Source organism: Streptomyces sp. NPDC047017, assembly GCF_040644175.1.
Classification (GTDB): domain Bacteria; phylum Actinomycetota; class Actinomycetes; order Streptomycetales; family Streptomycetaceae; genus Streptomyces.
This window is the reverse complement of the sequence record NZ_JBEYVW010000008.1, coordinates 88,428-144,892: the sequence shown is the minus strand read 5'-3', so window position 1 is coordinate 144,892 and position 56,465 is coordinate 88,428. Positions and strand designations below refer to the sequence as shown.

The window sequence follows — 56,465 nt, the reverse complement described above, 5'->3', positions numbered from 1 at the left end:
GGGTCGGAGCCGGGCGCCTGCTCGAAGCGGTAGGCGTCCGCGATCGCGGCGGTGAGCAGGGTGAGTTCGGCCATCGAGAAGTGGTCGCTGGGGCACTTGCGGTTGCCCACGCTGAACGGGCTCATCGCGTGCTTGGGGACCTCCTTGGCCCGCTCCGGCAGCCAGCGCCCGGGGTCGAACTCCTCGTGCCGGTCGTAGGAGCGGTGGTCGCGCTGGATGGCGTAGGGGCTGTAGATGACGTCCGCGCCGGCCGGGATGCGGTAGCCGCCCAGCTCGGTCTCCGCCACCGTGCGCCGGGTCAGAATCCACACGGCGGGATAGAGGCGCATTGTCTCGACGACCACATGGGCGGTGAACGTCAGTTTTCGGACGTCCTCGAATGCGACCGGCCGGTCCCCCACCGCGGTTTTCACCTCGTCGCGGATCCGGTCGCCGAGATCCGGGTGCTCGGTGAGAACGAGAAGGATCGACATGATCATGGACCCGACGGTTTCACTGCCCGGGGTGAGGATCGCGATCACCTGATCGTGGATCTCCTGCTCCCCAATGGGCTCGCCATTCTCGTCCTTCGCGTCCAGCAAAGCCGTCAGCAAATCGTCCGGTTTTTGACCGCTTTCCCTTCGGTCGGCGACGATCTCGTCGACCAGGAGATGCAAATCGGCCAATGCGCGGTTGAATTCACGGTTGGCCGGTACGGGTATGCGGTAAAGCGGTCCGAGGGGGACGACCATGCGCTGGTACATACCGCTGAACAGGGTGGCGAGCGCCGCGCAGATGCGGTCGGCGCGGGCGTCCATGTAGCTGCCGCGCATCAGGCACCGGGCGGCGACGCGGACGGCCACCCGGAAGGACTCCGCCGTGACGTCGAGGACCTGCCCCGAGCGCCAGCGCCCGACGAGCGCGTGCGCCTCCTCGGTCATGATGGGCCCGTACTCGGGGAGCACGTCGAGCCGGAAGGCGGGCTGGATGGTGCGCCGCTGGCGGCGGTGGAGCGGGCCGTTGGCGGTGGCCACGCCTTCCTTGCCGAGCAGGCTCTCCAGGGACTCCCACAGCGGGCCGGCGATGATGTAGTCGGGGCTGAGCGCCAGGGCCCCGGTGAGGTCGGGCGCGGTGACGGCGTACACCGTCTTGGGGCCGAGGCGCAGCCGCACCACGTCGCCGTGGTCGCGCAGCCCGCTCAGGAAGGCCAGCGGATCGCGGGCCAGTTTCAGGCCGTGTCCCAGGAGCGGGACGGCGCCGCCGGCCACCGGCGGTTCACCCGGCGCGCCGGCTGCCGGCCGCGCCTCGGGCTTGACGGACTCGACGGTCATTTCTCACCTGCCGCTTCGTTGTTGACGTACGGGGGCGTGGACCGGTCGTCCCAGCTGTCGACCATATAGCGGCCGGACTCGTGGTGGAACCAGTAGACGGAACTGAACCAGTTGCGCATATTGCCGACGCAGGCCCGCACGGCGGCCGAGAGTTCTTTTCCGCACACCGTCCCGTCCGCGAGACCGTCCGCGAACCGTAATGCCTCGTGCTCCATGGCCAGGAATTCGGTGATGCATTCCTCGACGCGTCGGCGGATTTCCTTTATCGCCGCCTCAAGGGTCAGTCCTTCGTGTGTGACGAGACTTATCCCGAGATTGTGCACCTCGTCGCCCGCGATTTCCTTGGGCAGTGAGCACAGGTCGTTGTACCAGGCGGCGAATTCCTGGCTGAGCAGGGCCGGGCGCCGGTACGCCGGGTTCCCGCGGACGGCGTCCGGGAGTTCGCGGCCCGCGCTCGGCTCGAGGAGGTCGGTCCAGATCCAGTGCGCGAAGGTGAGCCGGCGCAGGGAGAGGTACTCCGCGACCGTCGGCACGATGTGCTCGCTGCGGTTGTGGAACTCCCGGTCGTACGCCTCGATCACCGCGTGGAAGTGCCGGGCGAAGCGGGCGTTCCAGGTGGCCGGCAGGAACGAGAACAGCCTGAGCACGCTGTCGGCGAACCCGGCGACCAGCGGGTCCGGGTGGTGCAGATGGTCGCGCGGTGAGTCGAGCGCCAGGTGCAGCGCGCCGCGCAGCCGGCGCCAGGCGACGGTCCGGCCGTGGACGATGTCCCGGTCGTGCCGGTCGTCCCAGACGAAGAACCACGCGCTGTAGTCCGCGATCGCCTGGAGGACCTCGTCGGGGGCGCCGAGGTAGTACCCCGCCATGAGGTCGGTGTAGCGCAGCCGGTCGGCGTGCTCCTCCACCGTGTCCGCGGACATGAGCCGCTTTTCCAGCAGCCAGGTGCGGGTGTTCTCCTGGAGCGCGGGCCAATAGGCGTGCAGTTGCCTGGGGAACGCGGTCTCGATCACCGGGAGAGCGAGTGACGGTGGCACTGCGACCGCTGTCGATGTCGGTGTGGTGCTGTATGGGAAAGCTGGCACGAACAACCCCTCTCAGCCGCCGTGGCGTCCGCCGCTTCCGCTGTGCCGACGCACGCCGTCACACATCCCCGTACTCCCATTCAGCACCACAACTGACCGATTTGGGAACGGATTTGGTGTACTCGCCACCCGGGATGCCGAGAATATCCCCTTGTGTGACTGATTATGGTTCAACAGAGACGCACAAAGGATCGATTATGTGCGGGACCGCGGGGGGCCGAGGGGGACACACGTACGGCGCCCGACCGGTCGTGCGGTCGGGCGCCGTGTGCGCGCGGGCTCTGGCGAGGGGCTCAGCCGTTGGCCACCACGGGGTAGCGCGGTTCGTTCTCGGCCATCTGCCGCAGCGCGTCCTTGCGCTCGCGCTTGGAGAGCCGGTCGATGTACAGGGAGCCGTACAGGTGGTCGGTCTCGTGCTGCAAACAGCGTGCGAAGTAGCCGGTGCCGCGCACCTTGACCGGGTTGCCCCGCTCGTCGTGGCCCCTCACCTCGGCGTAGTCGGGGCGGGCCAGCGGCGCGTACGCGCTCGGCACGGACAGACAGCCCTCGTTGCTGTCGTCCAGGCGGCGCCGGTCCGCCGGGAGTTCGACGACCCGGGGGTTGCAGACCACGCCGACGTGCCGGACGCCCTCGTCGTCCATGCAGTCGTAGACGAAGACCTTCAGGTCGACGCCGATCTGGTTGGCGGCCAGGCCCACGCCCTCGGCCGTGCGCTGGCTGGCGAACATGTCCGCGACCAGCTGCCGCAGTTCGTCGCCGAACTCGGTGACGTCCTTGCACTCCTTGTGCAGCACCGGGTTGCCGACGACCGTGATCGGCCGCGAGGTGCCGCGCTCACGCCAGGCCGTCTCGCGCTCCTCGCAGTCCCCCGTGTCCACGACATAGCCCTCGTCGTCGACGGGGAGCACGCCCGTGTGCTGCTGATCGGTGTCCTGCTGCGCCATGACCGACGTATGCCTTCCTGACAAGAACGGGAGGATGGATGCCTGATACAGGGTACGGGGGCCGCGGACGCCCGGCGGCCTCAGCAGACCTCTTCCAGGTCACGCCAGTCCCGGGAGTCCGGGCTGTCCGCGACCCATCCGTCCAGCAGCCCGCGCACCAGCGAGGCCGGCGCGGCCACCCCGCACTCCCGCTCCGGCACCCACAGCTGCCCGTCGGTGCGGTGGCCCAGCGGCCCGGGGTGCCCCGGCTCACTGTGGTCGTGCGGGTCCAGGTGGACGCCGTCGCCCTCGTCGGACGGCATCCGCGACTCCGAGCAGGTCCGGCACAGCAGCCGCACGGAGGACGACCAGTCCTCGGCGGCGAAGCCCGCGTCGGCGGCCAGCTGCTCCAGGGCGTCCCGGTCGGCCTCGGTGGCGGCCTCCAGGAGGACCACCCAGGTGGGCACGGGCGAGGGCGCCCACAGTTCGATCTCGTCGAAGACCGGGAAGCTGTGCCCGTCCGCGGTGGTCCGCTCGCCGTGCGGCACGCCGTCGTGCAGCACGACCTCGCCCCAGCGCCGCCCGGAGGACGGCAGCGGGATGGACAGCACCTCGATCCGGGCCGGGTCCAGACGCCGGCCCCAGACCACCTCGGCCTCGCCCTCCGGCGACAGCCGCACGGCCGCGCTGCCCAGCTCCATGCCGGCCGGCTCGCCCGCGGCGGCCACCCCGCCGGGCACCTTGAGGCCGTACGCCTGCCAGGCCCGCCGGGCCAGCGGCCAGTCCTGCAGGGCGGTGGCCGCGATGCCGACGTTCCACCAGTCGGGCGCCCCGGTCTCCTTCTCCAGCAGGGCCACCGCCCGCAGGCCCGCCGCTCTGGCCTGCTCCCAGTCGTGCCGGAACTTGTGCAGCAGGGCCAGGTTGAACCAGGACTCCGCCAGCCAGGGTTCCAGATCGGCCGCGCGTGTCAGCAGCGCGCCCGCGTCCTCGTACCGGCCGTCGCCGATCAGGGTGAACGCACGGTCGGTGGCCTGCCGCCAGGAGGCGGAGGGCCGGTGCCGTCCCTTGCCGAAGATCCTCACGATTCCCGCCTGCCAGTTCCGATGTGTGGGCTGGCTCTGCCCCCGGACACCCTTTCCTTGGCATCCAACCACGTACGGCTTCGAGGCCGCTCATTACCCATGGGTTACCCCGGGACGGGCGGCGTCAGACAGTCCCGTGACAGCACTCTGGCCAGTGCTTCGACCACATCGGGCGCGTAGTGGCCCGCGCCGGCCAGGCGCAGTTCCTCCAGTGCCCGCAGCCCGCCGCCGGGGCCGGCGTCGCGGGCCTTCTCCTCGTAGGCGTTCACGGCCCGTACGATCCGCGCGGGCAGCGGCTGCTCCGGGCAGGGGTCGGCCTGCCGTTCGACCACGACGGCGACCTCCCGGTCCACCCCGGTCTGCCGGACCACCGCGCCGCCCAGCAGCGCGATCCGCCGCTGCTCGGCCGCCGGCAGGCCGGACGTCGCCCCCGCGGGCACCGGGTCCACCAGGCTGAGCTGCCCGATGTCGTGCATGAGGGCCGCGTGCTCCAGCACGGTCAGCTCCGGTTCCCGCAGGCCCAGGTCCCGGCCCACGGCCCGGCTGAGCGCGGCCACCCGGCGGGCGTGCCCGGCCGGTGTGTACCCGGCGACCTCGGTGGCCCGGGCCAGCGAGGCGATGGTCTGCCGGTAGGTGGCCCGCACCGCCGCGTACCGCCGCAGGGACAGCTGGGCGAGCAGCAGCGGCACCGCGAGGACGGGCAGCGCCCACAGCCCGACGGCGGCCACCGCGAGGGCCATCACCGCGCCGGTCGCGCACACCGCCGGGCCGATGCCGAGCAGGCCCCGCAGTTCCTCGCGCAGCAGCGGGCCGAACGGCCACCGGGTGCGGCTGTGCGCCGGGGCGGCGGCGAGCACGGCCCCGCACAGCGCGGTGAGCACCAGCAGGGCGAGCAGCAGCAGGGCGTGGGCGGGACCGTCCCAGGCCCGGAACACGCCCCGGTTGTACAACGGCTGAAAACAGACGGCGGCGAAGAGCACGGTGAGGACCCGGCGGGCCAGGTGGTCGCGGGTGGGGCCGCGCCCGCGCGCGATGTGCGGCACGCTGCCGAGCAGGCAGGCGGCGAGCACCACGGCGACCACCTGGCAGACGCCGTGGTGGCTGGGCAGGCCCGCGACCTCGCCGAGCAGGGCGTACGACAGCGCGCCGGCGGCCCCGAGCGGAGCGGCCTCGCCGGTGCCTGGACCGGGGCCGAGCCCGAGGCCGAGGCCGAGGCCGGTTCCGGGAGCCGCCGCCCCGGCACCGGTCCCAGACCCGTACCCGGCCCCGAATCCGGACCCGTACTCGGTCCCGAATCCGGACCTGTACCCGGCCCGGGCCCCGGTGCCGGTCGCGGTGTCGGTCACGGACCAGCGCGTCAGTTCCCCGAACAGGATCAGCGCCCCGAAGGCGAGGGCGGTCCCGGGGTCCCGCAGTCCGGTGCGCGCGGTGACCGCCAGGGAGACCAGGCCGGCCAGGGCCGCGCAGCCGCGGATGAGCGCCGTCGGGTCCGGCCGCCTCATCTGCGCGCCTCCCGGCGGCCGGGCGGGGACGCCGGGGCGCCCGGGCCGGGCGCGGGCCGCGGCCCGGGCGGCGGCGTGCCGTCGTCGGCGGTGACCGCGGGGTGCCAGCCGTGCCGGTCCAGGGCGAGGGCCAGGGCCGTGACCACCCGCGGGTCGAACTGCGTCCCGGCGCAGCGCTCCAGCTCCGCCAGCGCGGCGCCCACGGGCCGGGAGCGCCGGTAGGAGCGGGTGGAGGTCATCGCGTCGAACGCGTCGGCGACGGCCACCACGCGGGCGCACTCGGGGATCTGACCGCCGGCCAGGCCGTAGGGGTAGCCGGACCCGTCGAGCCGTTCGTGGTGGTGCAGGATCGCGGAGCGGGCCTCGCCGAGGAAGGAGATCCCGCGCACCATCTCGTGGCCGTACTCGGGGTGCAGCTCGATCACGGCGCGTTCCTCGGGCGTGAGCGGGCCGTCCTTGCGCAGCAGCCGGGTGGGGACGCCGAGTTTGCCGACGTCGTGCAGGATGCCGGCGAAGCGCAGCACCTCGACGCGTTCCTCGTCCATGCCCAGTTCGCGCGCGATGAGCACACTGGCCTGCCCGACCCGTTCGCTGTGGCCGCGGGTGTACCCGTCCTTGATGTCGACGGCCTGCACCAGGGCCCGGATGGTGGCCCGGTGGGCGGCCCGCTCGCGGTGGTACTGCGCGTACGCCCACCAGGACACGCACATCGGCAGCAGCACGAGCAGCGCGGCGACCGGGCCGTACGGGCTGCGCCAGAGCACGGCCATCATCAGCCCGGCGAGGCCGTGCACGGCGATGGGCGCCAGCGAGCGGGTGCAGCGCTCCCGGCGGGCCCGGCGGGCGGGGGCCCGCCGGGAGCGCGGCACGCGCGGGGCTTCGGCGGCGAGCGCGCGGAAGCCGGCATCCAGCGCCGCCAGCACCAGGCAGAACGCCGCCACGGCGGCCCCGGCGGGCACCAGGGCGTAGGGGAAGTCGGAGCCGACGACGGCGTCCCGGCCGCCCAGTGCCCAGTGCGTGCGGGCCGCCGCCCACACGGCGAGGGCGAGCCGGGCCGCCCGCCAGGTCCGGCGCGCCGCCTCGGGCGGCTGCCCGGCCCGGGTGAGCAGGGCGCCGGGCAGCGGGACCAGGGCGGCGGCGGGGGCCGGCAGCAGGAACGCCGCGGCGAGCAGCACGGGGTAGAAGGGGCCGGCGGACCAGCGCCGGGCCGGCTGCTCGCAGCAGGCGTAGACCGCGGCGAGCAGGACGACCGCCCACCAGGGCGTGCGGGCGAGGGTCAGGGGCAGCGGCAGCAGGCAGAGCAGGGCGCCGAGGACGGCACAGGCCAGGTACGCCCGGATCCGCGGCGGCACCGCCTCCATGGACGCCCCTCCCCGCTCATGCCGGTCCACGGCCGGAGCCTAGGGTCTGTCTGACCATCCCGCCCGCCGCGCGACGCCATGCACGCTCCCCCAAGCTCTTCGAGCAGGGGCCCCCAGAGCACGCACCTGACGCCGCGCGGCCGCCCTCCGGCGACGACGGGAATGGTCAGACAGACCCTAGGACGCGCGGGGGAGTCCGCGGCCCGATAAGCCGCGGATTAGCACGTACGGGTGAAACTGGTTCGCCGGGGGCGCGGTCGCCCGAGCCGGTCAGGAGACGGCCGGGAGGCGGTCAGGACTCCTGGGAGGTCACCGGGAGGCGGTCAGGACTCCTGGGAGGTCACCGGCTCCGCGGTCACGTCGCGGTCGGAGACGGGCTGGCCGGAGCGGATCAGCTCGATCCGGCCCATGACCTTGGCCCGCAGGTCCGCGGGCACGTCGTCATGCCCGCAGCACCGCTTGACCAGCTTCTTCACGGCCTGCTCCAGGCCGTACTTCTCCAGGCAGGGCGAGCATTCCTCGAAGTGGTGCTCGAACTTGGTGCGATCGACGTCCGGCATCTCACTGTCGAGGAACTCGTACAGGTGGTCGAGCACCTCACCGCAGTCCGTCTCGTGCGGCTCTCCGCAGCTCATGAGCCCGAACCTTTCGCTTCGTTCGACTCTCCGGCGCCGGCCGGGACCAGCCCGCGGTCACGGGCGTAGTCCTCCAGCATGCCGCGCAGCTGACGGCGGCCCCGGTGCAGCCGGGACATCACCGTACCGATGGGTGTCCCCATGATGTCCGCGATCTCCTTGTACGCAAAGCCCTCCACGTCCGCGAGATACACGGCGATGCGGAACTCCTCGGGGATCGCCTGGAGCGCTTCCTTCACGTCCGAGTCGGGCAGGTGGTCGAGCGCCTGCGACTCCGCGGAGCGCAGACCGGTCGACATGTGCGACTCGGCGCGGGCGAGCTGCCAGTCCTCGATCTCCTCCGCGGCGCTGCGCTGGGGCTCGCGCTGCTTCTTGCGGTAGGAGTTGATGAAGGTGTTGGTGAGGATGCGGTACAGCCACGCCTTGAGGTTGGTGCCCTCGCGGAACTGGTGGAAGGACGCGTACGCCTTGGCGTAGGTCTCCTGCACCAGGTCCTCGGCGTCGGCCGGGTTGCGCGTCATGCGCAGGGCGGCCGAGTACATCTGGTCGAGGAATTCGAGCGCGTCCCGCTCGAAGCGCGCGCTGCGTTCGGCGGTCGACTCCGCGCCCGTGCCCCGGCCCTCGGGCAGCTCCGCCTGGCCGTTGTCGGTCCCTGCGTCGGTACCGGGAACCGGACCCACCTCCTCAAGCGACGTCGCGGGACCGAGAGCGGTCCCACTCGTTTCGGAGGATAGACGACGATCCGGTCCGCCCGCCGCCCGAATAGGGGCGGTCCTGGCCGCGTGCAGCACCGACCAGTCCAGGTCGGCGCGAGCGCGGCTCGGGCAGATGGTCGAACCCATGCGGCGGACTCCCTCTCTCACGACGGCGGTGCCGGTGACCGGCACTTCTGTCCGGCTCAACAGCACCGGCAGGCCCGGCATTCCCGGCCGTCAGGCGAGTGACCCGGACGACACGAGCCACCGGGCGACGCCCTCGGTGAGGGTGTCCAGGGCCTGTTCCTGGGTGGTCGCGGCCCGCTTGGGCACGGCGAAGCCGTGGTCGCCGTACGGGACGGCGACCAGCTCGTAGGGGCCCTCGGGGAACTCCTCCGGCCTGCCGAACGGATCGTTGCCGCCCTGGACGACCAGGGTGGGCACGCCGGTGCCGAGCAGCTCGGCGGCGCGCGACTTCTCCGGCTTGCCGGGCGGGTGCAGCGGGAAGCTCAGGGCGAGAACGGCGTGCGCGCCCAGCTCGGCGGCGGTGCGGCAGGCCACCCGCGCGCCCGCGCTGCGCCCGGCGGCCACGACCGGCAGGCCGGGCGCGGTCAGCGCGGGCCAGATCCCGCGCCAGCCGGTGTCCAGCGTCCTCGGCGCGGGCGCCACCTTCTTGCCGGCCATCCGCCAGGGCTGCTCCACCAGGGCGACGCTCACGCCCTGCCCGGGCAGGGTGCGGGCCAGGGCCCGCAGGTCCCGGGCCTCGATGCCGCCCCCGGCGCCGTGGCCGGCCGCGAGCACCAGGCGGGCGTCCGCGGCCCGGTACCAGGTGACGCGGGCCTCACCCGCCGCCGTCCCGACTGTCTCGGCCGCCCCGACTGTCTCGGCCGTCTCGGCCGCCCCGGCTGTCCCGGCCGCCCCGGCTGTCCCGGCTGTCCCGGCTGTCTCGTTCACGTCAGAAGAGTGTGCCCTCTTCCGGTGCCGCCAGCTCCTTCAGCAGCTCCGGCCCGTTGTTGCGCACGTTGCTGACCGCGGTGGAGACCGGGTACGCCCGCATCAGCCCCTCGGGCGGCGGCGCCAGCAGGGCGCGCAGGTCCTCCGGGTCGGTGCGGGCCGGGTCCAGCCAGGCGTCCCAGCGGTCGGGGGTGAGCATCAGCGGCATCCGGGGGTGGATGTCGGCCAGCGCGCGCGGGCCCTCGTCGGGGGCCACCGCCAGCGGGGCGCGCTCGGCCTCCGTGGTGATCACCGAGCAGGTCACCCACCAGGCCAGCGGGTGGTCGTCGGGCAGCGTGCGGTCCCGCCAGAACTCGTACAGCCCCGCCATGGCGAAGACGGAGCCGTCCGCCGGGGTCACGAAGTACGGCTGCTTGCGCGGACGCTTGCGCCGGCCCTCGACCTCCAGCTCCCGCTCCTCGGTGCCGGTGACCCACTCGTAGTAGCCGTCGGCGGGCACGATGCAGCGCCGGGCGGCGAAGGCGCGGCGGAAGGAGGGCTTCTCGTGCACGGTCTCCGCGCGCGCGTTGATCATCCGGGCGGCACCCTCGGGGGACTTCGCCCAGGAAGGCACGAGTCCCCACCTGAGTTTGCGCAGCTGGCGAACCGGACGCTTGTCCTCCGCGTCTTTCAGGGGACGGTCCAGGACGACGAGGACCTCCTTGGTGGGGGCCACGTTGTAGTCGGGTTCCAGGCTCTCCTCCGGCTCCCTCCCCCAAGCTCTCGGCTCCACTGGAGCAGGGGGGACCCCCACCTCGATGCCGAAGACCTCGGCGAGATCCTCGGCCCCGCGACTCGCTGCATACCGTCCGCACATACGTGCCACACTGCCAGACTCCGAACGACCACAGGGAGCCACCGGTACCATGCACAGCCTCGCCTCCCTCGCCCTGCCCGGCCTCTGGGACCGGCTGACAGGCACCCAGCCCTTCCCCGACCTGTGGGTGGTCCTCGCCACCGCGGCCGCCGCGCTCGCCGTCGTCGTCCCGCACACCCTGTGGCGGCTGGCGCGCAACGCGATCACCATCGCCCACGAGGGCGGCCACGGCCTGGTCGCGCTGGTCACCGGCCGCACCCTGACCGGCATCCGGCTGCACTCCGACACCAGCGGCCTGACCGTGAGTCGCGGCAAGCCGTACGGCCTCGGCATGATCCTCACCGCGGCCGCCGGCTACACCGCTCCCCCGCTGCTCGGCCTCGGCGGCGCCGCCCTGCTGGCCACCGGGCGGATCACGCTGCTGCTGTGGGTGGCCACGGCACTGCTCGTGGCGATGCTGGTGATGATCCGCAACGCCTACGGGGCGCTGACCGTGGTGCTCACCGGCGGCACGTTCCTGCTGGTGTCGTGGCTGGCCGGGCCGCAGGTGCAGGCGGCCTTCGCGTACGCGGTGGTGTGGTTCCTGCTGCTCGGCGGGGTGCGTCCGGCCTTCGAGCTGCAGGCCAAGCGGTCGGGCGGCGGCGCCGGGGACTCGGACGCGGACCAGCTGTCGCGGCTGACGCACGTACCGGCCGGGCTGTGGCTGTTCCTGTTCCACGCGGTGTCGCTGTGCTCGCTGATGGGCGGGGGCCGCTGGCTGCTCGGGCTGTGACGGGCGGGGGCCGCTGGCTGCTCGGACTGTGACCGGCGCGGGCCGCCGACTGCTCGGACTGTGACCGGCGCGGGCCGCCGGCTGCTCGGGCTGTGATTTCCGCGCCGCGCCTCGGGGACGGCCCGCCCGACCGCCTCCTTATAGAGTGGGCCCATGGCCCCGAACCCCGCCCACACCGCCCTCTGGCCCGCCCCGCACGCAAGCGGAGCCGTCGACGCGACGGTCCACGTGCCCGGGTCCAAATCGGTCACGAACCGCGCGCTGGTGCTCGCCGCCCTCGCCTCCGAGCCGGGCTGGCTGCGCCGCCCGCTGCGCTCGCGCGACACGCTGCTGATGGCCGGGGCGCTGCGGGCGATGGGCGTGGGCATCGAGGAGACGGTGTCCTCCAGCTCCTCCGGCGCGGGCGGCTCCGGTGAGGCGTGGCGGGTGATCCCCGCGGGGCTGCACGGCCCGGCCACCGTCGACGTGGGCAACGCGGGCACGGTGATGCGCTTCCTGCCGCCGGTCGCCGCGCTGGCCGACGGGCCGATCCGCTTCGACGGCGACCCCCGCTCCTACGAGCGTCCGCTGCACGGCGTGATCGACGCGCTGCGCGCGCTCGGTGCCCGGATCGACGACGACGGGCGCGGCGCGCTGCCGCTGACCGTGCACGGCGGCGGCGCGCTGGACGGCGGCCCGGTGGAGATCGACGCCTCCTCGTCCTCCCAGTTCGTCAGCGCCCTGCTGCTGTCCGCCCCGCGCTTCAACCAGGGCGTCGAGGTCCGGCACGTGGGGGCCACGCTGCCGTCGCTGCCGCACATCCGGATGACGGTCGACATGCTGCGCGCGGTCGGTGCCCAGGTGGACACCCCGGAGTCGGGCGGCGAGCCGAACGTCTGGCGCGTCACGCCGGGCGCCCTGCTCGGCCGTGACCTGACGGTGGAGCCGGACCTGTCCAACGCGCAGCCGTTCCTGGCGGCGGCGCTGGTCACCGGCGGCAAGGTCGTCATCCCGGACTGGCCCGAGCGGACGACCCAGCCGGGCGACCGGCTGCGGGAGATCTTCACCGAGATGGGTGGTTCCTGCGAACTGACCGACTACGGACTGGTGTTCACCGGATCGGGTGTGGTGCACGGTATCGACGTGGACCTGGGTGAGGTCGGCGAGCTGACCCCGGGCGTGGCCGCGGTGGCCGCGCTCGCGGACTCCCCCTCGACCCTGCGGGGCGTGGCCCATCTGCGGCTGCACGAGACGGACCGGCTGGCCGCGCTCACCAAGGAGATCAACGAGCTGGGCGGTGACGTCACCGAGACCGCCGACGGCCTGCACATCCGCCCGCGCCGGCTGCACGGCGGGATCTTCCACACCTACGAGGACCACCGCATGGCGACCGCCGGTGCGATCATCGGCCTGGCGGTCGAGGGCGTGCAGATCGAGAACGTGGCGACGACGGCGAAGACCCTCCCGGACTTCCCCGACCTGTGGACCGGGATGCTCGGGGCGTAGGGCGCGGGGAAGACGTCATGCGCCGCTACGGCAAGCACACCGACGAGGACGACATCCGCTCCCGGCCCAACCGCCGGGGCAACCGGCCCCGTACGCACATCCGGCCCAAGCACGAGGACGCCGCCGAGGGCATGGTGCTCACCGTCGACCGGGGCCGGCTGACCTGCCTGGTCGACGGCCGTCCGATCATGGCGATGAAGGCCCGCGAGCTGGGCCGCAAGGCCGCCGTGGTGGGCGATCAGGTCGCCCTGGTCGGGGACCTGTCCGGCAAGAAGGACACCCTCGCCCGCATCGTCCGCATCGAGGAGCGCTCCTCGGTGCTGCGCCGCACCGCGGACGACGACGACCCCTACGAGCGCGTGGTCGTGGCCAACGCCGACCAGCTCGCCATCGTCACCGCGCTGGCCGACCCCGAGCCGCGCCCCCGGCTGATCGACCGCTGCCTGGTGGCGGCGTACGACGGCGGCCTGGACCCGCTGCTGGTGCTGACCAAGTCGGACCTGGCCCCGGCGGACGAACTCCTGGAGCTGTACGGGGCGCTGGACATCCCCTACGTCGTCACCAGCCGCGACGAGCTGGAGACCGGCGACGCGGCGGACCGGGTGCGCACGTTTCTCGACGGCCGGGTCACGGCGTTCGTGGGCCACTCCGGGGTGGGCAAGACGACGCTGGTCAACGCGCTGGTGCCCAAGGAGCGGCGGCGTGTCACCGGGCAGGTGAACGCGGTGACCGGACGCGGCCGGCACACCACCACCTCGGCGCTCGCGCTGCCGCTGGCGGGCGGCGACGGCTGGGTCGTGGACACGCCGGGCGTACGGTCCTTCGGGCTCGCCCACATCGACCCGTCCCGGGTGATCCACGCCTTCCCGGACCTGGAGCCCGGCACGGAGGGCTGCCCGCGCGCGTGCGGCCACGACGAGCCGGACTGCGCGCTGGACGCGTGGGTGGCCGCGGGGCACGCGGACCCGGCCCGGCTGTACTCGCTGCGCCGGCTGCTGTCCACCCGGGAGCGGACCGAGGGCGACTGACCGCCGAGGGCGACCGACCTCCCGCGCCCTGCGCCGTCCCGCGTTGTTTGCCGCCCCCGTGATCAGGTAAGGGCATAATCGCACCGAGCCGGAGCGGCCACGGGACGCGGAGACACGGGAGGACAGCGCATGGCGTGGCTGCTGGTCATCGTCGCGGGAGTGCTGGAGACCGGCTTCGCCGTGTGCCTGAAGCTGTCCCACGGTTTCACCCGGCTCTGGCCGACCATCGCCTTCAGCTGCTTCGCCCTCGGCAGCTTCGGCCTGCTCACCCTGTCCCTGCGCAAGCTGGACGTGGGCCCGGCGTACGCGGTGTGGACCGGCATCGGCGCGGCGGGCACCGCGGTCTACGGCATGGTCTTCCTCGGCGATCTGGTGTCGACGCTGAAGATCGTCTCGATCAGCTTCGTCATCATCGGGGTGATCGGGCTCCAGTTGTCCGGCTCCAGTCACTGACCCCGCGTCACCGCGCTCAGGGGCGGCGCCGGTTCGACCGGGCCGGTGCCGCGCAGCGCCCCGCGCACCAGGGCGGCGACCTCCGTCCCGTCCGGCGGGACCAGCACGCAGGACAGCGCGAGGCGGAACACCAGCTCGCAGGTGGCGGCCAGCGCGGCGAGGTCCGCGCCGCGGGCGCCCGGACCGGCCAGGGCGGCCGCCGCGCGGTCGCGGGCGAACGCCAGGAAGCCCGCGGGCCAGGCGGGCGGGGCGTCCGCCGTCCGCCGCGCCTCTCCGGCGGGCGGCCACGGCGCCGCCGAGAGCGCCGGTGGCGGCAGCCGCTCGCTCCAGCAGCCGGTGAGCAGGGCGCGCGCCAGGGCGCTGCGCCGGGCGGCCGCCGCCGTCCACTCGGCGGCGGCGACCAGCCGCTCCACCGGGTCGTCGGGGCCCGCCAGGGCGCGGTCGATCCCGGCGAGGGTGCCGTGCGCCTCCTGGAGGACCAGGGCCCGCGCGAGTCCGTCCTTGCTGCCGAACTCGTTGTACAGCGTCTGCCGGGAGACCCCGGCCGCGGCCGCCACGTCCACCATCCGCACCGAGGACCACGGCCGGCGGGCCAGCGCCCTGGACGCGGCGTCCAGCAGGGATTCCCGCGCTACAGGCATCGTCGCCTCCCCGGAGCGAGCGGTCGTGGGCCCAGAGTTGGGGCGTGCGGGTGGACTGTCAAGGGTGTGCGGGGGCATCAGCGGGCCCAGGTCCTGTCTGACCATTCCCGTCTGCCTCGCGACGCCATGCACGCCCTCTCGCCGCACCGGGCGCAGAGCCGAGTACACCCAGTACGAGGCTCTCCGCCCGGCACTCCCCCAAGCTCTTCGAGCAGGGGGACCCCCAGAGCACGCGCCTGACCCCGCGCGGCCGCCCTCCGGGCGACGACGGGAATTGTCAGACAGGCCCTATGTGGCCCCGCGTCACCTCGGCCGGATACGGTTCCGTACATGCCGGACTACCTCGATGATCTGCGCCTGGCCCACGTCCTCGCGGACGCCGCGGACGCCGCCACCATGGGCCGCTTCAAGGCCCTCGACCTCAAGGTCGAGACGAAACCGGACATGACCCCGGTCAGTGAGGCGGACAAGGCGGCGGAGGAGCTGATCCGCGGCCAGTTGCAGCGCGCCCGCCCCCGGGACTCCGTTCTCGGCGAGGAGTACGGCGTCGAGGGCAGCGGCCCGCGCCGCTGGGTGATCGACCCGATCGACGGCACCAAGAACTACGTGCGCGGCGTCCCCGTCTGGGCCACGCTGATCTCCCTGATGGAGGCGGGCGAGGACGGCTACCAGCCGGTCGTCGGCCTGGTCTCCGCCCCCGCGCTGGGCCGCCGCTGGTGGGCCGCGAAGGGGCACGGCGCCTTCACCGGGCGGAGCCTGTCGCAGGCGTCCCGGCTCCGCGTCTCGCGGGTGACCGAGCTGGCGGACGCCTCCTTCGCGTACTCCTCGCTCGGCGGCTGGGAGGAGCAGGGGCGCCTGGGCGGCTTCCTGGACCTGACCCGCCAGGTGTGGCGCACGCGCGGGTACGGCGACTTCTGGCCGTACATGATGGTCGCCGAGGGCTCGGTCGACCTGTGCGCCGAGCCCGAGCTGTCGCTGTGGGACATGGCCGCGAACGCGATCGTCGTCACCGAGGCCGGCGGCACCTTCACCGGCCTGGACGGCCGCCCGGGACCGCACAGCGGCAACGCCGCCGCGTCGAACGGGGTGCTGCACGAGGAGATGCTGGGGTATCTCAACCGGCGCGACTGAGGCAGGAGGGACGCCTGCGCACGCCCCCGACAGGCCGCGTGCGCCCTCTTGTTGACCCCTGCTTTGCCTGCGACCCTGGGAGTCCCCCCACTTGTGAGCATGTGAATCCCTGGTGCGGGGATTTCACGAGGAGGTGTCTCCATCCCATGCTCGTCTGCGACGCCATGAGCACGGTGGTCCTCACCATCGGCCCCGACCACACTCTCCGCCAGGCCGCCGCCCTGATGTCCGCCCGCCGGGTCGGCGCGGCCGTCGTCCACGACCCGGACGCCGACGGCATCGGCATCCTCACCGAACGCGACATCCTCAACTCGGTCGGCCTGGGCCAGAGCCCGGACACCGAGCACGCCCACGCGCACACCACCACCGACGTGGTGTTCGCCGCCCCGTCCTGGACCCTGGAGGAGGCGGCCGGCGCCATGGCGCACGGCGGCTTCCGCCACCTCATCGTCCTGGACCGCGGGGAGCCGGCCGGCATCGTCTCGGTGCGCGACATCATCCGCTGCTGGGCGCCGGCCCGGCAGCCCGCGGCGCGCATGGCGGGGTGAGCGCACGACGGCGGGCCGGGCCCCCGCAGGAGCCCGGCCCGCCGGCCGCGACAAGCGGTCCAGTGCCGGAGGATCAGCCGCGCAGTGCCTGCACCGCCGCCTCCAGCCGCTTGCCGAAGTCACCGTCCGCCCGGCGGAAGTTGTCGATCGCGCGCTCGACGATGTCCTCGCGCGAGACCTGCGCGAGGGCGCCCGCCAGGTTGCCGATCAGGCGGTCCTTCTCCGGGTCCGTCATCAGCCGGTAGAGGTCGCCGGCCTGCACGAAGTCGTTGTCCTCGGCGTGCAGCGGCGCCTCGTGGCCGCCGGTGGTGCCGGAGATCTGGACCGGCTGCCACAGCGGCCGGCCGGTCTGGGCCGGGCCGCCGAAGCTGTTCGGCTCGTAGTTCTTCGCGCCCTTGTGGCGGCCGTCGTACAAGTGGCCGTCACGGGAGTTGGTGCGCGCCTCGGTGGCGTGCGGGCGGTTCACCGGCAGGTGGTCGGCGTTGATGCCGACCCGGTAGCGGTGGGCGTCGCCGTAGGCGAAGAGGCGGCCCTGGAGCATCTTGTCCGGTGACGGGCCGATGCCGGGCACGAAGTGCGCCGGGGAGAAGACCGACTGCTCGACCTCGGCGAAGACGTTCTCCGGGTTGCGGTTCAGCTCCAGCGTGCCGATCTCGATGACCGGGTAGTCCGCGTGCGACCAGACCTTGGTCAGGTCGAACGGGTTGAAGCGGTAGGTCGCGGCCTCGGCGGCGGGCATGATCTGCACGCCGACCGTCCAGGACGGGTGGTCGCCGCGCTCGATGGCCTCGCGCAGGTCGCGCTGGTGCGAGTCGGGGTCCTTGCCCGCCAGGACGTCCGCCTCCTCGGCGGTCAGGCACTTGATGCCCTGGTCGGTCTTGAAGTGGTACTTGACCCAGAAGACCTCGCCGGCCGCGTTGTTCCACTGGTAGGTGTGCGAGCCGAAGCCGTCCATGTGGCGGTACGACGCCGGGATGCCGCGGTCACCGAAGAGCCAGGTCACCTGGTGCGTGGACTCCGGGGACAGGCCCCAGAAGTCCCACACGTTCTCGGGCTCCTGCGACCCGGTGTACGGGTCGCGCTTCTGGGTGTGGATGAAGTCGGGGAACTTGATGGCGTCCTTGATGAAGAACACCGGGGTGTTGTTGCCGACGAGGTCGTAGTTGCCGTCCTCGGTGTAGAACTTCAGCGCGAAGCCGCGCGGGTCGCGGACGGCGTCCGCGGCGCCCAGGTTGCCGGCCACGGTGGAGAAGCGGAGGAAGGTCTCCGTCTCCTTGCCGACCTCGGAGAGGAAGGCGGCCCTCGTGTACTTCGTGACGTCGGCGGTGACCGTGAAGGTGCCGTAGGCGCCCGCGCCGCGGGCGTGCACCACGCGCTCCGGGATGCGCTCGCGGTTGAAGTGGGCGAGCTTCTCCAGCAGGAGCTGGTCCTGGACGAGCATCGGGCCGCCGACGCCCGCCGTCTCGCTGTTCTGGTTGTCGGCGACCGGAGCACCGGCCTCCGTGGTGAGCGGCCCCTGGGTCACGTCGCCTCCTGCGGCAATCACGTCTTGTCCTGTCTCTTGGCCAAAGCCGTTACTGATCCTACAATAGACCCTGTCTAAGTCAAGTTGCGATCCAAAGTCACACTTGTTCGGGATCTGGTTCTCCTTGCTGCTAGGCTGGTGGACATGAGCGACCTTCTGGAACGGCTGCGCGGACGCGGATGGCGGATGACCGCGCAGCGGCGCGTCGTGGCCGAGGTCCTGGACGGCGAGCATGTCCACCTGACCGCCGACGAGGTGCACGCGCGGGCGGTGGCCAAGCTGCCCGAGATCTCCCGCGCCACCGTCTACAACACGCTGGGTGAGCTGGTCACGCTGGGCGAGGTGCTGGAGGTCAGCACGGACAAGCGCGCCAAGCGGTACGACCCCAACGCCCACCAGCCGCACCACCATCTGGTGTGCGCCGGCTGCGGCGCGATCCGCGACGTGCACCCGGGCGGCAATCCGCTGGCCGACCTCCCCGACTCGGAGCGCTTCGGCTTCACCGTCTCGGACGTCGAGGTGACGTACCGCGGACTCTGCCCGAACTGCGCGTCCGCCTGACGCCCGTACGCGAAAGGCCCTGGCACCGTCCTCGGTGCCGGGGCCTTCGCCGTGTCCGCCGGGATACACACCGCTGTGGTACATACCGCCGTGATACGCACCGCCGCGTTACGCACCGAGGGCCGGAACCCTTTCGGATTCCGGCCCTCGGCCTTCAGTAGCGGGGACAGGATTTGAACCTGCGACCTCTGGGTTATGAGCCCAGCGAGCTACCGAGCTGCTCCACCCCGCGTCGATGAACTGAACACTACGTGACCGACGCGAGAAGAAGCAAATCGCTTTCCGCGCCCGCGCCGGGCCCCGGCGCGGGAGGGCGCCGGGGCCGGGCCGGCCGTCAGGCGGACAGCTCCTCGCGCAGCGCGTCGCGCAGCCGCACGGCCCGCTGGGCGACCTCGCGCGGCCCCAGTGCCACGGCCCGGTCGGCCCACCGCTGCCCCTCCGCCAGCTCGCCCCGGCGCGCGCAGACGAGGGCGAGGCGCAGCGCCGCCCGCCCGTGTCCGGCGTCGGCCGCCCGGGTCCACCACACGACCGCCTCCGGCTCGCTGCCCTCGCGGGCGAGCAGCAGCCCCAGGTTGAACGCGCCGTTGCGGGACCCGGCCTCCGCCGCCGTGCGGTACCAGCGGGCCGCCTCGACCACGTCCCCGCGGGCGGCGGCCAGCATGCCCACCCGCACCTGCGCCCGGCGGTGCCCCTGGCAGGCCGCCCGCTCGTACCACTCCTCGCACTCGGTCTTCTCGTGCAGCACCGACTCCCCCAGCTCGTGCGCCGGCACCGGCGGCCGGCGCGCGTCGAGCAGGGTCGCCAGCCGGTACGCGCCCTCCGCGCTCCCGCCGCCGGCCGCGCACCGCAGATGGCGCTCGGCCGCCCGCTCGTCCCCGGCGCGCAGCAGGGCGATGCCCACCTGGAGCGCCGCCTCCGTGTGCCCGGCCGCCGCCGCCTGCTCGTACCACCGCAGCGCCTCGGTCCCCAGGCCGCGGCCGGCGTAGAGGATGCCCAGGTTGAACGCGGCGTCGACGCTGCCGGCCTCGGCCGCCTTGGAGAACCACGGCTCGGCGCCGGCCGTGTCGCCGTTCTGGAGCAGCAGCACGGCCAGGGCGTTCGCCGCCTCCCGGTGGCCGGCGTAGGCGGCGCGCCGGTACCACTGCTCGGCCTGCGCGGTGCGCTGCTGCTCGGCGCAGAGCAGTCCGAGGTTGTAGGCGCCGTTGACGTCACCGGCGTCCATCGCCGCCCGGTACCAGCGCTCGGCGGTCTGCGTCTCGCCGCGTTCGGCGTGCAGGGCGCCCAGCGCGTTGGCCGCGTTGCCGTCGCCGTCCTGCGCGGCGCGCAGCCACCACACGGCCGCGCTCTCGGTGTCCCCGGCGTCGCGCAGCAGGAAGCCGAGCGCGCAGGCGGCCCGCGCCTCGCCGTCCTTGGCGGACGTCAGGTACCAGCGGCCGGCCTCCTTCAGCTCGCCGCGCCGCTCCAGGATCGCGCCGAGCTGCAGCGCGGCACGCCGGTGCCCGCGCGCGGCGGCCTGCCGGTACCACTGCTCGGCCTCCCCCGACGGGCCCGCGCCGTCCTCCCGCGGGGACGTGCGCGCGGGCTCCTGCGCGGCGCGCCGGTCCAGCGCTCGGGCGAGCCGGTACGCCGCCTCCCGGTGGCCCCGCTCGGCGGCGACCCGCAGCCAGCGCTCGGCGCCCGCGTCGGCGCGGTGCTCCAGCAGGTCGGCGAGGGCGTAGGCGCCCAGCACATGGCCCTGCTCGGCGGACTGGCGCAGCCAGTACTCGGCGGCGGGCTCGTCGCCGCGCTCGCGGTGGTGGCGTCCGAGCGCGTGCGCGGCCGGGGCGGAGCCGGCGACGGCGGCGATCCGCCACCAGCCGGCCGCCTCGTCGGCGTAGCCGCGCTGCTGGAGGAGGACGCCCAGGTTGTTGGCGGCGGCGCGGTCACCGGCCGCGGTGGCACCGCGCAGATGGGGTTCGGCGCCGTCGAGGTCGCCGCGGCGCAGCAGCATGGCGCCGAGGACGCTCATCGCCTCGATGTCGCCGGCCTCCGCGGCGAGCCGGCGGCGTGCCAGCTCGGCGGCCTCGTCGGCGGCCGCGCCGGTCTCGTCCCGCTCCCCGCCCGCGATCTCCACGGGGTCGGTCGCCTGCGTAAATCTCCCTGAATCGTACAGAGTTACCTTGTCCCCCATAACGTCCATCGTCGCACCATCCGCACCCCGGGTACACCTCGTATACCCCATGCCAGCGAGGTCACTTCAGCGTTTTGTCGACATGCCCACAGAGAGACAAGTCAAACACAGATGGCCCAATTCGCCACGGCGGCGCGGCGATCGGGCGCGGCGGTACATGCGTTCGCACATCGCTGAGGCCCGGACCCGCAGCGGGGTCCGGGCCTCGGCGTCGCGGCCGGTGGACGGTCAGCCCCCGTTCTTGCCGCTGCCCTGCTTCTGCGCCTGGGACCGGGACTGGGACTGGGACTGGGCGTTCTCGGCCTGCTGGAGCGCGTTCTTGAGGTCCTCCTGCGCCTTGCCGTACGCCGTCCAGTCGGCCGGCCGCTTGTTCAGCGCGGCCTGGCCCGCGTCCAGCGCCTTCTGGGCGTCCTGCAAGGCCTGCTGGAGCGTGGGGTTGCCCGTCGCCGGCGGCGGGTTCCCGGTGTCCTTCGGCGGTGGCGCCGCACCCGACTTCCCGAACACCTTGTCGAGCGCCTGGTCGAGCGTGTCCTCGAACGCGGTGGTGCCGCCGTAGGTCACCAGGACCTTGCGCATCAGCGGGTACTTGAGCTGGCCGCCGCGCACGTAGACCGGTTCGACGTAGAGCAGTCCGCCGTCGAGCGGGATGGTCAGCAGGTTGCCGTACTCGATCTCCGAGTCGCCGCCTCTGATGAGCTTGACGAACTCGGCGATGTTCTGCGACGAGTTGGAGTTGAACTGGCTCTGCACCTGTTTGGGGCCGCCGACCGTGGAGCTGGGCGGCAGTTTCAGGATTCTGATCTTGCCGTAGTCGGGGGTGCCCGCCTGGGAGTCGACCGCCATGAAGGCACTGAGGTTGTCCCGGGCGCTCGGCGTGTACGTCGTCGTCAGCGAGAACGCCTGGGCGGCCTGGTCGGGCATCTTCATGGTCAGGTAGTACGGCGGCACCGCGTTGCCCGACTTGGTGGTCGGGTCGTCCGGCACCTGCCACACCTCGCTGCCGCTGAGGAAGGTCTGCGCGTCCTGCACGTGGTAGCGGGTGAGCAGTTCGCGCTGCACCTTGAACAGGTCCTGCGGGTAGCGCAGATGGGACATCAGGTCGGAGGAGATGGCCGACTTCGGCTTCACCGTGCCCGGGAACGCCTTCATCCAGGTCTTCAGGACCGGGTCCTCGGTGTCCCACTGGTACAGCTTGACCTCACCCGTGTAGGCGTCGACGGTCGCCTTCACGGAGTTGCGGATGTAGTTGACCTGATTCTGCTGGGCCACCACCGCGCGCTGGTTGTTGTTGTAGGTCAGCGAGTCGGCGGTGGTGTCGCCGAGGGTCGTGCGCGAGGCGTACGGGTAGCCGTTCGAGGTGGTGTACGCGTCGACGATCCACTGGATGCGGTGGTCCACGATCGCCGGGTAGGCGTCGCCGTCGATGGTCAGCCAGGGCGCCACCGCCTCGACGCGCTCCTTGGGCGTGCGGTTGTACAGGATCCGCGAGTGGTCGCCGATCGCGCCGGAGTAGAGGATCTGCGGTTCGCCGAACGCCAGCGCGTACGCGGCCCGGTTGAGCGGACCGGACAGGCTCACGCCGCTGTCGCCCTGGTAGGTGGTGGTCGCCTCACCGGCGCCGTCGGGGTAGTCGATCTCCTTCTGGGGACCGCCGACGATCGAGTAGGTGGTGGTCTTCTCGCCGTAGTAGACCCGCGGCTGGTACGTCCCGAGGTCACCGGTGGACGGCGCGTTCTTCTCGGTGTAGACCGGCTCGCCGTTGCTGGTCTCGGTGCCCTTGGCGGCGACCAGGCCGTAGCCGTGGGTGTAGCGGAAGTGGGTGTTGATCCAGTTCTTCTCCTTGAGACCGTCCAGGTTCAGCTCGCGCAGGCCGACGACCGTGTCCTGGGCCCCGCCTCCCTTGGCGGGGTAGCGGTCCACGTCCAGGTTGGTGGGGAACGCGTAGAACCTTCGGATCTGCTGGTTCTGCTGGACCGTGGGCGAGACGACGTTCGGGTCGAGGATGCGGATGCTCGCCGTCTTGCCGACCTGATCGCGCAGGGTGGTCTTGTCCTTGGTCCTGCTGGTGCCGTCGTAGTCGGTCACCTGGGTGTCGTTGATGCCGTACGCCGCGCGCGTCGCCTTGATGTTCTTCGTGACGTACGGCGCCTCCTTGGCCTGCTCGTTGGGCTGGACCTGGAACTTCTGCACGATCGCCGGGTACAGGCCGCCGATGAGGACCGCGGAGAGCACCATCAGGCCGAAGCCGATGACCGGCAGCTGCCAGGTGCGCCGCCACAGGGTGGCGAAGAACAGCAGCGCGCAGATGACCGCGATGCAGAACAGGATCGTCTTGGCCGGCAGATAGGCGTTGGCGTCGACATAGCGCAGCCCGGTCCAGTTGCCGGTCGCCTTGAAGTCGCTGGACTTGACCGCGAGGCCGTACCGGTCGAGCCAGTACGCCACCGCCTTCAGTGCGACGAAGACGCCGAGCAGCACCGACAGGTGCCCGGTCGCCGCGGCCGTGGCCCGCGCGCCGGGGCTGGTGACGCGCAGCCCGCCGTACAGGTAGTGGGTCAGCGCCGCGGCGATCAGGGACAGGATCGTGGCGGCGAAGCCGAAGCCCAGCAGGAAGCGGTACCAGGGCAGGTCGAAGGCGTAGAAGGCGACGTCGAGGTGGAACTGCGGGTCCGTCTGGTGGAACGGCACGCCGTTGACCCACAGCAGCCAGGTACGCCACTGGCCGGCCGCCGAGGCGCCCGCGATCAGCCCCACCAGGGCGGTGATGCCGCACAGCAGCCACTTCTTGTACGGCGCGATGCCCATCCGGTAGCGGTCGAGGTTCTGCTGCTCCATCGACATGGCGCTCAGCGGGGGCCGCAGCCGGTGCGCGAGCCAGACGTTGACCGCGACGGCCACCGCCATCAGCAGGCCGAACACGAAGAACAGCCCGATCTTCGTCCACAGCGTGGTGGTGAACACCGACGAGTAGTGCACCGACCGGTACCACAGCCAGTCCGTCCAGAAACCCGCGAACATCGTGAAACCCATGCCGAGGACGGCGAGCACGCCCAGTGTCAGCAACAGGGTCCGGGCCCGCCGGGACGGGCGGCCGACTCTGATCCGCGGGCCCGTGGGGCCTCCGCCACGGTCCGGCATCTGGAAAGCCAAGGTGCGCACCTCGAAGTTCGCTGGTGGTTCGCTGTCGTCGCGTCAGGCCCCCGTGTCCGCGGACCGTACGGCGCGCCCCCGGGTCGGGGGCGCACACCTATGCAACTTACTCACCGCTTAGGCGGTTCCCGATTCCGGCCAGGAACGAGGCAGGATTGTGACCATGTCCAACACTCCCATGGCAGCGAGCCCGCTCACCCGGGCCGTACTCGAGATCGACGAGTACGCCTCCGGCCTCGGCTGGGACCAGCCCGCCCGCCTCTTCGCCCTCGTCGACACCGCTCGGCTGCGCACCCAGGAACCCGCCCTCGCGACCCAACTCGGCCTCGCCGACGAACCGGAGACCTCCGGTCTCACCCCCGTCGAGCAGGACGAGGTCCCGGCCGACCGGCCGCTCGACGAGTTCCTCGCCACCATCGCCTGGCCCGACGCGGTGGCCGGCTGCGCGCTGACCGTGGAACGCCTGATGCTGCCCCCGTCCGCCGAGGCCCAGGTCCCGCAGGGACTCGACGAGGCGAAGCTGGCCCAGTGGGTGGCCCGCCACCCCGAGCGGCAGGAGGTCCGCATGACGGTCGCCGTGCTGCGCGACGGCGCCCGGGAGTCGGCCCTGCGGCTGCGCGAGAAGGACGCCGCCACGGAGGTGCTCACCGGCGCCGGTCTGGTCCCCGGCCTGGCCGAGGCGCTGTCGGCCACCTTCGCGGACTGAGGACCGCGACCCCGGGGGGCGCCTCCTACGGGGGCGCCTCTCACGGGGCGCCGCGGCTCAGCCCTTGGCCGCCGCGCACTTCGGCAGGCCGGCGGTCTTCCCGGAGCGGATGTCCTTGAGGGCGCCGAGGGCGTCGCCGATGGTGTTCACCTTGACCAGGGTGAGCCCGGAGGGTGTGTCGTGGGCGGCCTCGGCGCAGTTGTCGGCGGGCGTCAGGAAGAACTGGGCGCCCTTGTCGCGCGCGCCCACGGTCTTCATGTCGATGCCGCCGATCGGGCCGACCTTGCCGTTGTCGTCGATCGTCCCGGTGCCGGCCACGAACCTGCCGCCGGTCAGGCTGCCCGGGGTGAGCTTGTCGTAGATGCCGAGGGCGAACATCAGGCCGGCGCTGGGGCCGCCGACGTCCGCGAGCTTGATGTCGACCGTGAACGGGAACGTGTGGTCGGTGCCGGCGGAGATTCCGACGACGGCGCGCTTGGCACCGGCGTCGTCGGACTGCGCCGTCCTGATGGTGACCTTCTTGGTGACGGTCGCCGCCTTGTGCGCCTTCGCGGCGTCGGCCTGGTCCTTGGCGGGCACGATGGTGAAGGTCACGTCCTGGCCGGGCTTGTGCCGGGTGACCAGCTTGGCGACGTCGGCGGGCTGCTTGACCGCGGTGCCGTCCACGGCCTTGATGACGTCACCGGCGTGCAGCCTGCCCTGGGCCGGGGTGCCCTTGACGACGGTGGAGACGATCACCCAGGACCGCACCGGGATGCCGAGTGCCTTCAGGGCCGCGACCTTGGCGCTCTCCTGGGACTGGCTGAACTCCTCGGCGTTCTCCTGGGTCGACTGCTGCTCCGTCTTGCCGTCCGGGTAGAGCGTGTCGTGCGGGACGATCTTGTTGTCGCGGGCCAGCCAGCCGTAGACGGCCTCGACGAGGTTCATCCGGTATTCGGCGCCGGTGACCCGGACCGTGGTCATGTTCAGATGGCCGTCGGTCGGGTACGTGGTGTGCCCGGCGATCTGCAGCACCGGCTCGCCGTCGTGCTCACCCAGGGTGTTGACCGTGGGCCCGGGGGACAGCTCCGAGTACGGCACGGGGAAGAAGACTCCCGCGCACAGGAGCGCGATCAGCATCAGGGTGGAGGCGAGCATCGTCGCGGTGCGGCGTGGCATGCCTCGACAGTACGGGACGTACCTGTCGGCGCACCGTCAGGGCGGCCGTCCGGAAAGCCGTCTCAGGTACCGGAAGTGGACCTCTCCATGGCCTCGCGGAAACGGGCGTAACCGTCCAGCTCGGGTCCGTCGCCGCGCACCTTGCGGGTGCGGTTCGCCCAGCTCCCCCACACTCCGGCGGCTATCCCGGCCACGAGCGGAATCAGCAACCAGGCGAGCGCTGCCATGCCGACCTCCCTACCCCAATCGAGCGATCGCAACCGACTGATCAGCAGATTAACCATCCGCACTGACAACGCTCGGGGCAGGGGGGCGGTTACGCAACCGGGGAGACGGCCGGAGGCACCGGCGGGGCGGCCTCCGGAAGGACCGGCGGGGCGGAGCGGGGAGAGACGGGGCGAGCGGCGGTGAGCCGGCGGCCTCAGCAGCCTTCAGCAGGCGCCCACCCACTCCTCGGTGCCGTCGGAGAACCGCTGGTGCTTCCAGATGGGCACCTCGTGCTTGAGGTCGTCGATCAGCTTCCGGCAGGCCGCGAAGGCCTCGGCCCGGTGCGGGCACGACACGCCGACGACGACGGCGAGGTCGCCGACCTTCAGGTCCCCCACCCGGTGCACGGCGGCGAGCGCCCGCACCGGGTACTCGGCGGCCACCTTCTCCGCGACGCGCCGCATCTCGGCCTCCGCGCCGGGATGGCAGGAGTACCCCAGCTCGTCCACGTCGGCGCCCCCGTCGTGGTTGCGCACGGTCCCCACGAACAGCGCGGTCCCCCCGGCGGCGTCGTCCCCGACGACCCGGAAGACCTCGTCCAGGGAGAGCGCGGTGTCCCGGACGCCGATCAGCTTGATGGGGTTGTCGGCGGCGTACTCGCCGGGGTGGTCGTCACTGGGTGCCATACATCCATCGTGCCGCACGCGCGCGCGGAGCCGGAATAGCGTGATCCCCCGTCAGCCGGGCGGGCGGTCTTGGAGTCTCCTACGAGTCGGGAGGCGTCCGGCGGCGGGCATCCGCGCCGGTCGGGCGCCGGCGCCCTCAGATGCGCCGGCGCGCCTTGCGGGCGCGGCGCACCACCGCGGCGGCGCCCAGCAGGGCCACCGTCGCGCCCGCGGCGCCCGCCGCCGTCGCGTCCTTGCGGCCCAGCCGCCGTCCGGCCACCGTGTGCCGCCCGGCGACCTCCTCCAGCAGCTCCGCGAGGACCTCCTCGTTGGTCCACTTGGGCCGCCATCCGGCGTCGTGCAGCCGGCTCCCGCTCACCACCCAGGGATACATCGTGTACGCCAGGTCGCCCGCGGGGGACGGTGTGAGCCCGATCCGGTGCAGCCGGGCGGCGGCGCCGAGCGCGACCGCCGACGGCAGTTCCATCCGCCGGATCCCGCTCAGCTCCTCGACCTCCTCCTGCTCCAGCCAGCCGTCGCAGCCGACGGCCAGCTCCCCGTCGGCCTTCTCCAGCACGGCGTACTCCAGCGCGCTGCACAGGTCCTCGACGTGGCAGAACTGCCAGGCGGGCCGCGAGCCGGCCACCACCAGCAGCCGCGGCGACTCGAAGTACCGGGTCAGCGCGGTGTCGGTGCCGCCGACCAGCACGGCGGGGCGTACCACGGTGACATTCAGCCCGGGATGGGCCCGCGGCGCCCGCCGGGCCAGCCGTTCGATCTCCAGCAGGTCACCGACCCCGGTCGCCTCGGCGGTCGCCCGCAGCTCCGCGTCCTCGGACAGCGGCAGCTCGTTCTCGGGCAGCGCCCCGTAGACCATCGCGGAGGTGCACAGCACGACCCGGTGCACACCGGCCGCCGCGGCCGCGGTGAGGACCGTCTGCGTCCCCCGGACGTTGTAGGCCGTGCGGGCGGCGGAGTCGGTCTCCAGGTCGAGGTCGAGCGCCAGGTGCACCACCACGTCGGCGCCGCGCAGCTTGTCGGCGATCGCCGGGTCGCGCACGTCCAGGATGTGCCACTGCGCCGCCGCGCACTCCCCGCGCCGCTCGTCGATGGCGACGACCTGCCTGACCTCCGCGGAGGCGGCCAGCCGCTCGGTGAGCAGGGCGCCGACCCCGCTCGCGGCTCCGGTGACCGCGACGACGGGCCCGCGCGCGGCGGACGTGCTTTCATGGTTTCGCGCTGCGCGAACCTGTGGATCTGGGGAACTCACCGGGCGTCTCCAGCGGTTGTCTTCCATACGGGCGCGAAGGACGCGTACGTACCAGGTGGCATCCATCCTGCCGCAGGCGTTCTGTCGGCGGAGCACCGAGGCCCCAACCGCTCACGGTGTCTACGCTGGGTGGTGTTGTCGGGCAGCCGCGCCGCCGGAGAGAACCGGTGGCCTTACCAGCCGAGGAACCCCGTGAGTGACACCCCATTCGGATTCGGCCTTCCGCCGGAGGAGCCGGACGACGGCGACGAAGGCAAGAAGAAGGACCAGGAGAGCGGTGGTGGGCAGGGACCGGCCAACCCGTTCGGTTTCGGCCTGCCCGGAGCCGGGGGCATGGGCGGGCCCGGTGCCGACAATCCGCTCGCAGCCATGTTCGGCTCGCTGAACCCCACCGACCTGGGCGCCGCGTTCCAGCAGCTCGGCCAGATGCTCTCCTACGAGGGCGGCCCGGTGAACTGGGACATGGCCAAGCAGATCGCCCGCCAGACGGTCGCCCAGGGCACCTCGGACGGCACCAAGGACGCCAGCGTCGGCCCCGCCGAGCGCACCGCCGTCCAGGAGGCCGTCCGCCTGGCCGACCTGTGGCTGGACGACGCCACGTCGCTGCCCTCGGGCGCCGGCTCGGCGGTGGCCTGGTCCCGCGCGGAGTGGGTCGAGGCGACCCTCCCGGCGTGGAAGGAGCTGGTCGACCCGGTCGCCGAGCGCGTCGGCACCGCCATGGGCGAGGTGCTGCCCGAGGAGATGCAGGCCATGGCCGGCCCGCTGATCGGCATGATGCGCTCCATGGGCGGCGCCATGTTCGGCACCCAGATCGGGCAGGCCGTGGGCGTGCTGGCCGGTGAGGTCGTGGGTTCGACCGACATCGGGCTGCCGCTCGGCCCGGCCGGCAAGGCCGCCCTGCTGCCGGTGAACATCGAGAAGTTCGGCAAGGACCTGGGTGTCCCCCAGGACGAGGTGCGGCTGTACCTGGCGCTGCGCGAGGCCGCCCACCAGCGGCTGTTCGCGCATGTGCCGTGGCTGCGCTCGCACCTGTTCGGCGCGGTCGACGGGTACGCGCGCGGGATCAAGGTCGACACGGCCAAGCTGGAGGACGTGGTCGGCCAGTTCGACCCGCAGAACCCCGAGCAGTTGCAGGACGCCCTCCAGCAGGGCATGTTCCAGCCGGAGGACACTCCGCAGCAGAAGGCCGCTCTGGCGCGCCTGGAGACCGCTCTGGCGCTCGTCGAGGGCTGGGTGGACGCGGTGGTGCACGCCGCCGCCAAGCCGCGCCTGTCGTCCGCCGACGCGCTGCGTGAGACGCTGCGCCGCCGCCGGGCCTCGGGCGGCCCGGCCGAGCAGACGTTCGCCACGCTGATCGGCCTGGAGCTGCGTCCGCGGCGGCTGCGGGACGCCTCCCGGCTGTGGGCCTCGCTCACGGACGCGCGCGGCGTCGAGGGCCGGGACGCCCTGTGGGCCCACCCGGACATGCTGCCGACCGCCGCCGACCTGGACGACCCGGACGGCTTTGTCCACCGTGAGCAGCTGGACTTCTCCGAGCTGGACAAGATGCTCGGCGAGGCGGCGGGCGGTTCCGCCGGGAAGCCGGACCCGGGCAAGCGCGACGCGGGCGCCCGGGGCGACGAGAAGGCCGCCGAGGACGAGCCGGGCGACAAGGACGGCAAGGGCGGCGAGGACGGGACCGGCAAGGGCGACGGCACCGAGTGAGCCTCCACGACGACGCGGTCCTCGTCCTGGAGGGGTACGGGGGCCAGGAGGAGCTGCGCGGGCTCTACCTGGAGCATCTGCGCACCCACCCGGACGGCCTGTGGAAGTCCTGCGGCGACGGGCACCTCACGGCGAGCGCGCTGGTGATCGACCCGGAGCGCGGCCGGGTGCTGCTGACCCTGCACCGCAAGCTGCGGATGTGGCTGCAGATGGGCGGCCACTGCGAGCCGGGCGACGCCGCGCTGGCGGACGCCGCGCTGCGCGAGGGCGCCGAGGAGTCCGGCATCGCGGGGCTGGCGCTGCTGCCCGGCGGCCCGGTCCGGCTGGACCGCCACCACACGCCGTGCGCCTGGCACCTGGACGTCCAGTACGCCGCGCTCGCCCCGGCCGGGGCGGTGGAGGCGATCAGCGACGAGTCCCTCGACCTGCGCTGGTTCGCCTACGACGAGGTGGCCGAGGTCGCGGACAAGTCGGTCGTACGGCTGCTGGAGGCCACCCGCGCCCGGCTCTGACCGGGTGACGGGACGACACGGGTAAGGGGCGGCCGCCCATGCGGTCGCCCCTTACCCGTGCTCAGCTCCAGACGTTGCCCTGGTTCTGCCCGCGCGCGCCCTGCTGGCCCATGCCGAACTGCGCGGCGAGGCCCTGCCCGATCACCGCGTTCTGCGGCGGCAGCAGCTCACTGGGCTGGACAAGCGCGTAACCACTGCCCATGAAGCTCAGCTCCCAGCCCTCACCGGTGGTGCCGCGCCGCCGCCACACCCCGGAGGAGTGGGTCTGGGCCTGCATCTGCACCCGCAGGCCGGTGGACCAGGCGACGATGGCGTCGGCGTCGCAGTTGACGTACTTGTCGGGTGTCACCTGCATCAGCAGCGGCGCCCCGGAGGTCATCAGGGCCACCTTGCCGCGGCCGGTGATGTTCAGCTGGTACTTCCCGGAGCCGGAGATGCCGTACACGCTGTCGACGGCGATCACCTCGTGGTGCAGCGAGGAGTCCATCGCCAGCACATAGCCGCTGTCCACCGTGAGGCCGTCCTGCTCGACCTCCATGACGTGGACGTACTGGGCGAGGTTGGCGAGGTAGACGGTGCCCTGCCCATGGCAGCGCATCAGGTCCAGGCCCTCCCCCGTGCGCGCCCGCGCGTACGCCTGGCCGCTGCCCTGGTACTCGGCGTCGAACTCGACCATGCCCTGGTAGGCGACCATGGTGCCCTTGCGGGCGAGGATGTCGTCGTGGCCCTCCAGGACGACGCGCAGCATCTGCTTGTTCTGCAGGCTCCAGCGCTCCTGGCTCTGGGCGTCGTTGAAGGTGAAAAGCGGGCTCTGCATGTGTCCTTCTCCCCCCTCAGCCCCGCACCCGGAGGCGGTCGGTGCTGTCCTCGCTGGGCTGCACGACGACGATGCCCTGGCCGGAGAAGGCCATCTGGTACGCCTCGCCGCTGCCCCGGCCGATCAGGGACTGCGCCTTGAAGCTGCGCTTGCCCTTCACCTTGAGGCTGGGCGACCAGGCGACGAGCGCGTCCGGGTCGACGTAGGTCTCGTCCTCGCCGCTGCCGCAGTCGACGACGATCGGCGTGCCCCGGGAGGTCAGGGCGACCCAGCCCTGCCCGGAGATCTTGGTGTTCCACAGGCCCTGCCCGGCGAACTTCGCCAGGCCCTTGACCCGCTCCACGCCCCACTGCAAGCTCGCGTCGAAGGCGAGCAGGTTGGTGGCGTTGACGGAGACGGCGTCGCCGCCCAGGTTGATGACCACGACGTCGGCGCCGTAGTCGGCGAGGTAGAGCAGGCCGTCCCCGGTGCACTTCATCAGGGGCGCGCCCTCGCCGGTGATCCAGTCGCGGGCGATCTGGCGCACGGCCGGCGGGTTGGGCTCGTACTGGACGAAGCCCTCGTAGGCGACCATCGACCCCACGCGCGCGAAGAGGTCGTTCCCGGTCCGCATGGCGACCTTCAGCATGTGGTTGCCGTGGTTCTCCATGCGGGCGGTGACGGGTGCGGGAGCGTAGCCCGCGAGCGGCTGGTTCATGACGGGCTCCCTCTAGACCTCGTACGGCTGGACGACGACGAAGTTGCCGGGCGCCGCCCGGAACTGCAGGTTGACGCCCTCTCCGGTGTGCCCGGGGTAGGCGTTGCGGCGCATGCGCACCTGGCTGGAGACGATCACCTGGGCGGCGGCGGACCACGCCACGACGGCGTTGGAGTCGACGAACGTCGTCGGGGTCACCGGCAGCACGACGGGCGTGCCGTGCGTCTTGACGACGATCGTGCCGGTGCCCTGGAACTGCATCGTGAACAGGGCACCCCCGGGAATGCCGTGTCCCTCGATGCGGCGGACCTCGTACTGGAGGCTCTCGTCGAAGGCGAGGACGTTCTCCGCGGAGACGCAGATCGCGTCGCCCTGGAGTTCGACCGGGTGCAGATGGGTGGAGTTCTCGGCGAAGAACACCTGCCCCTGGCCGGTGCAGCGCATGAGCTGCATCTCCTGGCCGGTGGCGTTGCCCACGACGCGGCCGGCGAAGCCGGCGCCCTTGTAGCTGAAGTCGACCTTGCCCTGGTAGAGCACCATGCTGCCCTGCCGGGCCAGCACGGGCAGGCCGTCTGCGCCGAGGTCGGCACGGATCAGTTTGCCGTTCTGCAGGGTCCAGCGCCGGCCGGTGGCCGTCTCCTTGAACTTCTGCAGCGCGGCGGACACACCGGTGCCCTGGGGGGCGCCCTGCGGGCCTCCGTAGGGCGCGGGGGCGGCCGCCTGGCCCGGGACCTGCCCGTAGGGCTGCGGGTGCCCGTAACCGGGCGGCGGGGCGGGGTGGCCGTAGCCCGGCGGGGGCGGCGGGGCCTGCGGCTGCCCGTAGCCGGGGGGCGGGGCGGGGTGGCCGTACGGGGGTGGCTGCTGGCCCGGGTGCCCATAGGGCGCGGGGGCCGGTCCGGGCGGGGGCACGGTGCCGCCGACGGGCGGTGTCAGGGGCGCGATGAGGGTCGGCGCGGCGTGCACGGAGGGTGGGGGCGCCGGGGCCGGTGCGGGGGGCGGCGGGGTGGCTCCCGGGGGCGGCGGCGCGTAGCCCTGCGCGGCGGGCTGCGGCGCGGGGGCAGGGACGGCGGGCGGTCCGGCGGGGGCGCCGAAGGACGGCGGCGCGGCGGCCTGGGCGGGCGGGGCGAACCCGGGGGCGCCACCGGACGGCGGCTGCGGGGCCGCGGCGGGCGCGGGTGCCTGCTCGTCCTCGACGACCTCGCCGCCGAAGTTCCTCAGCAGCGCTTCGAGGCCGCCGTCGAACCCCTGTCCGACCGCGGCGAAGCGCCACACGTCCTTCAGGTAGATGTCGCCCAGCATCACGGCCCGCTCGGTGGAGAACTCGGCGCCGCTGAACGCGTAGCGGGCCACCTCCTCGCCGCCCGCGACGATGCGCAGGTACCCGGAGGCGATCTGCGACATCTGCCCGGCGCCGTCCAGGGTCGCCGTGAACGACAGCTTCCGGACCCGCGGCGGGATCCGGTCGAGCGTGACCCTGAAGGACTCCGTGTCGCCCGCCTGCGCGCCCAGCAGCTGGATGGCCTCCTCGGGGGACTTCGGCTGGTTGAAGAAGACGAAGTACCGGTCGTCCGAGAGCCGCTCCTCGGCGTCCAGGCCGAAGCAGCTGATGTCGAAGGTCAGTCCGGGGCCGGAGATCTGCACACCGACGTACAGATCCGTGCCCGCGGTCAGGTCACTGATCCTGGCCTTGTGGCCGCGTTGGAATTCCCTGGGCATGCGTAACGACCGTCCCCCGTCCCGAGTGCGAGTGCGTCGCGCCAGGCTAACGGCAAAGTCCGACACCGGACCAAGCCGGTACAGACCCGGTACACAATCCCCGCCCCGCCGTGGCGTACGCCCTGCGGGTCACTCGCCGGGCGCGTCCGCCAGGTGGGGCAGCCGTCCCGCGGCGACCACCCCTTCGAGATAGCCCCGGGCCCGCTCGGTGCGCGGATACGCCTCCAGGAGCCGCCAGAAGCCGGGGCCGTGGCCGGGGACGAGCAGATGGGCGAGTTCGTGCAGGAGCACGTAGTCGACGACGTACTCGGGCATGCCCTGCAGCCGGTGCGAGAGCCGGATGCTGCCCTCCGCCGGGGTGCACGAGCCCCAGCGGGTGTTCTGGTTGGTGACCCAGCGGACCGAGGCAGGCCGCGCCCGGCCTGCGAAGTACTGCGCCGACAGCCGCGCGGCGCGCTCGGCCAGCTCGGCGTCGCCCAGCGCCCGCCGGCTCTCCTGCGCGGCCAGCTTGTCCAGCATGACGCCCACCCAGCGCCGCTCCTCCGCCTCGGACATCCGGGCGGGGATGAGTACGACGGTGCGATCGCCCTCGCGGTACGCGGAGACCGTCCGGCGGCGGCGGTCGCTCCTGCGGACCTCGACCGCGCTCGCCGTGGAGCCGCTGGGCGGCGGGCTGGTCTTGCCGCGCTGCGGCGTTCCGGCGCGGTGCAGTGGGTCGGCGGACACGCCCCGACGTTACCGGGTGCGGGCCGTGGAAGTCCCGGGCGCGGGCCGGTTCCACACCGATCCCCCACCGACGGTCCGATCGGATCGACCATCCGATTCGTATGACTGATGCCCCGGCCTGTGGACAACTTTCGGCACCGGAGCGGCGGGCCCGGCATCCTGGCTCTCGTCTTCTTCTTCCTTCGGGCTACGGGGGCCGCTGATGCATCCGATGGTGAAGCCCGCGCTCCGGCGCGGCTGGCGTGATCTCAACACCGTGCAGTTCGGGATGACACCCGCGCACGCGCTGACACTGGGCCCGGTCGACACCGCGACGGGCAGTTTCCTCGATCTGCTCAACGGCACGCGCGGCCTGCCCCTCCTGCGGGAGGAGGGGCACCGCATGGACCTGCCCGAGGGCCATGTCGACCGGCTCGTGCGGCGGCTGGGCCGCGCCGGACTGCTCGACGACGCGCGCGGGGGCGGTGCGGCGGCCCGCGCGCTGCGCGGGCGCAAGGAGGTCATGGACCGGCTGGCTCCCGACCTCGCCTCGCTCTCCCTGGTCGTCCGCGAGCCGGGCGAGGCGATCGACCGGCTGGCCGCCCGGCGCGCGGCACGCGTGCAGGTACGCGGCGCGGGCCGGGTGGGGGCGGTGCTGGCCGCCCTGCTGTCCGGCGCGGGCGTCGGCGAGGTCGAGGTGCGCGACGGCGGCTGCGTGGAGCCCTGGGACGTGGCGCCGGGCGGGCTGGAGGCCGAGGCCGTCGGCGGGCGCCGGGACGCGGCGGCCCGCCAGGCCGTGCGCCGGGCGGCCCCCGACCGTCCGGCGCGGCGCGGCCCGGGGACGTCCGGGGAGGAGCATGAGCCCGGACACACGCTGGTGGTCATCGCCCCGCGCGACGACCTGGCCGTGCACGCGCCCGACCCGGCGGCGGCCGCGCCCCTGATCGCCTCGGGCACCCCGCATCTGTACGCCGGGGTCGTGGAGGCCACGGGCGTGGTGGGCCCGCTCGTGCTGCCGGGCCGGACGAGCTGCGCCGAATGCCTGCACCTCCGGCGCACGGACCGGGACGAGACCTGGCCGCGCCTGGTGGCCCAGTGGAAGTCCGGCGGACGGCGGACGGTACGCCCCTGCGACCTGGCCCTCGCCACGACCGTCGCCGGGCTGGCGGCCGCCCACGCGCTCGCCTTCCTGGACGGGCTCTCGCCGTCCAGCGCGGGCGCCCGCTGGGAGGTCTCCACACCCGGTCTGAACTGGCACGGGCGCCCGTTGCGGCCGCATCCGGACTGCCCCTGCCGGGCGGCGCGGAAACCCGAGGCGGAAGGCGCCTCAAAGGAGGACGGGCCACGCGAGACAATGGCTGGGCAAGGGCCGTCATCGGCGCCCTGCCGTGAGGCAGCCGGGGCGCGGCTTGCTGGGACTTGGAGGGCTCATGTCTGATCTTCCCCGGAAGGCGGTCACCCGGACCGCCAAGCTGGCCGCGCTCCCGCTCGGCTTCGCCGGGAGAGCGACCTGGGGACTGGGCAAACGGATCGTCGGTGAGTCCGCGGAGATCGTCGGCCGGGAGCTGCAGCAGCGCACCGCCGACCAGCTCTTCAAGGTGCTCGGCGAGCTGAAGGGCGGGGCGATGAAGTTCGGGCAGGCGCTGTCCGTCTTCGAGTCGGCGCTGCCCGAGGAGGTCGCCGGTCCCTACCGGGCCGCGCTGACCAAGCTCCAGGAGGCCGCGCCGCCGATGCCGACCCGTACCGTGCACGCCGTGCTGGAGGAGCGGCTCGGCGCCGACTGGCGCGAGCTGTTCGAGGAGTTCGAGGACAAGCCGTCCGCGGCGGCCTCGATCGGGCAGGTGCACCGGGCGGTGTGGCACGACGGCCGCGAGGTGGCGGTCAAGGTGCAGTATCCCGGTGCCGGTGACGCCCTCGTATCCGATCTGAGCCAGTTGAGCCGGTTCGCCCGGCTGCTGGGGCCGCTGATCCCGGGCATGGACATCAAGCCCCTGATCGCCGAGCTGAAGGACCGGGTCTCCGAGGAGCTGGACTACGGCCTGGAGGCCGCGGCCCAGCAGGCGCACGCGGAGGAGTTCGCGGGCGACCCCGACGTGGTGGTCCCGGCGGTGGTGCACCAGCGGGAGCAGGTGCTGGTGACGGAGTGGATGGACGGCGTCCCGCTGTCGGAGGTGATCACGGACGGCACCCCGGAACAGCGCGACCGGGCCGGGCAGCTTCTGGCCCGTTTCCTGTTCTCCGGCCCGGCCCGCACCGGCCTGCTGCACGCCGACCCGCACCCGGGCAACTTCCGCCTGCTGCCCGGCGGCCCCGAGGACGAGGAGAACTGGCGGCTGGGCGTCCTGGACTTCGGCACCGTCGACCGGCTCCCCGGTGGCCTGCCGAGGCCGATCGGGCAGTCCCTGCGGATGACCCTGGACGGCGAGGCCGACGCGGTCTACGACATGCTGTGCGCGGAGGGCTTCGTCAAGGAGTCCATCGAGCTGGACCCCGCCGCCGTCCTCGACTACCTCGTGCCGATCATCGAGCCGGCCCAGGCGGACGAGTTCACCTTCACCCGCGGCTGGATGCGCGGCCAGGCGGCCCGGATCGCCGATCCCCGCTCCCCCGCCTACCAGCTGGGCAAGCGGCTCAACCTGCCTCCCGCCTATCTGCTGATACACCGTGTGACGCTCAGCACCATCGGTGTGCTGTGCCAGCTCGGGGCGACCGTGCGGCTGAGGGCCGAACTGGAGGAGTGGCTGCCGGGCTTCGTCGCGGACAAGGAGACGGGGACGGGAGCTGGGGTGGCGGCGGTGGAGGCCGAAGAGGAACAGGAAGAGGAGGAGTCCGCCGCCGGGGCGTGAGCGCGGGTGACGCCGGTGGTGACTCGCCCGCGCGGATCACCACCAGGACGAGTCGAGGCGGGACTCGATCGAGCGGAGGTTCTCCCGGGAGCAGGCGTCGCAGTAGGAGCGGCGGGCGCCGTTCTCCACGGAGTACGTCCAGGTGGGCGGCGGGCCCTCACCGGTGGTGCCGCAGCGCGCGCAACTGACGGGCCGGCGCTGCGCGCCGGCCTCGCCGTGGTCGGGGTCTCCGGAAGGACGCGTCACGCGGTGACGATACCTCCGTCCGGCGCATCGGTGACCGCAACGTACGGCGGGGGCCGGCCCGTGCGAACGGACCGGCCCCCGCGGGCAGATGGTCGCCTTCCCGGCCGTGCGGTCACCGCCGGGTGGGGCGGGCGGTCACTGCATGACCGCCATGGCCAGCGCGCGGCGGGCACGCCGCGAGGCGCGCTCGGCGCGGCGCTGCATACGGCGGGCGTTCACCAGGCGCACGGCATGGCGTTCCCGCTCCGCCTCCTGCAGACGCTCGTGCATATGCGCACGCGCCAGGGCTTCTGGGATGAGTTGCATTTCTCGGGTCCTGTTCTGACGCGAGTCGTTCGCGCCGGTGGTGGTGACGTCTTCGGCCGCGGAGCCCGCGGGCTCGCTGGTGGACGGCTTCATCGGGGCCTGCTTCTGGGGGTCGTGCGTGAGGGGGCGGTTGATCGTTCCTGGGGTGTTCATGCCGCAACCGGGTTCTTGCGCGGGCGGCCACGGGGCCGCTTCCGGGCGACGACCACGCCCTGGACGAACAGCTCGCCACCCCAGACACCCCAAGGCTCACGCCGCTCCTTGGCGCCGGCGAGGCAGGCCTCGATCAGCGGGCAGGTGCGGCAGAGGGACTTGGCGTACTCCACGTCCGCCGGCGACTCGGCGAAGAAGACCTCCGGGTCGTAGGAACGGCAGGGGACGGGTACGCCGAGGTTCTCGATGGCGTCGTCGAGCGCGGTGAGCGCGGTGAGCGGGATCAAGGTGGGGTCCTCCGTGAGACCAGGCTTGGGGATCGTGTCGGAAGGCGGTACGGACGGGGCGTGCGCTTCGAGTTGCACGGTTGTTCTTCCTCGTCTGGTCGTTCCGGCCGGGTGGGCCGGGTGTCGGCTGGGTACCGGGTTCTTTTCTTGTCCCGAGGCCCCTTCGCTCCGTCGTCCCCGTTCGGGGAAAACAGAAGGGCCGCGGATCCCGGGTGGGGTTCCGCGGCCCTGAAGGCGCCGGCCTGATCGTCGATCAGGCTGGATCACTCCAGGGTTTCGGCCCACGGAAGGCCCACATCGAGTGGTGGTGCGTCGTCTGCTTCCGGTCGCCGGCACCGGCCGCGGTAAAGGCATAGGCGGGGACCTGTGCCACTACTGCTTCCCGTGCCTCGGTCGGTCGCTCATTGCGCTCGCGGACAGGAAGACCCGCGAGAGACAGGACGGACTCCGGACGCGCGGCACGAATGCCGGACAGACCGGTGCCCTGGTCCGAGACGCCGAGCATGCACAGGGAGGCGACCGAGCGATCGGTCATTTTGGCGGTGCTGAAGAAGCTGCTCTTGATGCTGATCACTGGACTCGCCTCCTCTCGGCGTCTAGGGGAGACCGGGTGAACCGGTCCGCAACGGATACGCAAGTACAACACGAGTCAGGGCCTTCAGGAAGGCCGCTGTTCCCGTGACCAAGAACCTATGGGGATTCCCCGGGCATGCGCAAACTATTTTTTCGACGAGTTGGCATCAGTCCTCGCCTTCTCCGTCGGCGCACTCCTGACCTGCGCAGATGGCGAGAACATCGGTCCCGTGGCGGCGCACCTTGCGCATGCCGACCCCCGGGATGCGGGCCAGCTCCCGCTCGTCGTCCGGAGCGGCCTCGGCGATCGCCATCAGGGTCCGGTCGGTGAAGACGCAGAAGGCGGGCTGTCCGCTGAGCCTCGCCTGCTCCGCCCGCCACTCGCGCAGCCGCTCGTACAGACCCTCGTCCATGTCGGAGGGGCAGTCGTCGCAGCGCATCAGCTTCATCTCACCGGCGTCGGTGAGCGTCCGGCCGCAGACCCGGCACCGGGCCGGGGTGCGCTGGGTGCGCCGGGGTACCGCCCCCGGGCCCCCCGCAGCCGTGCGCGCCGCGGCCGCGCTCCCCCGCTCGACGCCCCCGGAGCCGGCGGCCGCGCCGCGGCCGGCCACGGCGGCCGAGCCGGGGCGCAGCCCGTCGAGGAAACGGCTGGGACGGCGGCTGGGGCGGCCGCCCGGTGCGCGCGACAGCGACCAGGAGACGGACAGCCGCTCGCGGGCGCGGGTGACGCCGACGTAGAGCAGGCGGCGTTCCTCCTCGATCTGCTCGTCGGTCCTGGCGTAGGTGATCGGCATCATGCCCTCGGCGACGCCGGCCAGGAAGACGACGTCCCACTCCAGGCCCTTGGCGGAGTGCAGCGAGGCGAGGGTGACGCCCTCGACGGTGGGGACGTGCTGGGCGGCGGCCCGCTCGTCCAGCTCGGCCACGAGATCGCCCAGGCCGGCACCGCGCCGGGCGGCGGCGAAGTCCTGCGCGAGGTTCACCAGCGCGGCCAGCGACTCCCAGCGCTCCCTGACCGCGCCGGAACCGGCCGGGGGCTGCGGGGTCCAGCCCTCGCCCGACAGCACGGCACGCACCTGCGAGGGCAGGTCGACGACGTCGTCCAGCAGGACGTCGTTGCCGCCGAAACGGGCGGCGCCGCGCAGCGCGACGATCGCCTTGCGCACCTCGGGCCGGTCGAAGAACCGCTCGGCGCCGCGCAGCTGGTAGGGCACACCGACGTCCGCGAGGGCCTGCTCGTGGGTCTCCGACTGGGCGTTGGTCCGGAACAGGACCGCGATCTGGCTGGCCGGGACGCCGGAGGCGATCAGTTCGTGGATGCGGCGGGCCGCGCCCTCGGCCTCGGCGGGCTCGTCCGGGTACTCGGTGTACTCCGGCTCGGGGCCGGTGGGGCGCTGGGAGATCAGTTCCAGCCGGTGGTCGGCGGCGCGGCCGCGGGCCTGGGCGAGCAGCCCGTTGGCCAGGTGGACGACCTGGGGGGTGGAGCGGTAGTCGCGGACCAGCTTGACGACGGTGGCCCCGGGGTGCCGGACCCGGAAGTCGAGGAGGTGGTCGGGGGTTGCTCCTGTGAACGAGTAGATGGTCTGGCTGGCGTCGCCGACGACGCACAGGCTGTCCCGGTCCCCGAGCCACAGGTCCAGCAGGCGCTGCTGGAGCGGGCTGACGTCCTGGTACTCGTCCACCACGAAGTGCTGGTACTGAGTCCGGACCTGTTCGGCGACGTCACGCCGGTCCTGCAGGACGGCGACGGTCAGCAGCAGGACGTCCTCGAAGTCGATGACCGAGCGATCGCGTTTGAGGTCCTCGTAGGCCGCGTAGAGCTGGGCGACCTCGGCCGGGTCACGCGGGGCCGCGCGGCCGGCCTTCGCGGCTGCGATGGTGTAGTCGGCCGGGACGGTCTGGGTGACCTTGGACCACTCGATCTCCGCGGCGACGTCCCGCAGCTCCCCCCGGTCCAGGCGGATGCGGCAGGCCGCGGCCGCGTCCGCGACGAGCTGGATCTTGCGGTCCACCAGCCGGGGCATGCCGCCACCGATCGCTTTCGGCCAGAAGTACTGGAGCTGGCGCAGGGCGGCCGAGTGGAAGGTGCGGGCCTGCACGCCCTGCGCGCCGAGCTGCCGCAGCCGGCCGCGCATCTCGCCCGCGGCGCGGTTGGTGAAGGTGACGGCGAGCACGCTGGAGGGCTGGAGGACACCGGCGCGCACCCCGTAGGCGATCCGGTGGGTGATCGCGCGGGTCTTGCCCGTGCCGGCACCGGCCAGCACGCACACCGGACCGTGCAGCGCGGTGGCGACCTCGCGCTGCTCGGGGTCGAGCCCTTCGAGCACCGCGTCGGCAGAGTCCGGTACCTGCGGGAAGAGGGTGGAGTGCGTTGCTGCTGTCACACAGCCATGCTGCCAGGTCCCCCGGGACGGGTGAGCCGGTTGTCCACAGGCGGGCCCTTGCGGTCGTACTAATGCGGCACGGGTCACGCCGTACGCGCGCGACAGATGTCACCCACGTCCGGTGGCGGCCCGCCCCGGTACCTCATACCCCCGGTGGGAATGCCGGACCGGTGACGTACGTTCCTCCACAGCGACCACTACGTCCCCGACCCGCCGAAGGAGCGCGAAAGACATGCCGGGCACCGTGACGATGTACAGCACCACGTGGTGCGGCTACTGCCGCCGGCTGAAGAGCCAGATGGACCGCGAAGGCATCACGTACAACGAGATCAACATCGAGCATGACCCGGAGTCCGCGGCCTTCGTCGAGAAGGCGAACGGTGGGAACCAGACCGTTCCCACCGTGCTCTTCGAGGACGGATCGACGCTGACGAACCCGTCGCTGGCGCAGGTCAAGCAGAAGATCGGCGGCTGAGGCCGGCCGGTCCGCGACCGCGTGAGCGATGCGAGAGGGCGCCCCCCGAAGACCTCGGGGGGCGCCCTCTCGCATCGCTCACGGTCGTCTCAGACGACGCTCCTGGTCGGCAGCGGCTTGCCGTACCACAGCTCGATGAGCCGGGCCGCGATCGAGATGCCGTACGGCGGCTGGACCTCGCCGGACTCGAAGGCCGCGTGCAGGTCCTCACGGGAGAACCAGCGGGCCTCGTGGATCTCGTCGCCGTCGACATTGATGTCGGTGGAGGTGGCGTGCGCCATGAAGCCCAGCATCAGGCTGGAGGGGAACGGCCAGGGCTGGCTGGCGACGTACTCGACGCCGCCGACCGCGACGCCGACCTCCTCGTGGACCTCGCGGCGCACCGCCTGCTCGATGGACTCGCCCGGCTCGACGAAGCCGGCGAGCGTGGAGAAGCGGCCCTCGGGCCAGTGCACCTGGCGGCCGAGGAGGATGCGGTCCTCGTCGTCGGTGACCGCCATGATCACCGCGGGGTCGGTGCGCGGATAGTGCTCGGCGCCGCAGGCCGGGCAGCGGCGGATGTGACCGGCCGCCGCGATCACGGTGCGCTCGCCGCAGCGCGAGCAGAAGCGGTGCAGGCGCTGCCAGTTCTCCAGGGCCACCGCGTGCGCCATCAGGGCCGCGTCACGCGGGGAGAGCAGCAGGCCCGCCTCGCGCAGTCCGGCCGGGCGGGCGGACTGGTCCATGCGGCCGGGCAGGGAGTCCTTCTGCAGCGCGAAGTAGCTGACGCCGTCCTCGTCGGTGCCCAGGAAGTAGCGGTGCGCCTCGGTGAGGGGGGCCTCGAAGGACGGGGTCATGACGACCTCGGTGCGGCCGTCGGGTGTCTCGTCGATGAGCACCTGGCCGCCGGAGACCACGAAACAGCGGGTGGTGGGGTGGCTCCAGGCCGCGGCGAGCCAGGCCTCGTCGAGCCGGTGGTGGGCGGCCCGGTCGACGCCGCTGGGCGCGGTGAGCGAGATGGGTCGGTCTGCGGTGCGGTCGGTCCAGGTGGTCACGAGTGCTTCCAACTCCCCCGGGGCAACGGTTGTTTCGGCGGCGGTTCAGCGGGACGTAGGGCGGGAGGCGGCAGCCCGTCAGGGGGCATCGCGCCAGTTCTCGGCGAGGTCGCCCCACAGGTACGCGCTGGTCTCGACGCCCTTGAACAGGAGGTCGAGTTCGACCTTCTCGTCGGGGGCGTGCCAGCCGTCGGACGGGACGGAGATGCCCAGGAAGAGCACGGGTGCGCCGAGGACCTCCTGGAGGTCGGCGGCCGGTCCCGAGCCTCCCTCGCGGGTGAAGCGGACGGGCCTCTCGAAGGCGCGGCCCATCGCGCGGGCCACGGCCTGGAGCGCGGGGTGGTCCAGCGGGGTCAGGCACGGGCGGGTGGCCGAGCTGAAGGCGATCTCGTGCCGGATGCCGGCCGGCAGCTGCTCGGCGGCCCAGACGCGGACGGCCTTCTCGATGTGATCGGGGTCCTGGCCGGCGACCAGGCGGAACGACAGCTTCACCATCGCCGTGGACGGGATGATCGTCTTGCTGCCGGGGCCCTGGTAGCCGCCGCCGATGCCGTTGACCTCGGCGGTGGGGCGGGCCCAGACCCGCTCCAGGGTGGTGTGCCCGGCCTCGCCGTGGGCGGCGTACGACTTGGCGGTGCGCAGCCACTGCTCCTCGTCGAAGGGCAGCTCCGCGAAGAGTTCGCGTTCGCGGTCGGTGAGCGGGACGACACCGTCGTAGAAGCCGGGGACCGCCACGCGCGCGTGCTCGTCGTGCAGGGCGGCCACCAGGCGGGCGGCGGCGGTCGCCGGATTGGGCACGGCGCCGCCGAAGGAACCGGAGTGGATGTCCTGGTCGGGGCCGGAGAGCCGGATCTCGCACTCGGCCAGGCCCCGCATGCCGGTGCACACGGTGGGGGTGTCCTCGGACCACATGCCGGTGTCGGAGACGATCACCGCGTCGGCGGCGAGCCGGTCGGCGCGGCTCTCGACCAGCGCGCGGAAGTGCGGCGAGCCGGACTCCTCCTCGCCCTCGATCAGCAGCTTGAGGTGGACGGCGGGGGCGGTACGGCCGGTGGCGGCGAGGTGGGCGCGGACCCCGAGTGTGTGGAAGAACACCTGGCCCTTGTCGTCGGCCGCCCCGCGCGCGTAGAGGCGGTCTCCGCGGACGACCGGCTCGAAGGGCTCGCTGTGCCAGCCGTCCTCGCGGGCGGCGGGCTGCACGTCGTGGTGGCCGTAGACCAGGACCGTGGGCGCGCCGGGGTCGGCGCAGGGCCATTCGGCGAAGACGGCCGGGGCGCCCGGCGTCGGCCAGACCTCGGCGGTCGGGAAACCGGTCTCCTTGAGCTTGGCGGCGAGCCAGTCGGCGCTGCGGCGTACATCGGGCGCGTGGTCGGGCTGGGCCGACACGGACGGGATGCGCAGCCATTCGGCGAGGTCGTCGAGGAAGGCGGCGCGGTGCTGCTCGATGTACGTACGGACGGCGCTGTCCGGGGTCTGGCTCATGCTCCCGAGCCTATCGGCCCGTGCGGACATCCTGTTCGGGCGGTTCGTCACACCGCGGCCCGGCCGGCGGCCCGGCCTGGGGTTCGCCGAGCAGCAGCCGCTCCAGCGCGGCCCGGTCCGGCAGGTTCGCGGGCCGTACGACCTCTCCGGTGCGCACGTACACGAAGGCGGCCCCGACCCGCTCCAGGGGCACGCCCTGCCGCTCGGCCCAGGCCAGCCGGTACACGGCGAGCTGGAGCGGGTCGGCACTCCGCGCCTGGTTCGTCTTCCAGTCCACGATCTCGTACGTCGTCTCCTGGCCGTCGCCCTCCTGGTAGACGGCGTCGATCCGGCCGCGGACGACCCGGCCGGCGATCTCCAGCTGGACGGGGATCTCCACCCGGTGGGGCGTGCGGTGCGCGTACTCCGTGCGTTCGAACGCCTCCTTGAGGGCTTCCAGGTCGCGTTCGTCGGCGATCTCGGCGTCCGAGCCGGGCAGCTCCTCGGGCTCCAGCATGGGCAGCGTGAGCGCTTCGAAGCGCGTCTCCACCCAGGCGTGGAAGCGGGTGCCGCGGCGCGCCGCGGGCTGCGGGGGGCGCGGCATGGGGCGCGCGAGTTCCCGGGCGAAGGCGTCCGGGTCGGCGGCCAGGCGTATCAGCTGGGTGGCGGTCAGCGCGGCCGGCAGGGGGACGTCGGTGACGCTCTGCCGGGCGCGGCGCAGCTCCCCGGCGAGCGCGTCGAGGTCGCGGTCCCAGGAGGCGATGACGCGGGCCTCCTCGGCGGTGAGGGGCTCGGGTTGCGGCTCGGGCTCCGACCGCGGTCGCGGCTGTGGTCGCGACTCGGGCTCCGGCCGGAGCGGCGGGTGCGCGTCCGGTGGCGTGGCCTGGTGCGGGACGGTGGGGCGGTCGCTGGTCCAGGCGTCCCGGTCGCCCGGGTCGCCCTCTGGGGGCGCGTCCTCGCCGTGGGGCGATGCGGCGTAGGAGGGGTCGTCGTACGAGGGATCGTCGTAGGACGGATCGTCGTAGGACGGATCGTCATAGGGGGGCTCGTCATAGGGCAGCTCGTCGAAAGGCGGCTCGTCGTCCTCCGGGGGCGGGGGCCAGTCGGGGTCGTCGTGGGCGTCCGGGTCGTGCGCGGCGCGCGGACGGTCCTCCGCGCGCGCGGTGAGGGCGTCCAGGTGGGCCAGGACGGTCGCGGCGGCGGCGCGGCGGCGGGCCAGGGCGGCCTCGTCCAGGGGAAGGGGCCAGACCTGATCGGCGTCGGACCGGTGCAGGGCGGGGTTCTCCTCGCCCTCCTCGGGTTCGTCCGCCCATACCTCGATCTCGCCGTGTCCGGCGGCGCAGTGGTCGTACAGGGCCCGGAGGAAGTCGGAGGGGCCGCGGGACTTCTTCTGGCTCGGCCCCCACCAGTGCCCGGAGCCCAGCAGCAGGGAGCGGGGGCGGGTGAAGGTGACGTAGCCCAGGCGCAGCTCCTCGGTGTGCTGGTGGTCCTTCATGGCCTCGTGGAAGGCCTTCATGCCGCGCGCGTCCCAGCCGGCGATGTCGGGCAGGGTGTCGGCGTCGCCGCGCAGGGCGTGCGGGAGGACCTTGCCCTGGCTGGTCCACTTCTCGCGGCCCTGCCCGCTGGGGAAGGTACCGGTGACCAGGCCGGGGACGGCGACGACGTCCCACTCCAGGCCCTTGGAGCGGTGCGCGGTGAGCACCTTGACGGTGTTCTCGCCGCCGGGCAGCGCGTTGTCGAGGCCCTTCTCGTACTGGGCGGCGGTGCGCAGGAAGGCGAGGAAGGCCAGCAGGCTCGCCTGATTCTCCTGGGCGGCGAAGGCGGCGGCGACGTCCAGGAAGTTCGACAGGGTCTCGCGGCGGCGGGCGGCCAGGGCGTGCGGGGACGCCGACAGCTCCACCTCCAGGCCGGTCACGGCCAGGACCCGGTGCAGGACGTCCATCAGCGGGTCGGACAGGGAGCGGCGCAGGTCGCGCAGTTCGGCGGCGAGCCGCGCGAAGCGCACGCGCGCGTCCGGTGAGAACGGCAGCCCGTCGTCGTCCCCGCGGCCGTCCATCGGTGACTCAAGGAACGTGTCGAGGGCGTCGGCGAGCGAGACCACCTCGGCGGGGTCGACGCCTTCGACGGCCTCGGCGAGCCTGCGGTCCTGGTCGTCGTCGCCGGCCACGCGCGCGTGCGCGACGAGCAGCCTGGCCCGGCGGCCCAGGAGCGCGAGGTCGCGCGGGCCGATACGCCAGCGCGGGCCGGTCAGCAGCCGTACCAGGGAGGCGTTGGCGCCGGGGTCCTGGAGCACCTCGCAGACGGCGACGAGGTCGGCCACCTCGGGCAGGTGCAGCAGCCCGGACAGGCCGACCACCTCGACCGGGACGTCACGGGCGACGAGGGCGCCCTGGATCTCGGCGAAGTCGGTCGCCGTGCGGCACAGGACGGCGATCTCCCCGGGTGCCTTCCCGGTGCGTACGAGGTGGGCGATCGAGTCGGCGATCCAGTCGATCTCCTCGGCGTGGGTGCGCAGCAGGGCGCAGCGCACCTGGCCGTCGCGTTCGGCGCCGGGGGCGGGGCGCAGGGCGGCCACGCCCGCGTGCATCGCGCGCAGCGGCTCGGCGAGCCGGTTGGCGAGGTCGAGGAGGCGGCCGCCGCTGCGCCGGTTCTCGCTGAGCGCCTGGCGGGTGGCGGGGCGGCCGTCGGCGTGCGGGAAGTGCTCGGGGAAGTCGTCGAGGTTGGCGACGGACGCGCCGCGCCAGCCGTAGATGGCCTGGCAGGGGTCACCGACGGCGGTGACGGGGTGGCCGGTGCCGCCGCCGAACAGGCCGGCCAGCAGGATGCGCTGGGCGACCGAGGTGTCCTGGTACTCGTCGAGCAGGACGACGCGGAAGTCCTCGCGCAGGGCGCGGCCGACCTCCGGGAGCTGGGCGAGCCGGGCCGCCAGGGCGATCTGGTCCCCGAAGTCGAGCACGTCCCGTTCGCGCTTGGCGGCCCGGTAGCGCAGCACCAGGTCGGCCAGGTCCCGGCGGGCGGCGGCCGTCTCGGGGACCTTGCGCAGGTCGGCGTTGGACAGCTTGGCACCCGCCAGGGTGCGCAGCAGTCCGGCGTCCCAGGCGCGCAGGTCCTCGGGGCGTACGAGGTGCTCGGCGAGTTCGGCGTCGAGCGCGAGGAGGTCACCGACCAGGTCGGCGAAGGAACGGGTCAGCGCCGGGAACGGACCGGGGGCCTCGCGCAGCACGCGTGCGGCGAGCTGGTAGCGGGTGGCGTCGGCGAGCAGGCGGGTGGTGGGCTCCAGGCCGATGCGCAGGCCGTGGTCGGTCAGCAGGCGCCCGGCGAAGGCGTGGTAGGTGGAGATCACCGGCTCGCCCGGCGGGTTGTCCGGGTCGATGGCGTCGGGGTCGGTGACACCGGCCCGGACCAGTGCCGTGCGCACCCGCTCGGCCAGCTCGCCGGCCGCCTTGTTGGTGAAGGTCAGGCCGAGGACCTGCTCGGGGGCGACCTGGCCGGTGCCGGCCAGCCACACCACCCGGGCGGCCATCACCGTGGTCTTGCCGGACCCGGCGCCGGCCACGATGACCTGCGGGGCGGGCGGCGCGACGATGCAGGCCGTCTGCTCCGGGGTGAAGGGAATCCCGAGAAGCTCCTTGAGCTGCTCGGGATCGGTGATACGGGCGGGCACGACGAAGAGGCTAGCGGCGGCCACTGACAACGGGCGCCGGAGCACCGCCCGAATTCGGGATACGCGCAGGTCGGAGCCGGTGGTGGGATGCGTCACGCGGGCCGCTCTGAGCAGTCGGCGGGACCGGCGGGACGGGGCACGCGGGCCGCTCTGAGCAGTCGACGGGACCGGCGGGACGGGGCACGCGGGCCGCTTTGAGCAGTCGACGGGACGGGGCACGCGGACCGGTCGGAGCAGTCGGCGGGATGCGTCACACGGGCCGGTCCGTCCGCGCTCCGCGACCCCGCGCCCCGCCGCCGCCCGCGTCACTCGACGACGTGCCGTCCCTCCGGCCGCGCGCTGCACGAGGCCCGGAAGGCGCAGTGGGCGCAGTGCTGTCCGGCGGTCGGCGTGAACCGTTCGTCGAGCACCTTGCCGGCGGCGTTGGCCAGCAGCTTGCCCACCCACTCGCCCTCCAGGGGCTCCTGGACCTGCACCTTGGGCAGGCTGTCGCCGCCGTCGCGGACGGCCGCGCCCTGGCGGAGCTGGACGAGTTCGGCGCCGCCCGGCTCGGGGCGCCCGCCGTCGAAGACCTCGTCGACGGCGCCCTCGCGGACGGCCAGCTGGTAGACGGCGAGCTGCGGATGGCGGGCCACCTCCGCGCCCGTGGGCGCCTGCTTGCCGGTCTTGAAGTCGACGACGTAGGCACGGCCCTCGCCGTCCGCCTCGACCCGGTCCATGGAGCCGCGGACGCGCACCTGGTGGCCGCCCGCCTCCAGGGTGACGTCGAAGTCGTGCTCGCCGGCCACGGGCGTACGGCCCGCGCGGTCCATGACGTGCCACTTCAGGAAGCGTTCGAGCGCCACGCGTGCGTTCTCCCGCTCCTGCCGCGATTTCCACGGCGCGTCGAAGGCGAGGGCGTTCCAGACGGTCTCCAGGCGTTCCATGAGGACGGCGAGGTCGGCGGGGGTCCGGCCGGAGGCGACCTCGTCGGCCAGGACGTGCACCACGTTGCCGAAGCCCTGGGCGGCGCTCGCGGGCGCGTCGGCCTTCACCTCGCGGCCGAGGAACCACTGGAGGGCGCAGGTGTTGGCGAGCTGGTCGAGGGCGCTGCCGGAGAGCACCACGGGCTGGTCGCGGTCGCGCAGCGGCACCTTGCTCTCGGTGGGCGCGTCCATGCCCCACCAGCGGTAGGGGTGGGCCGCGGGGACCAGCGGGCGGCCGTCCTCGTCGGCGAGCGCGGCGAGCCGGGCCAGCCGGTGCGCGGCGGCCTGCCGCAGGGTGTCGGAGACGCGCGGGTCGACGGTCGTGGCGCGCAGTTCGGCGACCAGGGCCGCCACGGACAGCGGGCGGCGGGGGCGGCCGGTGACGTCCTGGGGCTCGACGCCGAGTTCGGTCAGGAAGCGGGAGGGCTGGTCGCCGTCGTCCGCGGGCGCCTTCACGGCGGTCACGACCAGCCGTTCACGCGCGCGCGTGGCGGCCACGTAGAACAGCCGCCGTTCCTCCGCCAGCAGGGCGCCCGGGGTGAGCGGTTCGGCGAGGCCGTCGCGGCCGATGCGGTCGGCCTCCAGCAGGGAGCCGCGGCGGCGCAGGTCCGGCCACAGCCCCTCCTGGACGCCCGCGACGACGACGAGGCGCCATTGCAGGCCCTTGGAGCGGTGCGCCGTCATCAGGCGTACCGCGTCGGGGCGCAGGGCGCGCCGGGTGAGCGTGTCGGCGGCGATGTCCTGGGCGTCGATCTCCTCCAGGAAGTTCAGGGCGCCCCGGCCGCCGGTGCGTTCCTCGGCGCGGGCCGCGGTCGCGAACAGCGCGCACACGGCGTCCAGGTCCCGGTCGGCGTTGCGGCCCGCCGCGCCGCCGCGCCGGGCGGCCCGCTCCAGGCGTCCGGGCCACGGCGTGCCCTCCCACAGGTCCCACAGCGCCTCCTCGGCGCTGCCGCCGCCCGCCAGGCGCTCCCTGGCCTTCCTGAGCAGCGCGCCGAGACGCTGGGCCCCGCGCGCGTACGCGGGGTCGTGCGTGACCAGGCGCTCCGGTTCGGCGAGCGCCCGGGCGAGCAGTTCGTCCGAGGGCGGCGGCAGGGGGTCGCCCGCGGCCCGTTCCTCCTCGCGCAGGGCGCGGCCCAGGCGGCGCAGGTCGGCGGTGTCCATGCCGGCGAGCGGCGAGGCGAGGAGGGTGAGGGCGGTCTCGGTGTCCAGCCAGCAGGGGGCCGGGGCGTCCTCGGCCGCCGGGGACTCCGCACCGGCGGCCGGCTGCGCTTCCCCCTCGCCGTGGACCGGCGGCCGTGCCGCCTCCGCCGTCGCCACCGCGCGCAGGGCGGTCAGCAGCGGGGCCACCGCCGGTTCGTGGCGCAGGGGCAGGTCGTCGCCGTCGATGTCCAGGGGGATGCCGGCCGCCGTCAGCGCGCGGCGCAGCGTCGGTATGGTGCGGGCGCCGGCCCGCACCAGCACGGCCATGTCGCTCCAGGGGAGGCCGTCCTCCAGGTGGGCGCGGCGCAGGATGTCGGCGATGTTGTCCACCTCGGTGCCCGCCGTCGGGTACGTGTGGACCTCGACGCGGCCGCCGTCCCGTACCGCGGTCAGCTCCCGGTGGGCGCGGACCTTGTCGGCGGGGAGGCGGGTGAGCGGCATGCGCCGGGTCAGCAGGCGGGTCGCGGCGAGCAGCGTGCCGCCCGAGCGGCGGGAGGTGCGCAGCACCGCGACGGGCGCCGGACGGCCGTCCGCGCGCGGGAACGCCCGCGGGAACTCCAGGATGCCGTTGACGTCGGCGCCCCGGAACGCGTAGATCGACTGGTCGGGGTCGCCGAAGGCGAGCAGGGTCCGGCCGTCCCCGGCCAGCGCCCGCAGCAGCCGCACCTGGGCCGGGTCGGTGTCCTGGTACTCGTCGACGTAGACCGCGTCGTACCGCGCGGCGAGCCGTTCGGCGACCTCGGGGCGGCGGGCGAGCAGGACCGCGCGGTGGACGAGTTCGGCGTAGTCGAGCACGCCCTGGAGGTCGAGGACGTCGAGGTACTCGGCGAGGAAGGCGGCAGCGGCCTGCCAGTCGGGGCGGCCGATGCGGCGGGCGAACGCCGCCAGGGCGTCGGCGCCCAGGCCCAGCTCACGGCTGCGGGCGAGGACCGCGCGGACCTCGTCGGCGAAGCCGCGGGTGGTCAGGCAGGCGCGCAGCTCGTCCGGCCAGCGCACGTGCGCGAGGCCCAGCCGCCCCAGGTCGACCTGGCCCGCCAGGAGGTCGCGCACGGTGACGTCCTGCTCGGGTCCGGACAGCAGGCGCAGCGGCTCCACGAACAGGCCGCTGTCCTGGTGGGCGCGGACCAGGGCGTAGCAGAACGAGTGGAAGGTGGTCGCCCGGGGGGCGCGCGCCGCCCCGGTGCGCGCCGCCATGCGGTCGCGCAACTCCATGGCCGCCCTGCGGCTGAAGGTGAGCACCAGGATCCGTTCGGGGTCCTGCCCGGCGGCGACGCGCGCGGCCACGGACTCGACCAAGGTGGTGGTCTTGCCGGTGCCGGGGCCGGCCAGGACGAGCAGCGGGCCGGACCGGTGCTCAACCACGGCGTGCTGGGCGGCGTCCAGACGAGGGGGGTCCGGCCTGGCCGGCGGGGTACGCACCAGTCGGTAAGCGCCACGGTTCCCCTGGCGCACCTCGGGGTGCGCCAGGCGGCTGGGAGAGGAAGAGGAGCTCACGTGGTTCGCCGGTCCTGGTGGGTGTACGGGGGGTCTGGCACGGCCGGTGCGAAGGGCCGCGGGCTCGGGCCGCCGCCGGACGGGGCGGGCGGTGGCCGCGGGGTGAGGGAGGCGCGTGCGGCCGACGCTACGCCGACGCGGGCCTCGGAAGCAGGGCTTCCCCTTCTTCCCGTGCCGCACCTTCTTCCCGTGCCGCACCGCGGTCAACTCGGGCGCATCCGCCACGCGTGTCCCTCGACGCACGAACGTACGGCATTGCGCGGACGTGCCCGGATTCGCCCGTACGGGTCGGGCACTCCCGCTCGGCCCGCCGGATGGCGGAAGCTGTCAGGTGTGACCCTGCGCACGTTCGCCGCCGTCGCCGTCCCAGCGGGCCCGTCTCATGTCGAGCCGGGGCAGGTGACCCTCGGCCGCCCTGCCCGCCTCCTTCAGCGGCGTGCCTTCGGCGCGGTAGTGGGCGAGCGCCCGCAGTTCGTGGCCCGGGAGCAGGACGCCGTCCGCGCGGACGACCCGCCACCACGGGGCGGCGCCGCCGTACAGGGCCATCACCCGGCCGACCTGGCGGGGGCCGCCCTCCTCCAGCCACTCCGCGACGTCCCCGTACGTCATGACGCGGCCCGGCGGGATCAGCTCGGCGACCTCCAGCACCCGCTCGGCGTACTCGGGCAGCGCGCCCGCAGGGTCTTGGCGGCCGTCGTCCGGAAGGCTCACTTCGCTCATCCGTCCCATCCTGCACCACGCCACCGACAGGGCGACCCGCATGTCACAGGGCGTCACCCTCGCCCCAGGGCGGCGCTTCGGGCAGACTGTCGGACCCGCATATGCACCCTGATGCCCCTGTGTGTCGGTGGGGCATGCCACCATCGTGCGGGCGGTGACCGGTGATACGAGACCAAGAAGAGACCATGAAGCAGCAGGGTGTGCACCCCGACGGCGCGGAGGGCACCTCTGGGGTCTCGTCGCGCCCGGATGCCGACGGCGCGCGCCGCGGCGGCGGCCGTGAGACCGGTACGGAAGACGCGGACCGCGCAGAAGACACGGACCGCACGGACTGTGCCGACGACGGCGATGGCGGCGATGGCAGTGATGGCAGCGGCCGCAAGGACGGCCCGGACGCGGTCCCGGCGGACAAGAAGCCCGACGGGAGCGCCGACGTGGCGCACATCGACGAGGTGGAGGGCGACGAACCGCTGCTCCCCGCGCGCGTGCACCGCCCCTCGGACCTGATGCGGCTCCTGGTGGGCGTGCTCGCCATCGCCGTCCTCCTCGCCATCGCCGCGTTCGCGCACGGCACGACCTCGGGCCTCGAACAGGACATCAACAAGGGCACCGGGCAGGCACCGGACCTGCTCATCAAGATCGCCGGGCTGGTCTCCAGCATCGCGATCCTGCTGGTGCCCGTCGCCTTCGCGATCGAACGCCTGATCAAACGCGACGGACTGCGCATCGCCGACGGCGTGCTGGCGGCGGTCCTCGCGCACGGGGTGACGCTCGCCACCGACCTGTGGGTGGCCAAGGCCGCCCCGCACTCCATCCAGGAGGCGCTCACCCAGCCCTCCCCCGGCGACCTGCACGCGCTCACCGACCCGGTGCACGGCTATCTCGCCCCGGTCATCGCGTACATGACGGCGGTCGGCATGTCCCGCAGACCGCGCTGGCGCTCGGTGCTGTGGATCGTGCTGCTGCTGGACGCCTTCTCCATGCTGGTCACCGGTTACACGACTCCGTTCTCGATCATCCTGACGGTGCTGATCGGCTGGACCCTCGCCTACGGCACCCTGTACGCGGTCGGCTCGCCGAACGCCCGTCCCACCGGGCGGACGCTGATGGCGGGACTGCAGACCGTCGGCTTCCACCCGGTCAGCGCCGCCCGCGAGGAGGCGACGGAGACCACCGCGGAGAACGGCGACCGCGGCCGGCGCTACTTCGTCACCCTGGAGGACGGCCCGCCGCTGGACGTCACGGTCGTCGACCGCGAGCAGCAGGCACAGGGCTTCTTCTACCGGGTGTGGCGCAACATCACCCTGCGCGGTTTCGCCACCCGCAGCAGCCTCCAGTCGCTGCGCCAGGCCCTGGAGCAGGAGGCGCTGCTCGCGTACGCGGCCATCGCGGCCGGGGCCAACGCGCCGAAGCTGATCGCGACCTCCGAGCTGGGTCCCGACGCCGTGATGCTGGTCTACGAGCACACCGGTGGGCGCACCCTGGACTCGCTGGCGGACGAGGAGATCACCGACGAGCTGCTGCGCCACACCTGGCATCAGGTGCGGGCGTTGCAGTCGCGGCGCATCGCGCACCGCAGGCTGGCGGGTGACGCGATCGTGGTGGATCGTTCCGGCAAGGTGATCCTCACCGATCTGCGCGGCGGCGAGATCGCCGCCGGTGACCTGCTGCTGCGCATGGACATCGCCCAGCTGGTCACGACGCTCGGTCTCCGGGTGGGCGCCGAGCGTGCCGTCGCCTCGGCGGTCGGCGTGCTGGGGCCGGACGCGGTCGCCGACTGCCTGCCGATGCTGCAGCCGATCGCCCTGACCCGCTCCACGCGCGCGACGCTGCGCAGGCTCGCGCGCGAGCGCGCGGAGCGGGAGCGTGACGCGGTCCTGGAGGCGTCCCGGCAGGCCAAGCAGGCCCGCCTGGAGCACGCGGCGCAGCAATCCGGCGCCGAGGGCACGGAGGACGCCGAAGGCACCGAAGGCACCGAGAAAGTCTCCGCCCCGAAGGCCGGCGTCGTCCTGGAGAAGCAGGAGAAACAGGACAAGCAGGACAAGAAGTCGGACAAGAAGGCCGTACGCGCGGAGGCGCGGGCGGAGAAGCGGGCCATCGACGAGGCCATAGAGGAGGCCCGCGAGGAGGACCTGCTGACGCAGATCCGCCATCAGGTGCTGCGGATCAGGCCGCAGGCCCCGGTCGAGCCGGCCCGCCTGGAGCGGGTCAGGCCGCGCACGCTGATCAGCCTCATCGCCGGCGCCATCGGCGCGTACTACCTGCTCACGCAGCTCACCCACATCGAGTTCAACACGCTGTTCGTCCATGTCCAGTGGGGCTGGCTGATCGCGGCGGTGCTGTTCTCGGCGCTCAGCTACGTGGCCGCCGCGATGGCACTGCTGGGGTTCGTGCCGGAGCGGGTGCCGTTCGTGCGGACCGTGGCGGCGCAGGTCGCCGGATCGTTCGTGAAGATCGTGGCACCGGCCGCGGTCGGGGGCGTGGCCCTCAACACGCGCTTCCTGCAACGCGCCGGCGTACGCCCCGGGCTCGCGGTGGCGAGCGTCGGCGCGTCCCAGTTGTTCGGGCTCGGCTGCCACATCCTGATGCTGCTGTCCTTCGGCTATCTGACGGGCACCGAGAAGACGCCGTCGCTGTCGCCGTCCCGGACGGTCATCGCCGGGCTGCTGACCGTCGCGGTGCTGGTCCTGGTGGTCACCTCGGTGCCGTTCCTGCGGAAGTTCGTCGTCACCCGGGTGCGTTCGCTGTTCGCGGGTGTGGTGCCACGGATGCTGGACGTGCTCCAGCGGCCGCAGAAGCTGGTCACCGGCATCGGCGGGATGCTGCTGCTCACCGCCTGCTTCGTGATGTGCCTGGACGCCTCCATCCGGGCGTTCGGCGACCAGTCGACCTCACTGAGCATCGCCAGCGTCGCCGTGGTCTTCCTCGCCGGCAACGCGCTCGGCTCGGCCGCGCCGACCCCGGGCGGAGTGGGCGCGGTGGAGGCGACCCTCACGGTCGGTCTGATCGCCGTGGGCCTGCCCAAGGAGGTCGCCGCGCCCGCGGTGCTGATGTTCCGGCTGCTGACGCTGTGGATTCCGGTGCTGCCGGGCTGGCTGGCCTTCAACCACCTGACCCGCAAGGGCGCCTTGTAGGTCAGCCCCGCAGGGCTCCTCCGGGCCCGACCCGCGGGGGCTCCTCGGCAAGGTGGGCTGCTGGGCCGCCGGGTAGCCCGGTCGGCCCGCGTCCCGCGCGGGAGGCCGTCCGCGGCGTGAGGATGGACGCATGCAGAACCCGCGCGGGCTGCGCGCAGCCGCCCTGACCGCAACCGCCGTGCTGCTCTGCGCCCTGGCGGGCTGCGGCGACGGCGTCGATGCCGGGCACGGGGATCTGACGTCCCAGAAGCTGGACTGGACGGACTGCGCGGCCCCCTCGGCCGCGCAGGGCGGCGGCGCCGCTCCGTCCCCGCTGCCGGGCGGCGCCAGATGGCAGTGCGCCACCATGAAGGCACCGCTGGACTGGAACAGGCCCAAGGGCGACACGATCGGCATCGCGCTGATCCGGGCGCGGGCGAGCGGGCCGGGCGCCCGCATCGGCTCGCTGATCTTCAACTTCGGCGGCCCCGGTGGTTCCGGAGTGACCACGCTGCCCGCGTTCGCCCAGGACTACGCGACCCTGCGCACCCGCTACGACCTGGTCAGCTTCGACCCGCGCGGCGTGGGCGGCAGCGCGGGCGTCACCTGCGAGAGCGACCCGCAGCTCGACCAGTACTTCCAGCAGGACTCGACGCCCGACAACGCCGCCGAGCGCGCCGCGTACCTGCGGAACACCGAGCGGTTCAACGCGGGCTGCGAGAAGAACTCGGCGAAGATCCTCCCGTACCTGCGCACCACCGACGCGGCCCGCGACATGGACCTGATGCGGCGGGTGCTCGGCGATGCCAAGCTGCACTACTTCGGCATCTCCTACGGCACCGAACTCGGCGGCGTCTACGCCCACCTGTTCCCCCGGCGCGTCGGGCGCGCCGTCCTCGACGCGGTCGTCGATCCCACGCAGACCCCGGAGCAGAGTTCGCTCGGGCAGGCCAGGGGATTCCAGCTGGCCATGGACAACTTCGCCCACGACTGCGTCTCCAAGAGCACCAAGTGCCCCATCGGCAGCTCGGCGCAGGACGTGGAGAACCGTATCGCCGCCCTGCTCAAGAGCCTCGACACCAAGACGATCCCCGGTGTCTTCCCCCGCCGCCTGACCCAGACGGCCGCGACCAACGGCGTCGCCCAGGCCCTGTACTCCAAGGATCTGTGGCAGCCGCTCACCGAGGGACTGCAACAGGCGTACGCCGGTGACGGCCAGATCCTGATGCTGCTCTCCGACGCGATGAACGGCCGCGACCAGAACGGCGAGTACAGCAACATCAGCGCGGCGAACGCCGCCGTCAACTGCGCCGACGAGAAGCAGCGGTACGGCACCGCGTACGTGGAGCGGAAACTGCCCGAGTTCCGGGCCGCCTCCCCGCTGTTCGGGGACTTCCTGGCCTGGTCCATGCTCAGCTGCGCCGGCTGGAAGGTGCCCGGCGCGGCCGACCATCCCGATGTGAGCGCACCCGGCTCGGCGCCGATCCTCGTCGTCGGCAACACCGGCGACCCGGCCACGCCGT

Annotated in this window: 47 protein-coding genes and 1 tRNA gene (2 of these 48 cut by a window edge); 15 read left to right on the top strand and 33 right to left on the bottom strand. The window is 73.1% G+C overall.

What is annotated here, in order from left to right; translation table 11 throughout:
• The 10 genes from ABZ858_RS15980 to ABZ858_RS15935 all read right to left on the bottom strand — a co-directional run.
• Positions 1 to 1,310 carry the 5' portion of a cytochrome P450 gene (locus tag ABZ858_RS15980; RefSeq protein ID WP_361377566.1) on the bottom strand. The gene continues 64 nt to the left of window position 1, outside the view, so only the first 1,310 of its 1,374 coding nucleotides appear in the window; it begins with the start codon at positions 1,308 to 1,310; its stop codon lies beyond the left edge, outside the window.
• Positions 1,307 to 2,392 carry an epi-isozizaene synthase gene (gene cyc1, locus ABZ858_RS15975; RefSeq protein WP_361377563.1) on the bottom strand — a complete coding sequence of 362 codons (1,086 nt, stop codon included), beginning with the start codon at positions 2,390 to 2,392 and terminating at the stop codon, positions 1,307 to 1,309. Before cyc1 ends, ABZ858_RS15980 begins: the two co-directional genes overlap by 4 nt.
• Positions 2,393 to 2,685: 293 nt before the next feature.
• Positions 2,686 to 3,336 carry a peptide deformylase gene (gene def, locus ABZ858_RS15970; protein WP_361377560.1) on the bottom strand — a complete coding sequence of 217 codons (651 nt, stop codon included), beginning with the start codon at positions 3,334 to 3,336 and terminating at the stop codon, positions 2,686 to 2,688.
• Between the two features lie 80 nt (positions 3,337 to 3,416).
• Positions 3,417 to 4,397, bottom strand: coding sequence for a hypothetical protein (locus ABZ858_RS15965; RefSeq protein ID WP_361377557.1), 981 nt, complete (start codon positions 4,395 to 4,397; stop codon positions 3,417 to 3,419).
• 104 nt (positions 4,398 to 4,501) lie between these two features.
• Positions 4,502 to 5,899 carry an HD domain-containing protein gene (locus ABZ858_RS15960; protein WP_361377554.1) on the bottom strand — a complete coding sequence of 466 codons (1,398 nt, stop codon included), beginning with the start codon at positions 5,897 to 5,899 and terminating at the stop codon, positions 4,502 to 4,504.
• Positions 5,896 to 7,260, bottom strand: a complete 1,365-nt coding sequence (locus ABZ858_RS15955) for an HD-GYP domain-containing protein (protein ID WP_361378017.1) — start codon at positions 7,258 to 7,260, stop codon at positions 5,896 to 5,898. The genes ABZ858_RS15960 and ABZ858_RS15955 overlap by 4 nt, the downstream gene beginning before the upstream one ends.
• Before the next feature lie 323 nt (positions 7,261 to 7,583).
• Positions 7,584 to 7,895 (bottom strand): mycothiol system anti-sigma-R factor, encoded by a 312-nt coding sequence (rsrA, locus tag ABZ858_RS15950; RefSeq protein ID WP_361377551.1) that lies wholly within the window; start codon positions 7,893 to 7,895, stop codon positions 7,584 to 7,586.
• Positions 7,892 to 8,575, bottom strand: coding sequence for an RNA polymerase sigma factor SigR (gene sigR / locus ABZ858_RS15945; protein WP_361377548.1), 684 nt, complete (start codon positions 8,573 to 8,575; stop codon positions 7,892 to 7,894). The genes rsrA and sigR overlap by 4 nt, the downstream gene beginning before the upstream one ends.
• A 252-nt stretch (positions 8,576 to 8,827) precedes the next feature.
• Positions 8,828 to 9,544, bottom strand: coding sequence for an alpha/beta family hydrolase (locus ABZ858_RS15940; protein ID WP_361377545.1), 717 nt, complete (start codon positions 9,542 to 9,544; stop codon positions 8,828 to 8,830).
• 1 nt (position 9,545) lies between these two features.
• On the bottom strand, positions 9,546 to 10,400 hold the full coding sequence (locus ABZ858_RS15935; protein WP_361377542.1) for an SOS response-associated peptidase: 855 nt from the start codon (positions 10,398 to 10,400) through the stop codon (positions 9,546 to 9,548).
• A 49-nt stretch (positions 10,401 to 10,449) separates the two neighbouring features.
• Here ABZ858_RS15935 and ABZ858_RS15930 point away from each other — a divergent pair, with 49 nt between their 5' ends.
• The 4 genes from ABZ858_RS15930 to ABZ858_RS15915 all read left to right on the top strand — a co-directional run bounded on the left by ABZ858_RS15930 (position 10,450) and on the right by ABZ858_RS15915 (position 14,138).
• A complete protein-coding gene (locus tag ABZ858_RS15930) occupies positions 10,450 to 11,172 on the top strand; it encodes a M50 family metallopeptidase (protein ID WP_361377539.1) in 723 nt (240 codons plus the stop codon).
• Positions 11,173 to 11,325: 153 nt separating this feature from the next.
• Positions 11,326 to 12,657, top strand: coding sequence for a 3-phosphoshikimate 1-carboxyvinyltransferase (gene aroA / locus ABZ858_RS15925; protein ID WP_361377536.1), 1,332 nt, complete (start codon positions 11,326 to 11,328; stop codon positions 12,655 to 12,657).
• Positions 12,658 to 12,674: 17 nt separating this feature from the next.
• Positions 12,675 to 13,685, top strand: a complete 1,011-nt coding sequence (gene rsgA, locus ABZ858_RS15920) for a ribosome small subunit-dependent GTPase A (protein WP_361377533.1) — start codon at positions 12,675 to 12,677, stop codon at positions 13,683 to 13,685.
• Positions 13,686 to 13,814: 129 nt separating this feature from the next.
• The gene (locus ABZ858_RS15915) at positions 13,815 to 14,138 is read left to right on the top strand and encodes a multidrug efflux SMR transporter (RefSeq protein WP_361377530.1); all 324 of its coding nucleotides are present in this window, start codon (positions 13,815 to 13,817) and stop codon (positions 14,136 to 14,138) included.
• Here the strand turns inward: ABZ858_RS15915 and ABZ858_RS15910 are convergent.
• Complete coding sequence (locus tag ABZ858_RS15910) at positions 14,132 to 14,779, bottom strand: helix-turn-helix domain-containing protein (protein ID WP_361377527.1); 648 nt, start codon at positions 14,777 to 14,779, stop codon at positions 14,132 to 14,134. The two genes, ABZ858_RS15915 and ABZ858_RS15910, sit on opposite strands and share 7 nt — an antisense overlap.
• Positions 14,780 to 15,109: 330 nt before the next feature.
• On the opposite strand from ABZ858_RS15910, the gene hisN reads away from it, so the two are divergent.
• Both hisN and ABZ858_RS15900 read left to right on the top strand, forming a co-directional pair.
• On the top strand, positions 15,110 to 15,910 hold the full coding sequence (hisN, locus tag ABZ858_RS15905; RefSeq protein WP_361377524.1) for a histidinol-phosphatase: 801 nt from the start codon (positions 15,110 to 15,112) through the stop codon (positions 15,908 to 15,910).
• A 146-nt stretch (positions 15,911 to 16,056) separates the two neighbouring features.
• Positions 16,057 to 16,458, top strand: a complete 402-nt coding sequence (locus ABZ858_RS15900) for a CBS domain-containing protein (protein ID WP_361377521.1) — start codon at positions 16,057 to 16,059, stop codon at positions 16,456 to 16,458.
• Positions 16,459 to 16,531: 73 nt separating this feature from the next.
• On the opposite strand, the gene ABZ858_RS15895 is transcribed toward ABZ858_RS15900, so the two are convergent.
• Positions 16,532 to 17,983, bottom strand: a complete 1,452-nt coding sequence (locus tag ABZ858_RS15895; protein ID WP_361377518.1) for a catalase — start codon at positions 17,981 to 17,983, stop codon at positions 16,532 to 16,534.
• A 144-nt stretch (positions 17,984 to 18,127) separates the two neighbouring features.
• Between ABZ858_RS15895 and ABZ858_RS15890 the strand changes: the two genes are divergently transcribed.
• Positions 18,128 to 18,544, top strand: a complete 417-nt coding sequence (locus ABZ858_RS15890) for a Fur family transcriptional regulator (protein WP_361377515.1) — start codon at positions 18,128 to 18,130, stop codon at positions 18,542 to 18,544.
• A 158-nt stretch (positions 18,545 to 18,702) separates the two neighbouring features.
• On the opposite strand, the gene ABZ858_RS15885 is transcribed toward ABZ858_RS15890, so the two are convergent.
• The 3 genes from ABZ858_RS15885 to ABZ858_RS15875 all read right to left on the bottom strand — a co-directional run bounded on the left by ABZ858_RS15885 (position 18,703) and on the right by ABZ858_RS15875 (position 23,852).
• Positions 18,703 to 18,776 (bottom strand) — tRNA-Met (locus ABZ858_RS15885).
• A gap of 102 nt (positions 18,777 to 18,878) precedes the next feature.
• Positions 18,879 to 20,723, bottom strand: a complete 1,845-nt coding sequence (locus ABZ858_RS15880) for a sel1 repeat family protein (protein WP_361377512.1) — start codon at positions 20,721 to 20,723, stop codon at positions 18,879 to 18,881.
• A gap of 219 nt (positions 20,724 to 20,942) precedes the next feature.
• Positions 20,943 to 23,852 (bottom strand): UPF0182 family protein, encoded by a 2,910-nt coding sequence (locus tag ABZ858_RS15875; protein ID WP_361378014.1) that lies wholly within the window; start codon positions 23,850 to 23,852, stop codon positions 20,943 to 20,945.
• Between the two features lie 175 nt (positions 23,853 to 24,027).
• On the opposite strand from ABZ858_RS15875, the gene ABZ858_RS15870 reads away from it, so the two are divergent.
• A complete protein-coding gene (locus ABZ858_RS15870) occupies positions 24,028 to 24,570 on the top strand; it encodes a PPA1309 family protein (protein ID WP_361377509.1) in 543 nt (180 codons plus the stop codon).
• 57 nt (positions 24,571 to 24,627) lie between these two features.
• On the opposite strand, the gene ABZ858_RS15865 is transcribed toward ABZ858_RS15870, so the two are convergent.
• The 4 genes from ABZ858_RS15865 to ABZ858_RS15850 all read right to left on the bottom strand — a co-directional run bounded on the left by ABZ858_RS15865 (position 24,628) and on the right by ABZ858_RS15850 (position 27,870).
• Entirely contained in the window at positions 24,628 to 25,728 is a 1,101-nt protein-coding gene (locus ABZ858_RS15865) for a PDZ domain-containing protein (RefSeq protein WP_361377506.1), read from the bottom strand.
• 62 nt (positions 25,729 to 25,790) lie between these two features.
• Positions 25,791 to 25,955: a hypothetical protein gene (locus ABZ858_RS15860; protein WP_361377503.1), complete on the bottom strand. Its 165-nt coding sequence runs from the start codon at positions 25,953 to 25,955 to the stop codon at positions 25,791 to 25,793.
• Between the two features lie 204 nt (positions 25,956 to 26,159).
• Positions 26,160 to 26,621, bottom strand: coding sequence for a molybdenum cofactor biosynthesis protein MoaE (locus ABZ858_RS15855; protein WP_361377500.1), 462 nt, complete (start codon positions 26,619 to 26,621; stop codon positions 26,160 to 26,162).
• A 136-nt stretch (positions 26,622 to 26,757) separates the two neighbouring features.
• Positions 26,758 to 27,870 carry an SDR family oxidoreductase gene (locus tag ABZ858_RS15850; protein ID WP_361377497.1) on the bottom strand — a complete coding sequence of 371 codons (1,113 nt, stop codon included), beginning with the start codon at positions 27,868 to 27,870 and terminating at the stop codon, positions 26,758 to 26,760.
• Positions 27,871 to 28,062: 192 nt separating this feature from the next.
• Between ABZ858_RS15850 and ABZ858_RS15845 the strand changes: the two genes are divergently transcribed.
• Positions 28,063 to 29,574, top strand: coding sequence for a zinc-dependent metalloprotease (locus tag ABZ858_RS15845; RefSeq protein WP_361377494.1), 1,512 nt, complete (start codon positions 28,063 to 28,065; stop codon positions 29,572 to 29,574).
• Positions 29,571 to 30,086 carry an NUDIX domain-containing protein gene (locus ABZ858_RS15840; RefSeq protein WP_361377491.1) on the top strand — a complete coding sequence of 172 codons (516 nt, stop codon included), beginning with the start codon at positions 29,571 to 29,573 and terminating at the stop codon, positions 30,084 to 30,086. Before ABZ858_RS15845 ends, ABZ858_RS15840 begins: the two co-directional genes overlap by 4 nt.
• A gap of 61 nt (positions 30,087 to 30,147) precedes the next feature.
• Here ABZ858_RS15840 and ABZ858_RS15835 read toward each other — a convergent pair whose 3' ends face one another.
• The 4 genes from ABZ858_RS15835 to ABZ858_RS15820 form a co-directional block, all read right to left on the bottom strand.
• Positions 30,148 to 30,903 (bottom strand): AIM24 family protein, encoded by a 756-nt coding sequence (locus ABZ858_RS15835; protein WP_361377488.1) that lies wholly within the window; start codon positions 30,901 to 30,903, stop codon positions 30,148 to 30,150.
• A 16-nt stretch (positions 30,904 to 30,919) separates the two neighbouring features.
• Entirely contained in the window at positions 30,920 to 31,600 is a 681-nt protein-coding gene (locus tag ABZ858_RS15830; RefSeq protein WP_361377485.1) for an AIM24 family protein, read from the bottom strand.
• A gap of 12 nt (positions 31,601 to 31,612) precedes the next feature.
• Positions 31,613 to 33,316, bottom strand: a complete 1,704-nt coding sequence (locus ABZ858_RS15825) for a TerD family protein (protein ID WP_361377482.1) — start codon at positions 33,314 to 33,316, stop codon at positions 31,613 to 31,615.
• Between the two features lie 129 nt (positions 33,317 to 33,445).
• On the bottom strand, positions 33,446 to 34,042 hold the full coding sequence (locus tag ABZ858_RS15820; protein ID WP_361377479.1) for a M48 family metallopeptidase: 597 nt from the start codon (positions 34,040 to 34,042) through the stop codon (positions 33,446 to 33,448).
• A gap of 202 nt (positions 34,043 to 34,244) precedes the next feature.
• Here ABZ858_RS15820 and ABZ858_RS15815 point away from each other — a divergent pair, with 202 nt between their 5' ends.
• Entirely contained in the window at positions 34,245 to 35,459 is a 1,215-nt protein-coding gene (locus ABZ858_RS15815; protein ID WP_361377476.1) for a TOMM precursor leader peptide-binding protein, read from the top strand.
• Positions 35,452 to 36,867 carry an AarF/ABC1/UbiB kinase family protein gene (locus ABZ858_RS15810; protein WP_361377473.1) on the top strand — a complete coding sequence of 472 codons (1,416 nt, stop codon included), beginning with the start codon at positions 35,452 to 35,454 and terminating at the stop codon, positions 36,865 to 36,867. Before ABZ858_RS15815 ends, ABZ858_RS15810 begins: the two co-directional genes overlap by 8 nt.
• A gap of 36 nt (positions 36,868 to 36,903) precedes the next feature.
• On the opposite strand, the gene ABZ858_RS15805 is transcribed toward ABZ858_RS15810, so the two are convergent.
• The 5 genes from ABZ858_RS15805 to ABZ858_RS15785 form a co-directional block, all read right to left on the bottom strand.
• Positions 36,904 to 37,113 (bottom strand): hypothetical protein, encoded by a 210-nt coding sequence (locus ABZ858_RS15805; protein ID WP_361377470.1) that lies wholly within the window; start codon positions 37,111 to 37,113, stop codon positions 36,904 to 36,906.
• Between the two features lie 135 nt (positions 37,114 to 37,248).
• A complete protein-coding gene (locus ABZ858_RS15800; RefSeq protein ID WP_361377467.1) occupies positions 37,249 to 37,572 on the bottom strand; it encodes a hypothetical protein in 324 nt (107 codons plus the stop codon).
• Positions 37,569 to 37,937 carry a WhiB family transcriptional regulator gene (locus tag ABZ858_RS15795; protein WP_361377464.1) on the bottom strand — a complete coding sequence of 123 codons (369 nt, stop codon included), beginning with the start codon at positions 37,935 to 37,937 and terminating at the stop codon, positions 37,569 to 37,571. Before ABZ858_RS15795 ends, ABZ858_RS15800 begins: the two co-directional genes overlap by 4 nt.
• 175 nt (positions 37,938 to 38,112) lie before the next feature.
• Positions 38,113 to 38,433 carry a hypothetical protein gene (locus ABZ858_RS15790; RefSeq protein ID WP_361377461.1) on the bottom strand — a complete coding sequence of 107 codons (321 nt, stop codon included), beginning with the start codon at positions 38,431 to 38,433 and terminating at the stop codon, positions 38,113 to 38,115.
• A 166-nt stretch (positions 38,434 to 38,599) separates the two neighbouring features.
• Positions 38,600 to 40,816, bottom strand: a complete 2,217-nt coding sequence (locus tag ABZ858_RS15785) for an ATP-dependent DNA helicase UvrD2 (RefSeq protein WP_361377458.1) — start codon at positions 40,814 to 40,816, stop codon at positions 38,600 to 38,602.
• Between the two features lie 232 nt (positions 40,817 to 41,048).
• Here ABZ858_RS15785 and ABZ858_RS15780 point away from each other — a divergent pair, with 232 nt between their 5' ends.
• Positions 41,049 to 41,291 (top strand): mycoredoxin, encoded by a 243-nt coding sequence (locus tag ABZ858_RS15780; protein ID WP_361377455.1) that lies wholly within the window; start codon positions 41,049 to 41,051, stop codon positions 41,289 to 41,291.
• An 89-nt stretch (positions 41,292 to 41,380) separates the two neighbouring features.
• On the opposite strand, the gene nudC is transcribed toward ABZ858_RS15780, so the two are convergent.
• The 5 genes from nudC to ABZ858_RS15755 all read right to left on the bottom strand — a co-directional run bounded on the left by nudC (position 41,381) and on the right by ABZ858_RS15755 (position 51,829).
• A complete protein-coding gene (nudC, locus tag ABZ858_RS15775; RefSeq protein WP_361377452.1) occupies positions 41,381 to 42,325 on the bottom strand; it encodes an NAD(+) diphosphatase in 945 nt (314 codons plus the stop codon).
• A gap of 78 nt (positions 42,326 to 42,403) precedes the next feature.
• Positions 42,404 to 43,807, bottom strand: a complete 1,404-nt coding sequence (locus ABZ858_RS15770) for a dipeptidase (protein ID WP_361377449.1) — start codon at positions 43,805 to 43,807, stop codon at positions 42,404 to 42,406.
• A 10-nt stretch (positions 43,808 to 43,817) separates the two neighbouring features.
• Positions 43,818 to 47,450 (bottom strand): UvrD-helicase domain-containing protein, encoded by a 3,633-nt coding sequence (locus tag ABZ858_RS15765; RefSeq protein WP_361377446.1) that lies wholly within the window; start codon positions 47,448 to 47,450, stop codon positions 43,818 to 43,820.
• Between the two features lie 305 nt (positions 47,451 to 47,755).
• Complete coding sequence (locus ABZ858_RS15760) at positions 47,756 to 51,109, bottom strand: ATP-dependent DNA helicase (protein WP_361377443.1); 3,354 nt, start codon at positions 51,107 to 51,109, stop codon at positions 47,756 to 47,758.
• A 327-nt stretch (positions 51,110 to 51,436) separates the two neighbouring features.
• Positions 51,437 to 51,829 carry an MGMT family protein gene (locus ABZ858_RS15755; protein WP_361377440.1) on the bottom strand — a complete coding sequence of 131 codons (393 nt, stop codon included), beginning with the start codon at positions 51,827 to 51,829 and terminating at the stop codon, positions 51,437 to 51,439.
• A 185-nt stretch (positions 51,830 to 52,014) separates the two neighbouring features.
• On the opposite strand from ABZ858_RS15755, the gene ABZ858_RS15750 reads away from it, so the two are divergent.
• Both ABZ858_RS15750 and ABZ858_RS15745 read left to right on the top strand, forming a co-directional pair.
• Positions 52,015 to 54,963: a lysylphosphatidylglycerol synthase transmembrane domain-containing protein gene (locus ABZ858_RS15750; RefSeq protein ID WP_361377437.1), complete on the top strand. Its 2,949-nt coding sequence runs from the start codon at positions 52,015 to 52,017 to the stop codon at positions 54,961 to 54,963.
• A 130-nt stretch (positions 54,964 to 55,093) separates the two neighbouring features.
• Positions 55,094 to 56,465, top strand: partial view of an alpha/beta hydrolase gene (locus tag ABZ858_RS15745; protein ID WP_361377433.1) — the 5' portion only. The gene runs 173 nt beyond the window's last position; 1,372 of the gene's 1,545 nt are visible here — the first part of the coding sequence; the start codon lies at positions 55,094 to 55,096; its stop codon lies beyond the right edge, outside the window.

What these genes read in the sequence shown, in the direction of transcription:
- ABZ858_RS15835 (WP_361377488.1), bottom strand. Translation starts at nt 30,903, where the DNA reads ATGCAGAGCCCGCTTTTCACCTTCAACGACGCCCAGAGCCAGGAGCGC.
- ABZ858_RS15960 (WP_361377554.1), bottom strand. Translation starts at nt 5,899, where the DNA reads ATGAGGCGGCCGGACCCGACGGCGCTCATCCGCGGCTGCGCGGCCCTG.
- ABZ858_RS15755 (WP_361377440.1), bottom strand. Translation starts at nt 51,829, where the DNA reads ATGAGCGAAGTGAGCCTTCCGGACGACGGCCGCCAAGACCCTGCGGGC.
- ABZ858_RS15780 (WP_361377455.1), top strand. Translation starts at nt 41,049, where the DNA reads ATGCCGGGCACCGTGACGATGTACAGCACCACGTGGTGCGGCTACTGC.
- ABZ858_RS15890 (WP_361377515.1), top strand. Translation starts at nt 18,128, where the DNA reads ATGAGCGACCTTCTGGAACGGCTGCGCGGACGCGGATGGCGGATGACC.
- ABZ858_RS15955 (WP_361378017.1), bottom strand. Translation starts at nt 7,260, where the DNA reads ATGGAGGCGGTGCCGCCGCGGATCCGGGCGTACCTGGCCTGTGCCGTC.
- rsrA (WP_361377551.1), bottom strand. Translation starts at nt 7,895, where the DNA reads ATGAGCTGCGGAGAGCCGCACGAGACGGACTGCGGTGAGGTGCTCGAC.
- ABZ858_RS15910 (WP_361377527.1), bottom strand. Translation starts at nt 14,779, where the DNA reads ATGCCTGTAGCGCGGGAATCCCTGCTGGACGCCGCGTCCAGGGCGCTG.
- ABZ858_RS15915 (WP_361377530.1), top strand. Translation starts at nt 13,815, where the DNA reads ATGGCGTGGCTGCTGGTCATCGTCGCGGGAGTGCTGGAGACCGGCTTC.
- def (WP_361377560.1), bottom strand. Translation starts at nt 3,336, where the DNA reads ATGGCGCAGCAGGACACCGATCAGCAGCACACGGGCGTGCTCCCCGTC.
- ABZ858_RS15815 (WP_361377476.1), top strand. Translation starts at nt 34,245, where the DNA reads ATGCATCCGATGGTGAAGCCCGCGCTCCGGCGCGGCTGGCGTGATCTC.
- aroA (WP_361377536.1), top strand. Translation starts at nt 11,326, where the DNA reads ATGGCCCCGAACCCCGCCCACACCGCCCTCTGGCCCGCCCCGCACGCA.
- rsgA (WP_361377533.1), top strand. Translation starts at nt 12,675, where the DNA reads ATGCGCCGCTACGGCAAGCACACCGACGAGGACGACATCCGCTCCCGG.
- ABZ858_RS15935 (WP_361377542.1), bottom strand. Translation starts at nt 10,400, where the DNA reads ATGTGCGGACGGTATGCAGCGAGTCGCGGGGCCGAGGATCTCGCCGAG.
- ABZ858_RS15810 (WP_361377473.1), top strand. Translation starts at nt 35,452, where the DNA reads ATGTCTGATCTTCCCCGGAAGGCGGTCACCCGGACCGCCAAGCTGGCC.
- ABZ858_RS15800 (WP_361377467.1), bottom strand. Translation starts at nt 37,572, where the DNA reads ATGAACACCCCAGGAACGATCAACCGCCCCCTCACGCACGACCCCCAG.
- ABZ858_RS15900 (WP_361377521.1), top strand. Translation starts at nt 16,057, where the DNA reads ATGCTCGTCTGCGACGCCATGAGCACGGTGGTCCTCACCATCGGCCCC.
- ABZ858_RS15930 (WP_361377539.1), top strand. Translation starts at nt 10,450, where the DNA reads ATGCACAGCCTCGCCTCCCTCGCCCTGCCCGGCCTCTGGGACCGGCTG.
- ABZ858_RS15825 (WP_361377482.1), bottom strand. Translation starts at nt 33,316, where the DNA reads ATGCCCAGGGAATTCCAACGCGGCCACAAGGCCAGGATCAGTGACCTG.
- ABZ858_RS15855 (WP_361377500.1), bottom strand. Translation starts at nt 26,621, where the DNA reads ATGGCACCCAGTGACGACCACCCCGGCGAGTACGCCGCCGACAACCCC.
- ABZ858_RS15865 (WP_361377506.1), bottom strand. Translation starts at nt 25,728, where the DNA reads ATGCCACGCCGCACCGCGACGATGCTCGCCTCCACCCTGATGCTGATC.
- ABZ858_RS15770 (WP_361377449.1), bottom strand. Translation starts at nt 43,807, where the DNA reads ATGAGCCAGACCCCGGACAGCGCCGTCCGTACGTACATCGAGCAGCAC.
- ABZ858_RS15870 (WP_361377509.1), top strand. Translation starts at nt 24,028, where the DNA reads ATGTCCAACACTCCCATGGCAGCGAGCCCGCTCACCCGGGCCGTACTC.
- ABZ858_RS15750 (WP_361377437.1), top strand. Translation starts at nt 52,015, where the DNA reads ATGAAGCAGCAGGGTGTGCACCCCGACGGCGCGGAGGGCACCTCTGGG.
- ABZ858_RS15830 (WP_361377485.1), bottom strand. Translation starts at nt 31,600, where the DNA reads ATGAACCAGCCGCTCGCGGGCTACGCTCCCGCACCCGTCACCGCCCGC.
- ABZ858_RS15860 (WP_361377503.1), bottom strand. Translation starts at nt 25,955, where the DNA reads ATGGCAGCGCTCGCCTGGTTGCTGATTCCGCTCGTGGCCGGGATAGCC.
- ABZ858_RS15875 (WP_361378014.1), bottom strand. Translation starts at nt 23,852, where the DNA reads ATGCCGGACCGTGGCGGAGGCCCCACGGGCCCGCGGATCAGAGTCGGC.
- hisN (WP_361377524.1), top strand. Translation starts at nt 15,110, where the DNA reads ATGCCGGACTACCTCGATGATCTGCGCCTGGCCCACGTCCTCGCGGAC.
- ABZ858_RS15880 (WP_361377512.1), bottom strand. Translation starts at nt 20,723, where the DNA reads ATGGACGTTATGGGGGACAAGGTAACTCTGTACGATTCAGGGAGATTT.